Below are 55,858 nucleotides of genomic sequence, written 5' to 3'. Positions count from 1 at the left end.
GACTGGCACGGTGACTGCACTTCCTCCTTCGAAGAGTTGTAACACCATCTTTCTGCCTGGAGCGATAAAACAATGAATAGATCCTCTGATGGTTTCTATCCTGCCTACGAAGAATCAAGCACGCTCTCGGGTGTGTCCTGGGGCGCGATCTTCGCCGGTGCCGCTGCGGCGGCGGCGTTGTCGCTGATTCTGGTGCTACTGGGATTTGGTCTGGGATTCTCGGCCGTTTCTCCGTGGGCCAACGAAGGCGTGAGTGCCAAGGGCTTGGGCATTTCAACGATCGTGTGGCTGGCGGTGACGCAAATCGTGGCGTCCGGGCTCGGTGGCTACATCGCCGGTCGTCTGCGGGTGAAGTGGGCCAACATGCACGGCGATGAAGTCTATTTCCGAGACACGGCCCATGGCTTCCTGGCCTGGTGCGTGGCCACGCTGGTAACCGCGACGCTGGTCGTCGGTTCGGTCAGCAGCATTGTCAGCGGCGGCGTGCAAGCCGGGGCGAGTGTGGTAGGTGGCGCTGCCAGTGTTGCGACTCAAGCGGCGGGCACCGCGGCGGGTAATACCGACAGTGACCAGTACGGCTATTTTGTAGACAGCCTGTTCCGCGATGATCGTCCGGCTGCCGTCAGCGATGACGCCGCTCGTAGCACCGTGACTCGCATCTTCGTCCGCTCCTTGAGCAATGACGGTCAGCTGTCCGCCGAAGACCGGACTTACCTGGCGCAATTGGTCGCTCAGCGCACCAACCTGACCCAGGCCGATGCCGAACGCCGTGTCGATGAAGTCTATGCCCGCACCCAGAAAGCCGTGGCCGACGCCAAGCTCGCTGCGCAACAAGCGGCTGACACTGCCGCCAAAGTCGCTGCCTGGACCTCGCTGTGGATGTTCATTGCACTGCTGATCGGTGCGTTTTTTGCCAGCCTTGCCGCGACCTTCGGCGGCCGTCGTCGGGATGCCGTGGTGTATCTGGAAACCGACACCTACGCGACCACCACTTCCGTGCCACCTGTTCGCTAACCCAGGAGAATTACCATGCGCTCATTACTACTGTTCTTTCTTGGCGTGCCCATCCCGATCATCATCCTGATCGCCCTGTTCATGCATTGATCGACTGAGGCTCATGCCTCTGCCGCTTCCGCCTCGGGTGGAAGCGGCGTTTTGCTTTCTGGCGGCCAATAAAGCGAAGATGCCCCACCTTGGGAGCGAGCCTGCTCGCGATAGCGGACTTTCAGTCGATGATGATGTCGCCTGATGCACCGCTTTCGCGAGCAGGCTCGCTCCCACATTTAGTTTGCATTGACTCAAGAAGGGGAGAAGCACATTGGACAAAAAGGAAATCAAACGGCAACTGGTGGCGATGCTCGACGCCGGGCGTTCCAAAACCGAGACGTTCAAGGCGTTCTCCGGTGGGGCGGTCAAGGATCGGGTACTGGCTTACTGGATTGGGGCCAGGCCGGATCCGGCACTGCGCGAAAAGCACTCACTCAAGGTCAACATTCTGATCGCGCTGACTTGCGTTCAAGCCTTGCTGGGTGCTGTCTCCGGGTTTTTCCTGGGCGCGATGATCGGCTCCGGTGCGGTCGTGTTCTTCACCTTGTTTGCGGCATTGGTACCGCTGGCGTTCGCCTGGGGCTTCTACAAGTACGTGCCACAGGCTTACACCATTTACGTGATTCTGACGGTCAGCCAGGTCTCGCGGATGTTCAAGGGTTACGAAGAAGACCCGGTGATGACTGTGGTCGGCGTCGCAATCACCTTGGGCATGGCGTTCTTCGTCGCCTTGGTCAAAAACCTGCTGTTTCCGGACCTGGGCTTCGTGGGCTCGAAAAAGGTCAAGGGTGAGTACGTGTTCTCCAACTGATCGACAGGTTGGGGTGTGGAGTCTTTCACTGGCCTGGATCAATATTCTCTTCTGCGATATCTCCTACCGTAAAAGATCCAAGCCCCTGCTGCGGCTTCGACTACATTGCTTTGACGCGCACCCTGTTGCGCTGTCGAAGTACCGGTGCGAGCTTTTTACCGAGTCGTTGGCCCGCAAGGTGTAGTGCAGCAAGGAGCTGTGGAACCTCACCTGAACTCTCATGGAAGAACATCGCAATGCCTCGCCTAGACAGAATGTTTGATATCCAGCCGCTGCCGCGCGCGGATATGACTGTGCACATCAATGGCCAACCGGTCAGCGCCGCCCTCGGTGAAACCGTCCTCTCGGTCATTCAATCCCTTGGCCTGCGCCAGGTGGCCCGAAACGATCACGATCAAATCAGCGGCGCCTATTGCGGCATGGGCGTGTGCCAATGCTGCCTGGTGAAAATCAATGGGCGGCACAAACGTCGCGCCTGCCAGACCGTGGTGCGTGATGGCATGCGGATCGAAACCCAAGTCAACCGCATCGTTGAGCAGGAGGGTGTATGAGCCTGCTTCCGGTGATTGTCGGCGGTGGGCCGGCAGGGATGGCGGCGGCCATTGAACTGGCCCGGCACGGCGTGCGTTGCACGTTGCTTGAAGAAGCTTCGCGGCTGGGCGGCGTGGTCTATCGCGGACCTTTGCGCGATGGCGTGCAACTCGACTATCTGGGGCCGCGGTACTCGGAGGCGCTGGCCACCTTGCATGGCGAGTTCCAGGCGCACGCGGCGCTGATCGATGTGCGCCTGAATCACCGCGTGATCGGCGCAGAAGGCACGCGCGCGTTGGTGGTGCTGGACAGCGAGGAGCAGTTGCAGGAAGTCGACTACCCGCAATTGCTGCTCGCCGCCGGTTGCCATGAGCGCAGCGTGCCGTTTCCTGGCTGGACCTTGCCCGGCGTGATCCTGCTGGGCGGCCTGCAATTACAAATCAAGAGCGGTGTGGTCAAGCCTCAAGGTCCTGTGGTGATTGCCGGCACCGGCCCTTTATTGCCGTTGGTGGCCTGTCAGCTGCACGCGTCCGGTGTGACCGTCGCCGGTGTTTACGAGGCGTGCGCGTTCGGCAAGATCGCTCGGGAAAGCCTGTCGTTGCTGAACAAGCCGCAGTTGTTCCTCGATGGCTTGAGCATGCTCGCGTTCCTCAAACTGCACGGCATCCCGATGCATTACGGCTGGGGCGTGGTGGCGGCGCAGGGCGAAGGAGAGCTGAATGCCGTGACCGTGGCGCCATATTCCAGCACCTGGGTGCCGGACCTGAGCCGTGCCGAGCAGATTGCTGCGCAAACCCTGGCGGTTGGCTACGGTTTTATCCCGCGCACCCAACTCAGTCAGCAGATGGGCCTGAACCACAGGTACAGTGACGATGGTTACCTGCGGGCCAGTGCCAATATCTGGCAGCAAAGCAGCGAGCCTCACGTGCACCTGGCCGGTGACATGGGCGGCATTCGCGGTGGCGAAGCGGCGATGCTTGCAGGACGGATTGCGGCCACATCGATCCTGCTGCAACGGGACGTGCTGGACGCGGAACTGGCCCTGGTACGGCGCAATCGTTTTTTGTCGAAACTCAAGGCCATCGTGCGCTTTCGTGCGGCGGTCGACCGCTACACCGAGCGCGGTGCCGGGCAAACCGCGCTGCCGGCCGCCGACACCGTGATCTGCCGCTGCGAACACGTCACCCGCGCCGACATCGACCGGGCGCTGGAGCAGGGCGTGCAAGACCTCGCTAGCCTGAAAATGCGCACTCGGGTGAGCATGGGCGATTGTCAGGGGCGGATGTGCGTTGGTTATTGCACCGACCGCTTGCGCGAAGTCACGGGTCGGCAGGATGTGGGCTGGTTGCGTCCGCGCTTCCCAATCGATCCGATTCCCTTTTCTGCATTCACCTCCGTCGGCATGGAGGCCGCGAATCATGAGTAAGTGTTATGACGTGGTCATCGCCGGTGGCGGTGTGATCGGGGCGTCCTGCGCCTATCAATTGTCGAAACGCAAAAACCTCAGGGTCGCCTTGATTGACTGTAAGCGCCCGGGCAACGCCACCCGCGCGTCAGCCGGCGGCTTGTGGGCGATTGGCGAGTCGGTAGGACTGGGCTGCGGGGTGATTTTCTTTCGCATGATGTCGGCCAATCGCAAGCGTGAAGCCCAGGGTTCGGCGGTGGTGGTGGATGCCAGCACGCCGCACATTTTGCCGCAGTCGTTCTTCGATTTTGCCTTGCAGTCCAACGCGATGTACCCGGCGCTGCATCAGGAGTTGAAAGACCGTCACGGGATGGATTTCAAGTTCGAGAAGACTGGCCTGAAATTCGTGATCTACGACGATGAAGACCGCCTCTACGCCGAGCACATCGTCGCCTGCATTCCACATTTGGCGGACCAGGTGCGCTGGCTCGATCAGGCCGCGCTGCGCGAGGCCGAGCCGAGTGTCAGCCATGAGGCGAGCGGGGCGCTGGAATTTCTCTGCGACCATCAAGTCAGTCCGTTCCGACTGGCCGATGCCTACACCGAAGGCGCGCGACAGAACGGCGTGGACCTGCATTTCAACACCAACGTCACAGGAGTCTTGCACCATGGGTCTCGCGTCAGCGGCGTGCAGACGGCCGAGGCCGGGGTGTTTCACTGCAACACCCTGATCAACGCAGCGGGTGCCTGGGCGGCGGATTTGAGTGAGCAGGCCACCGGTATCCGGATTCCGGTAAAACCGGTGAAGGGGCAGATTCTGCTGACCGAGCGCCTGCCGAAGATCCTCAATGGGTGCCTGACCACCAGCGATTGTTATGTGGCGCAGAAGGACAACGGCGAGATCCTGATTGGCAGCACGACGGAGGATAAAGGCTTCGACGTGACCACCACCTACCCGGAAATTGCCGGGCTGGTGCAGGGCGCGGTGCGGTGTATTCCCGAACTCGCGGATGTGAACCTCAAACGGACCTGGGCGGGGCTGCGGCCGGGGTCGCCGGATGAGTTGCCGATCTTGGGGCCGATGAACGGGGTAGAGGGCTATCTCAATGCTTGTGGGCATTTCCGCACGGGGATTCTGACGTCGGCGATTACCGGGGTGTTGCTGGATAAGCTGGTGAACGGTGAGGCGCTGCCGCTGGATATCACGCCGTTTTTGGCGGATCGGTTTGCGGTGGAGACCGTTGAGCTGAAGAAGTTGGCCTGACCTCACACCGCGTTATCGTTCATCGCGAGCAAGCTCGCTCCCACATTGGATTTGTGTCGATCACAACCCCCCTGTGGGAGCGAGCTTGCTCGCGATGGCGTCATCACTATCACCCAATGACTCAAACCTTACCCGCTTCCCGCTCCTCCATCTGATCCGCCTCAAACAACCGCGCCAATTCCGCCCGGGCTTCCTGGGCGGTCTGCAGCACCTTCGCCGCATCGTCATAAACCGCATGCTGAGCCTCCAGCACCTGTTCATCGTGATGCTTGAAGCGCTTGATCCGTGCATCGGCCTGCGCCTGGGTCAGCCCCAGTCCGACCAGGGTGCGACGACTCATTTCCAGACTCGAATAATAGGTTTCCCGAATCGCCTCGGCGCCAAGGTCCACCAACCGGTGCACATGCTGACGGTTACGGGCCCGGGCGATGATCTTGATGTGCGGATAGAGCTTGTGCACGATCTCGGCGGTCTTGATGTTGGTGTCCGGGTCATCGGTGGCGATGACAAAATATTCCGCCTGCTCGACCTTGGCCGCGCTGAGGATTTCCGGGCGCATCGGATCGCCGTAGAACACCGGCACGCCGCCGAAGCTGCGGGACAGCTCGATGGTTTCCACGGACGTGTCCAGCGCCACGAACTTGATGTTCTGTGCCCGCAGAATCCGCGCCACGATCTGCCCCATCCGACCCATGCCAGCGATCACTACACGCGGTGCGTCGGTGTCGATTTCGCGGAATTTCTCCGGCACCACCACGGGCTGCACCTTCGGCGAATACAGGCGTGCGCACAGCAGCAACAGCAGCGGCGTGACAGCCATGGACAGGGTGATCGTCAGCACCAGCAAATCGTACAGGCGCGCCTCGAACAACCCTTGGTCGCGACCAATCTTGAACACCACAAACGCGAACTCACCGCCGGCCGCCAGCACGATGCCCAGGCGAATCGCGCTGACTTTGCCCAACCCACCGGCCAATCGACCCACCACAAACAGCAGCGGCAGTTTGATTGCGATCAGCAACAAGGTCAGGCCCAACACCGTGATCGGCGCGCTGAGCAGTAGGCTCAGGTTGGCGCCCATGCCGACGCTGATGAAAAACAGCCCCAGCAACAGGCCTTTGAACGGTTCGATCTGCGCTTCCAGTTCGTGACGGTATTCAGAGTCCGCCAGCAGCAACCCGGCGAGGAACGCCCCGAGCGCCATCGACACGCCGACCAGGTCCATCAGCCACGCGGTGCCGATCACCACCAGCAACGCGGTGGCGGTGGACACCTCTGGCAAACCGGTCTTGGCCACCACGCGAAACACCGGGCGCAGCAGATACCGCCCGCCGATCACCACCACCGCGATGCTGCCCAACACCCGCAAGCCGTGATTCAAATCCTCGGCCGCCGTGGTGGTGTGATCGCCGCCCGCCAGCAACGGCACCATGGCGATCAACGGGATCGCCGCGATGTCCTGGAACAGCAGAATCGCAAACGCCAAGCGTCCGTGAGGACTGGTCAGTTCCTTGCGTTCGGCCAGGCTTTGCAGGCCAAACGCGGTGGACGACAGCGCCAGCCCAAGGCCGAGGACGATGGCACTGTTCAACGACTGGCCGAAGACAAACAGCGCCAGCACGCTAATCACCGAGCCGGTCAACAGCACCTGTGCCAGGCCCACGCCAAATACCGATTTACGCATCACCCACAAGCGACGCGGCGACAATTCCAGGCCGATGATGAACAGCAGCAACACCACGCCGAGCTCGGAGATGTGGCTGACGCTTTGTGGGTTGCCGATCAAACCCAGTACCGACGGCCCGATAATGACGCCGGCAAACAGATAACCCAGCACCGCTCCCAATTGCAGGCGTTTGGCCAAGGGCACGGTGAGCACCGCGGCGAACAGAAACACAACGGCGGCTTGTAAAAGGTTGCCTTCATGGGGCATGACAAAACTCCATCTACTCGGTACGGCGGGGGCGACAGGATAAAGGTTGGAGCCACAGGCGTCAGCAAAGAGCTGGAGTCATGCTGTTACAGCTTGCATCAATTGGTTACATTCATAGGATAAGCTGATTAATCTGTCCGTCCCTCGAGTGCACACCATGGCGATCAATTTCGACCTCAACGATCTGCAAGCCTTCCGGGCCGTGGTCGAGCAGGGCAGCTTCCGCAAGGCGGCCGATACCGTGCGCATTTCCCAGCCAGCACTGAGCCGGCGAATTGAAAAACTCGAAGATGCCCTCGGTGTGCGCTTGTTCGAGCGCACCACCCGCAAGGTCAGCCTGACCCAGGCCGGGCGTGGTTTTATGCCGAGTGTCGAGCGATTGCTCGATGACCTTGACGTCGCGTTGCTGGGCATCAGTGAAGTGGCTTCAACCCGGCTCGGCCATGTTACGGTCGCCTGTGTACCCTCGGCGGCTTATTACTTCATGCCGCGCGTAATTGCCCATTACCACCGGCAGTTCCCTCGGATCAAAGTCAAGGTACTGGACTCCAGCGCCCATGACGTGCTCAGCGCAGTGGTCAATGGTGAGGCGGATTTTGGTCTGAGTTTCATGGGCACGCTGGAGGCCGAGGTCGAGTTCGAGCCGCTGGTGCAGGAAGGTTATGTGGTGGCCTGTCGGCGCGATCATCCGTTGGCCGGGCGCAGCAGCGTGAGCTGGGATGAGTTTTATCAGCAGGATTACATCTCGCTGGACAAGACGTCCGGTAATCGTTTTTTGCTGGACCAGGCACTGGCCGGCATCGTGCCGCAGCGACCGAGTATCTGCGAAACCCGTCATGTCACGACGATGATTGGACTGGTGGAGGCAGGGTTGGGTGTGGCTGCGGTGCCATTGATGGCGATGCCGGCAGCCGATCATCCGATCCTGACGCGTGTGCCGCTGACCGACCCGCAGGTGATGCGCAGTGTCGGTCTGATCAAACGCCGGGGGCGAACCCTGACCCCGGCGGCGTTGGAACTGGAACGGCTGGTGGTGGAAATGAAAGTGCAGCCACCCGTTCTCAGCGGCTGACCGAATCCAGACCGGTTGCTTTCACGTCCGACTGAGCGGCCGAGGAGGCCATATAGTCAAGCAGTGCCTTGGCTTCGGCCGGGTGTTGCGCGCCGACCGGTATGCCGGCCGCAAAACGTGTCACTGACTGCACCGATTCCGGAATCTTCGCCACAAAACTGACCCCCGGCACTGGCAGCAATTCGCTGACTTGCTGGAATCCCAACTGATAATCACCTGTGGCAACCACCGAGCCGACCGGGATCTTCGGAATCATCGTCGATTTGGGCTTCAGTTGATCTTCTATGCCCAGACGCTTGAACAGTTGATTCTCGATGTAGACGCCGCTGGCGCTGTCGGAGTACGCCACTGACCGGGCCTCCAGCAAGGTCTTTTTCAGGCCGTCGACAGAGCTGATGTCTGGCTTTGGCGCGCCTGTACGCACCACCAGACCGATCCGCGAATCCGCCAGTTCCACCCGTGAAGCAGGGTCGACCTTGCCTTGTTTGATCAAGTCGTCGAGGGCGTAGCCAACCATGATCACCACGTCAGCCTTCTCGCCTCGGGCGAGGCGATTGGGGATCGCTTCCGGCGCCTTCCCCATCGACGGCCCCAGCGCGGTGTCGAGCGTGTTGCCGGTGGATGCGGCGAACTTCGGACCGAGGATTTTGTAGGCAGCGGTAAAGCCACCGGAGGTCATCACGCGAATCTCTTCAGCCTGGGCGACCGTACTCAGGCCAAGGCTGGCTGCCAAGGCCAGGGCTGCAAAGTTAAATAGCTTCTTCATGGGCATTCTCGAAAAGGACGGGTTCAAGACATCGCCGGTTGCAGGCGACCGGTCGAGCGACGGTAGAGGTACAGCGTCGCGCACAAGGCGCAGAGCGCGGCGAAACTCATCCAGTAGCCGGGCGCGGCCTTGTCGCCGGTGTACTGAATCAGGAAGGTCGACATCGCCGGGGTGAAACCACCGAAAACCGCGGTGGCCAGGCTATAGGCCAGGGAGAATCCGGCGACCCGCACCTCGACTGGCATGATTTCCGTCAGCGCGGCGATCATCGCGCCGTTGTACAAGCCGTAAATGAACGACAGCCACAGCAACACCAGCAGCATGTGCATGAAGCTCGGCGCGTTGACCAGGAAGGTCAGTGCCGGATACGCGGTGGCGAGGGTCAACAACGCCATGGCGATCAACACCGGACGCCGACCGATACGATCGGACAAGGCCCCGCCCAGCGGCAGCCAGCAGAAGTTCGACACACCCACCAGCAAGGTCACCAGCAGCGCATCGGACGTGCTCAGATGCAGCACGGTTTTACCGAACGTCGGTGCGTACACGGTGATCAGGTAGAAGGCCGTCGTGGTCAGCGCGACCATCATCATTCCGGCGAAGACGATCACCCAGTTCTGCGCCAGTGTGCGGAAAACTTCGCCCATACTCGGGCGGTGTTTGCGCGCGGTGAATTCTTCGGTTTCTTCCAGGTTGCGCCGCAGGAAGAAAATGAACGGCACGATCAGGCAGCCAACGAAAAACGGTATCCGCCAGCCCCAGTCGGCAATCATCGCCGGCGCCATCCATTGATTCAGCCCATAACCCAAGGCCGCTGCGACAATAATTGCCACTTGCTGGCTGGCCGACTGCCAACTGGTGAAAAAGCCTTTGTTGCCGGGCGTGGCGATCTCCGAGAGGTACACCGAGACACCGCCCATTTCTGCACCCGCCGAGAAGCCCTGCAGCAATCGGCCGATCAGCACGATGGCCGGTGCGAACAAACCGATGGTCTCGTAACCGGGCACCAACACAATCAATATCGTGCCGCTGGCCATGATCGACAGCGTGACAATCAGCCCTTTGCGCCGGCCCACATCGTCGATGTAAGCACCCAGCACTACTGCACCCAACGGCCGCATGAGGAACCCTGCGCCGAACACCGCGAAGGTCATCATCAGCGAGGCGAATTCGCTGCTGGCCGGGAAGAACACCGCGGCGATCTGCGTGGCGTAAAAGCCGAAAAGGAAGAAGTCGAACTGTTCGAGGAAATTGCCCGACGTGACCCGGAAAATTGCACCGGCGCGAGAACGCCCGGAAGGGATTGATGCTGTCATTGACCTGTACTCCACCGCTTTTATGACGTGCATTGCCTGGACGCAGTGCACGGTTCTTATTGAGGCGAATGGTGGAACAGGGCGATCGATATGATAAGTGCATTGTTGGCATGCATTAATGCGTAGAACGGATCAATGTGCGCCGAAGGAATGATTCACCGCGAGCGCAGTCGGAGTTGGGTATGCCATCAACGGAGGATCACCCATGAACAGCAAAACCCTCATCGCCGCCCTGGCCATTGCCGCTGGCGTTGCCGGTATCAACCCCATCGTTCAGGCGGATGACCCACCCGCAAAAACCGTCCAGCCCGGCGTCAATAACACCCGAGAACTGGTGGTCGGCGACCGCGCCCCGGACATGTATCAACGCACTGAAAAAGCACTGCGCAACTGGAAAGCCAAAGGCCTGAAAGCACCGAAGGAACAGGCGCAGTGGGTGCAGATAAATGACAAGTACATGATGGTGATGATCACCAACGGCACGATTGTGGACATCACGCCGGTGGAGCGTTAGGTCGAACGGGCTATTCGCTGTGAGCGCGCACCGGGCTTTCAGTGCCCAACCGGTACTGATTATTCCCGCTGCGTTTCGCCTCATACATCGCCAGATCCGCAATATGAATCAACCGGTCCATGCTCGGCGCATGGTCCGGGAACACCGCGACCCCGAGACTGGTGCCGATGTGGCGTTGGTCGTTGCCGATGGTGATGGGCGGTGACAGTTCGACGAAGATTTTCTGGCAGATGGTGCGAGCCTCGTCTTGCAGGCTGACGCCTTGGGGCAACCCTTGCAGAATGACCACAAATTCATCGCCGCCGATCCGGGCGACGGTGTCGGTTGAGCGCAGGATTTTCTTCAATCGCGTAGCGGTGGTGATCAGCACCCGGTCGCCGGCCGCATGACCGTAGTGGTCGTTGATTGCCTTGAACCCGTTGAGATCGACAAACACCAACGCCACCCGCGTGGCGCTGACGCGTGCCTGTTCGAGCGCTTCGCACAGGCGCTCTTCAAGCACCAGGCGATTGGGGAGGCCGGTCAACGGGTCGTAATGCGCCAGGTGTTGCAGGTAACTGGCTGAGGCTTTTTCCTCGGTGATGTCGCGCACCACACCCATCATCTTGATGGTGGCGTCATGGTCGTTCTTGACCACGTTGCCGGTTTCCCGCAGCCAGCGAATGCTGCCGTCGGGCCAGACCACGCGGTATTCCTCGTCATGGTTTTCACCGGTTGTCAGGCATCGCAACTCCCCGGCCCGGACGTTGGCCCGGTCGTCCGGGTGTACGCAGGCGCAGAACAGTGCGTAGGAGGGCGTCACCTCGCCGATCTTGAAACCGAACATTCCGTAGATCGCGTCCGACCAGTAGAGTTTGTCGGTGTCGACATCCCAGTCCCAGGTGCCGATGCGGGCGAAATATTGGCTGCGCTTGAAACGCTCGGCGTCGCCATCCTGGCGGATGTGCAGGCCTTCGGACAGGCTGGCGATCAGCGCGCGTTGCTCGGCCAATTGCTTTTGCAGCGAGCGCTCGCGGCAGATCAGCGCAATGATCAGGGCAAGCATCACTGAGCCGATGGCTGCGCTGGTCCAGACGTCATTCATTCAAAAATTGCCATCGTGTCTTAGTGATCCGTGTGCCGTGGTGTCGCTTATCTTAGTTGAGGTAATGCCGGGAACCGCTCGTATGGGTTGCCAAGGGCGCACAATTCTGGGAAAACGGCGCCCATTACACCCTGTTGGGTGCGTGAACAATAGAGTGAACGTGATGAATGATGAATTGCAGATAATCGATCTTGAAGTGGGCGAGGGCAAAGCCGCCGTCAAAGGCGCGCTGATCACCACCCAATACCGCGGCTGGCTGGAAGACGGCACCGAATTCGATTCGTCCTACAGCCGTGGCAAACCTTTTCAGTGTGTGATTGGCACGGGGAGGGTGATCAAGGGTTGGGATCAGGGGATTATGGGGATGCAGGTGGGCGGCAAGCGCAAATTGCGGGTGCCGGCGCATTTGGCCTACGGCGAGCGGACGATGGGCGCGATCACGCCGAATTCGAATTTGATTTTTGAGATTGAATTGCTGGAAGTGCTGACGCGGGATGATTGATTCGTAAGTTGAAGTCAGCGTCGTGGCGAGAAAAAGCCCTCGCCACGAAAGTCGCGCGTTCGAACCCCCGCTGGATCAGGTGAACGCGTCAATATCGTCAAGCGTGTCCGCAATAACTCCTTCAAGGGTTGGGAATTTTTCTTTCACGTTTTCGAATGCCGACAGCACCGGTTCCTTATCCAGCACGCCATGACGGCGAGCCAGATGACCAATAGCCGTGATGGCCGATGCTGTAACCGATTCGGACTCACTTGCGAGGTAATTAAGGCAGGTGTTAAGTGCCCAAGTGTTGTCTGCTTCATTCAACCCGATGGAGACCAATGCTGCAGTAACATTTGTATCCACTCCGCTTGCGAGAAGTTTTGTCGCTTCATCATGGCTCATGGATGGATCTTGATAGAGAAGGCTCACTTTTTCACTCCCAGAATATTGCCCTTGTTATCTACTTTCTTAGCTTTAATCAGAGCATTTTTCATATCTTGGTGGAGTTTATCCCATGGCCTGACATGGCCGTAGTCGCCCAGTTTCTCGACCGGGACAAACCCGGATGAGTTGTCATGGTTGATTACGCCGTTGCGAAGGTTGCAGCTTTTGGTGAACACACAACCCATGGAAGCGGGATGATCCGGTTGTTGAGCTTGTTTGATGAAACGCTCTTCATACGCCTGCTGGCGGGCCAGCATGTCGTCATATGTTTTTTGCCTCGTGTCCCGCTCTGCCAATTCAGTGGCGGTCATGTATCGGCTTGTGACGTGGTGCCCGTCGCCGGACGGTGGGTTCTGAACCCGAGGTATGTCTGTTTTGCGCGCCATGAGCGTCCTTGTTCATCCTTTTTGAAAGCGATGCGGACGCTATATCAATGGGTATTTGATAGATGTAGGACGGTTCTGAAATTTGGTTTGTCGTTGTAAGTAGCGAGGGGGCAACCCCCTCGCCGCAATCAGGCAGATTTCCTCACTACTCCCGCACACCGATGAAGAGGTCCAGGTCAGTCGGTAGCTGCACATCGATAGCCATGGCGATTTGCTGGATTTGCTCGGCGGTCAGCAAGCAGTCCCCGTACACGCTTTCTTCAAGGTTCTTCCAGCCGAGTACACGCATCATTGCGTTTTCAAACTCAGATAGAACGGTCAATTCGTACTTTAAGACGTCACCCTCGTGATCACCTTTTGAAAATCCACTGATCCAAAAAACATAGTGGGTCTCCTGATTTGTTCCCGGAAAGTCCTGCTGAGTGTCGCGGGCGGGGTGCCCGTCGCCTGACGATAGGGTTTGAATCGGAGGTATGTTTGTTTTGCTAGCCATGAGCGTCCTTGTTTCAACTTTTTGAAAGCGAGGCGGACGCTATCTCAATGGGCGTTAAATGGATGTAGGCATTTTCTGAATGTTGAGTTGTTGTTGCAAAAAGTACTGCTCGCTACGGCGCTTGTGGTGAGGGATTTCCCCTCACCACAGATCCCCGTTAGCCTTTCGGATCGATGTTATCTAGCGCCCGATTTACGGCGAGTTCTCCCAGCATGACGACTTGCGCAATCCCCAGCGCCTTGTTGCGATGCGGGCCTTCCAGAAGATCGGCGAAGTCGCTAAGCATCACGCTCGCGGAGGCCATGGATTCGCAGGCATTGGCCAGCAGGCTTTCGCTGTCCATGTCGGGGGCGACCATGAACATGGTGCTGGGTTTGCGCGGGGTTTTGGCGTCTTTGAGGGCGGCGGGGTTGAGGTAGTGATCGAGGGCGCGCTCGGCGGCTTCGTGGAATTTTTTTGAATCGAGGGATTCGTAGGGGGAGGCCGGATCTGTATCGGTTTCTGATTCAGGGGGATTTGGCGTTTCTTTAATCATCATGATGCTCCTTGGTCCATTAGGAGCTGCCGACATCACTTGCAGATGATGGGGTGGCAGCTATGCGCGGGTCTGCAAGACCGGGGAACCAAGAACCCGGCAGACCCGAAAGTCTCCCGCGCAAAGCCGCCATCAAAACGGACACAAAGAGTGTCCTTTTGGCAATGCTATGCGATTAGTTCCACGGGCTTGCAGACCCGATCACTGATGAGCAGTGACAGGAATCAAGTTACCGACGAGCCCCAAGGCGCACAAGCCGGCGGATTCTGGCGCAGTTGTAGGCAAAGGCGCAAGGTGACGTAGCCTCTTGCGACAGTTACAAATGATGTAGTGATCAAGCGGCTAAACACCCCGCAATGACAGACGTTCAGACCTGAAACGTCTCCCGATAGGCATACAACCCCGGCGTTCCCCCGGTCATCACAAACAGCACATTGTCACCGCGCTGGAAACGTCCTTGCCTCAGATCACCCAGCAACCCGGCAAACGCTTTTCCGGAATACACCGGGTCAATCAACAAGCCTTCAGCGCGAGCCATCAGGCGCACCGCGTCGAGCATGGCGGGCGTCGGCAGGCCGTAACCGTCGCCCAGCTGACTGCCATCAATGACAATCTCTGATGCCTGAACCACGACGCGGCTTCCCAACAAGGTCAGTGCGTCCTGAGTCAACTTCACGGTCCTGTCCGCTGACGTGTCCCGGTCAGACAAGACTGAATACGACTTGACGATCGAAGCCCCCCGACCCAGCAACTGGAACCCTGCCGCGAGCCCGGCGTGGGTGCCAGCGCTGCCATTGGGCACGACCACCTGGTTGAAGGTGAGACCCAGTTGGGTTTCCTGCTGCGCGATCTCTGCTGCGCAACTTGCGTAACCGAGACTGCCCAGCGGCGTTGAGCCCCCGGTCGGTATTACCAGAACGGTGCGCCCGGTTTCCCGAAGTTGCACGGCGCGTTTCTCGGCTTCGGCGAAGGAGTCGCTGCCAGCCGCAAGCACCCGTATGTCAGCGCCAAACAACTGATCGAGCAGCACGTTGCCGTTCAGCTCGTAGTCCATTTCGGATTTTGGCACCGACCGGGTCAGGATCAATTCGCAGGCAATGCCCAGGCGGGCACACACGGCGGCCGTCAGGCGTGCATGGTTGGACTGGAGACCTCCGATGGTGATGACCGTGTCGACCCCGGCCGCGAGCGCCGCGCCGAGGTGGAATTCGAGTTTGCGCAGTTTGTTGCCGCCACCGCCGATCAACATGTGATCATCGCGCTTGAGAAACAGGCCGATGCCTTGTGCCTTCAAATCCAGCAGCTGTTCCAGGCGTTCGGCGCGCTGAATCGGCGTCGGACCTTGCAACAGATCTGCCCGCGCGAAAGAACGGAGTGACGTGTCCAGTAGGGTTTGCATCAATGGCACCTCGTTATGCACTTTATTACAGTGACTCTAGGGACAAAGTCCCGGGTGATAAACGCATCGCCGGTTATTACTCCTTTAACCTGATGTATTGAATGCAAGGCAGGGACATGAGCAAACTCAGGCAAATGGAAGTCTTCGTCGCCGTCGTCGAGGCGGGCAGCTTCGCTGATGCGGCCAGTGAAGTCGGCATGTCGGCGGTCATGGTCGGGCGGCATATCCAGGGCCTGGAGAAAACCCTTAATACCCCGCTGATTAAACGCACCACGCGCCGGCAATCCATCACGGCCGAGGGGCGCTTGTTTTACCAGGAAGCCAAACTGGCCCTGGAACAGGTGAAGTACGCGTTCAGTCGGGTGGAAGCGTCCAACCCGGAGCCCAGCGGCCTGCTGCGCATCACCGCGCCGATGAGTCTCGGCGTTTCCCTGGTCGGGCCGCTGGTGGCCGAATTCATGCAGCGTTATCCGCAGATTCAGGTCGAGCTGATTTTGAGCAATGAAGTGATCGACCTGTACGAGACGTCATTCGATCTGGCGTTCAGGATTTCCGAGCTGATTGGCGTCAACCTGCTGGCCACGCCATTGCCGCCGTATCGAATGGTGATCTGCGCCTCGCCCCGGTATCTGGAAAAATGGCAGGAACCACAGTGCCCCGAGGACCTGCATCGGCACCGAATTCTCACCCACACGTCCTGGAACAACCGGTTTGCATGGCCGCTGAGAAACGGCACCAGTGAAGTGCCCTGGCCTGAAAGCGCCGTGTTGAAGAGCAATGACGGTCAGGTGTTGTTGCAGGCGGCCGTGGCCGGTGAGGGGATTTTGATGCAGCCTGACTTTTTGGTCTCGGCGGCGTTGGCCAGTGGTGATTTGGTCCGGATCATGGACGCCTATGTTCCGCCGCCCAAGCCGGTGCAGATGGTGTATCCGCGCTCCAGGAAGTCGCTGCCCAAGCTGCAAGCCTTTGTCGACTTTGTCGCGGATCGACTGGCATGAGCGTGGCGTTCTGAAGCACAGATACCTGCAGTGCTAGCGCACGGTGTAACCGCTGTCGACCACCCAATCCTGGCCGTAAACGTTCCGTGCACCGCGGCTCAGTTGGAACAGGATGACGTCTGCCACTGCACCCGGTTCCAGGAACCTTCCGTCGAGCAGCCGCTGGTTCACCGTGTTGGCGACGTCGCCCAGGTCCTCAGGTTTCAAGCCAAGGGTTGACCAAATCGGGGTGGCGGTGGGGCCCGGCGATACGGTGTTGATACGGATGCCGTGAGGCGCCAACTCTACGGCCAGGGTCCGGGCATGGGCCATCAGTGCTGCTTTCGAGGCGATGTAGGCTGCCAGACCGGGAAAGGTCACGTTGGCCAGGAACGTACCGATGAACACCACCGAAGCGCTCACCTCAAGGTGGCCGCGCAGGCAGGCCAAGGTGTTCAGCGCACCTGCGCCGTTGACCGCCCACTGTCGGTCGAAGGCCGATACATCCAGCCCATCGGCCAGTTGGGCGATGCCTGCATTGGGCACCACGAAGTCCACGGGGCCGAGGGACTGCGCACGATTGGCCAGTCGGGCCAGGTCTTCCGGTCGGGTGACATCCCCGGCCAGCCAGATCAGTTGTTCACCAAAGCGTTCCGCGCATTCGGCCAGGCCACCGAGCTGGCGCGACATCGCCAACACGCGAGCCCCTTGTTCCAATAACCGTTCGGTGACGGCCAGGCCAATGCCGGAACTCGCGCCGGTAACAACGGCCAGGCGATTGTGAAATTCATTGAGCATGCAGCAATCCTTTTTTTGATGAGTCAGCCGTGTTTGAAGGGCGATCGTTGGCTAGTCGAAAGCACGAACAGGGCATCAAAAAACGGGCCAGCCCGGCGCGCCAGACAGGGCGGGGCTTGCATGCTTGATGTAGTTAGTTTGACCACTTGATAGTGGAGTCAAAACGACTGCGCGCTAGTCAATAAGACTTGCCAGTAGTGACCGGGTGATGGTGGCTTGCCAATGTTTCAACCTCTTTCCATGAATGTCTTCTTGCCAGTTCTTCCCGTATCGGCAACCATGCCCGCCATAAAGGGGTAGGGGGTATAGGTATGTCACACATTCACGAACACAAAGACGATTTGCTCAACCGGGTGCGGCGCATTTCAGGCCAGGTCCAGGCCGTGGAGCGCGCGCTGGAGTCCGACGCTGATTGCGCCAAGACCCTGCACCTGGTCGCCGCCATCCGTGGAGCGGTCAATGGTTTGATGGATCAGTTCATCGACGCCCACGCCCGCGAACATGTGGCCCATCCAGGCTTGAGCGACGAAGCACGCGCCGAAGGTCTGGAAGAGTTGCTGCAAGCCATCCGTCGTTATTCGAAATAAGGCCGTATTCCATGACACTGACGCCGCAGGCTTCGCACTTTTCCCACGACCATATGTTCCTGGGGGCTTCCCATGATGAAAACGCCCGCCGCACCTTGTGGGTGGTGGCGTTGACGTTCGTCATGATGATCGGCGAGATTGCCGCCGGTTACCTCACCGGTTCGATGGCACTGCTGGCCGATGGTTTCCACATGGCGACCCATGTCGGTGCCTTGGGTATCGCGGCGGCGGCCTATGGTTTTGCCCGACGTCATGCCAACAATGCCCGCTACAGTTTTGGCACCGGGAAGGTGGGTGATCTGGCCGGGTTTGCCTCGGCCATGGTGCTGGGGCTGGTGTCGCTCGGCATTGCCGTGGAGTCCATCCTGCGGCTGTTCCAGCCGACCACAGTGGCGTTTACGGAGGCGACAGTGATTGCCGTGGTCGGGCTGGCGGTGAACCTCGTCAGTGCCTTTTTACTGGCGGGTAATCATGGGCATCACGGCCATGATCATAGCCACGGCCATCACCACGACCACGCTCACGACAACAACCTGCGCTCAGCCTACGTCCACGTACTTGCCGATGCCCTGACCTCGGTGCTTGCCATCGCGGCCTTGCTGGCCGGCCGTTACCTCGGCTGGGTTTGGCTGGATCCGGTGATGGGCATCGTCGGCGCGATTGTCATTGCTAAATGGGCCTATGGCCTGATGCGCGACAGTGCGGCGGTGTTGCTCGACACCACCGATGAGCCTGTTGCTGCTGAAATTCGTGAGTTGCTGGAATCGGCGGGTGACGTGCGCATCAGCGACCTGCACGTCTGGCAGGTCGGGCCTGATGCTCGGGCAGCGATTGTCAGTGTCGTGGCCATCGCCCATGTCAGTGCCGACACGATTCGCGAACGCCTGGCACCGGTTCATGAGTTGTCTCACCTGACCGTTGAGTTTCGTATCGCTTGACGCCGCTGGCGGAGCGATCATTGAAATGCGGCAGGCGGCTGTTGAGGGAAGCGTGGTAGTGCCAGGTCAGGCCATCCCATTCGGGTCGATGGGCCAGAATCTCCGTCAATGTCGCCCGGGCAATCTCCAGCGCCAATATTTGCCCAGGACATTGATGACGGCCCTGGCCAAAGGTGAAGCTGCGCCGATGTGGTCGATCAAGAATAAAGACGTCGGGATGCTCATTGAGCAGCGGGTCACGATTGGCCGACGCCAGCAGCACCAGAATCACATCGCCTGGATTGAGGATCATCCCCTCGATTTCGCACGGTGCCGCGACAAATCGGCGGGTGTTCTGCACCGATGGGTCGAAACGCTGAACTTCGGCGATCAAGTCGTCAACGGGCGTCGAGTCGCGTAACAGCGACGGTTTTTTAATCAACGCCAATATCGCGTTGCCGATCAGTCCGGCAGTGGCTTCATACGTCTGGGAAAACAGACCAATCAGATTGGCAATCAGCGTTTCAGGATCGCCCGCGAATCGCGCTCGAATCCCGGCGAGCAGTGAGCTTTTATTGCCCGGATCATCCAGCAACTCAACGAAATACCCGCTTAACTGCTCCGCCGCAGCGTGGGCAGCCTTCAGTTGCAGCGGATCACTGAGCGGCGACAGGCACGCGACGAAATCCGCCGTCAATTCGCTGATCGCCCGACCCTGAGCCGGCGAGAACCCCAACAGCGCCGCCACCACGCAAACCGGCCCGCGAAACATGGCGTTGTACAACCCGTCGGCATCCGGTGTGATCAACCGCGCGCTCACCAGTGCACTGACCTCGTCCGCATCAATCAGCGCCAAACCCGGCTGAATCGCCGACCTCGGGCAACGCTGGCGCTCGCCCTCATTCATCCGCATCAACTGCCCAAACACCTTTCCGGCCAATCCGTCGACAATGGCTTTGGGCACCGGCTCAGCGGCCGGCCGAACATGGCAATCCGGGTGCGCCAGCACCGCCGCAACGGCCTCGGCGCTGCTCGCTACCCACAGTTTCAGTGCTTGGTGAAAAACCAGCCCACCCTCGGCGCGCAGCCGGGCGTAATAAGGATAGGGATCGGCATGAGTCGCAGCGATGATCGGGTCCATGGGTCGCAGCCTTGTTTGTGGTGGGAGAAGTGTTGCTACTATCTCCAGTTCGAAACGGCCTTGATTCGTCCGGGAGCGAAATATGAACGTTGAACAACACGACATCGGTGTCTCTCAAGTGGCGGCGGCCATCGCGGAACCGGCCCGGACGAAAATCCTCTATTCGCTGATGGACGGCCACGCGCGCACCAGCACCGAGCTGGCGGCGATTGCTGAAGTCAGCGCTTCCACCGCCAGCGCGCACCTGGCGAAGCTCAGGGATCTGGCGCTGCTGCGTTTGCACGTGCAGGGCCGCCATCGTTATTACAGCCTCGCCGACAAGCGCGTGGCCCAGGCACTGGAGGCGCTGATGGTCATCGGCCAGAACACTGCGCCGTCCTTCAACTCGCGTATACCGGATCGCCTGCAATTCGCCCGTACCTGCTACGACCACATGGCCGGGACACTGGCGGTGTTGCTGCACGACCGGATGCTGGAAAAAGGCTGGTTGCTGGAAACTGACGAGCAGGCTTATCGCCTGAGCGACAGTGGCGAGGCCTTGATGAAAGGGCTGGGCATTGAAGTCAACGACCTGAACACTTTGCGCCGCCGCTTCGCGTGCCCGTGCCTGGACTGGAGCATGCGCCGCCCGCATCTGGGGGGCTCGCTGGGGGCGGCGTTGCTGCAAACCGCGATCAAGCGCAAATGGGTGACTCAGGATCTGGACAGTCGGGCGCTGGCGTTGACGGTACTGGGGCGCAAGGAATTGGCTGCACAGTTCGACCTGACGCTGGCGCAGCCAACCGTGCAACCCCTCCGCGAACAACGGCCACCGCAACCTGCGCGTGATGTGATCTGACCCGACCAAGGGTTCGTTGACGGCTTGTGCCTTGAAGGTCGACCCTATACTGTATATCCAAACAGTAAAAGGCGTGCCCCATGGAACTCATCGACAAGCTCAGCATTCTCGCCGACGCCGCCAAATACGACGCGTCGTGCGCCAGCAGCGGCGCACCGAAGCGTAGCTCCGAGGGCAAGAGCGGCCTGGGCTCGACCGACGGCATGGGCATTTGCCACAGCTACACGCCGGACGGGCGCTGTGTGTCGTTGCTGAAGGTTCTGCTGACCAACTTCTGTCTCTACGACTGCCAGTATTGCGTCAATCGACGTTCCAGCGACGTGCCTCGCGCACGTTTCACGCCGGAAGAAGTGGTGACGCTGACCCTGGATTTCTACCGACGCAACTGCGTCAGCGGGTTGTTTCTCAGTTCCGGGATCATTCGCTCGGCGGACTACACCATGGAGCAACTGATCCGTGTGGCGAAGCTGCTGCGCGAAGACCACGAATTCCGGGGCTACATCCACCTCAAGACCATTCCCGAAGCCGATCCGGCGCTGATCGAGGAAGCGGGGCGCTACGCCGATCGCTTGAGCGTGAACATTGAACTGCCCACCGACGCCAGCCTGAAAACCCTGGCCCCGGAGAAACAGCTGGGCTCGATCAAACAGGCCATGCAAACCATCTACACCGGTGTCCAGACCGTACTCAACGAACCTCGCGCACCGAAATTTGCCCCGGCCGGGCAGAGCACGCAGATGATTGTCGGCGCCGATGACACCGATGACAGCACCATTCTCCATAGCGCCCAGGCGCTGTACGGCAACTTCAGTTTGCGAAGGGTCTATTACTCGGCATTCAGCCCGATCCCCAACAGCCCGAAAAGCGTGCCGCTGGCCGCGCCGCCATTGATGCGCGAACACCGTTTGTATCAGGCGGACTTCCTGTTGCGCAGCTACGGCTTTACCGCTGGCGAGCTGTTCAAGGGGCCCGGGCACCTGGCGCTCGACATCGATCCGAAACTGGCGTGGGCATTGGAGAATCGCGAGATCTTCCCACTGGACCTCAATCGCGCCGAGGCATCGTTGATCGCACGCATTCCCGGTATTGGCCTGCGCACCACCGAGCGCCTGGTGGAATTGCGCCGTCAGCGCCGCATCCGCTACGAAGACCTGGCCCGAATGCGTTGCGTGCTGGCCAAGGCCAAACCGTTCTTCATCACCAGCGATTACCACCCGCAGCAGGCCGAGGTCACCAGCCATTTGCTGTATCAGCAATTGCGCGACCGGCCACAGCCGCAACAAATGGGGTTATGGGGATGATCAGTCTGGATTGCGATGACCTGTTCGACACCTGGCGCCAGCAGGCACGCTGGCTGCTCAGTCATGAGGTGGACCCGAGCCGGGTGAGTTGGGCCAGTGAAGGCGTCTGCGATCTGTTCGCCAGCGACGATGCGCCACCTCAAACCCTGGGGCCGTTTCACGCACGAATACCGCGAACGCTGTTGGACACCCTGGAACGCGCCGCTCGTTACAGGGGGGATCAACGTTGGAGTCTGTTGTACGAAGTGCTGTGGCGGGTCAGTCATGGGGACCGCACCGCGATGCTGGCCGGGGACAAGTTAGGCAGTAAATTTCATAGAAGAATCAAACAGGTACAGCGTGAAGCTCATCACTTGCATGCATTTGTACGATTCGTCGCGATGCCTGAAGGTGAGGGCCCGCAGTACGTCGCCTGGCACGAACCGGCCCACGACATCCTGCACAGTGCCAGTGAGCATTTTATCGGGCGCATGGGCCGGCATCGCTGGTTGATTGCAACGCCCAGGGACGGGGTCTACTACGACGGTGAGCAGTTGATCCACCGACGCCAGTGCCCGGTTGAATGGCAGCAGCTGGCACAAAACGTCGACGACCCGCACAGCGACATGTGGTTGACCTACTACAGCCATATCTTTAATCCGGCGCGCCTGAACCCTAAAGTCATGCAAGGGCATTTGCCGGCCCGGTTCTGGAAGAACCTGCCTGAGGGCGCGTTGATTCCGGGGCTGATCACCCAGGCACGCACGGGTAAGCAACAGGATGGTCAGGCGAGCGGAATCAAGGACAGGGGCGGTAAACGTATTGCGCGGGGAGAAGCCGGGTATCGCTGATAAAAAAAGCCCCCCATCGCCAAAGCGATGGAGGGCTTCGATGCTGCTGGGGTCAGATCAAACCTTGACGATCCAGCCCGCTGGCGCTTCGACGTCACCAGTTTGAACACCGGTCAGCTCTTTGTAGAGCTTCTGGGTGACTGGGCCGACTTCGGTTTCGCTGTGGAACACGTGCAGATGGTCGTTGTAGCTGATGCCGCCGATCGGCGTGATCACGGCAGCGGTACCGCAAGCGCCGGCTTCCTTGAAGTCGGACAGCTTGTCGATGAACACGTCACCTTCAACCACTTCCAGGCCCAGACGCGATTTGGCCAGTTCGATCAACGACAGGCGGGTGATGCCCGGCAGTACCGACGGCGAGTTCGGCGTGACGAACTTGTTGTCGTGGGTGATCCCGAAGAAGTTGGCCGAGCCGACTTCTTCGATTTTGGTGTGGGTCATCGGGTCCAGATAGATGCAGTCGGCGAAGTGGGCTTTCTTGGCCTGGGAACCTGGCATCAGGCTGGCCGCGTAGTTGCCACCGACCTTGGCTGCACCGGTGCCTTGTGGGGCGGCGCGGTCGTAGCTGGAGATCAGGAAGTTGTGCGGGGTCAGGCCACCTTTGAAGTAAGCGCCGACCGGAATGCAGAAGATCGAGAAGATGAACTCGGGTGCAGTGCGCACGCCGATGTTGTCGCCCACGCCGATCACGAACGGACGCAGGTACAGCGCGCCGCCAGTGCCGTAAGGCGGGATGAAACGCTCGTTGGCACGAACCACTTCCTTGCAGGCTTCGACGAACTGCTCGGTGGACACCTGTGGCATCAGCAGGCGGGCGCAGCTGCGTTGCATGCGGGCGGCGTTCTGATCCGGGCGGAACAGGTTGATCGAACCGTCCTTGCAACGATAGGCCTTCAGGCCCTCGAAGCATTGCTGGCCATAGTGAAGGGCAGTGGAGCCTTCGCTGATGTGCAGCACGTTGTCTTCGGTCAGGGTGCCTGCGTCCCACTCGCCATTACGCCAGTGCGACAGATAGCGCTTGTCTGTCTTGATGTAGTCAAAACCCAACTTGTCCCAATTGATGCTTTCGTTACCCATGACACCCTCTATCACTTAACAACCGCCGAAACGATTCAAGGCTTCTGACGTTTTTCTGGATGGGGACAACAATACTTCATTCCGGGCCTGTTTCGCAGCCCGGACTATCGGATGACAGACAGATAAATCGAGTTGACCTCAAGAAATCACTAGCAGGCTAGCTCCCATAGGAGAACGCATTCCAAATGTGGGAGCTAGCCTGCTGGCGATGGGGCTCTCTATGCCGCCATCCATGTTCTGAATCACAGGTGCAGTGCATGCCCCAAAGCGCGCAGCGCGGCTTCTTGCACCGCCTCACCCAACGTCGGATGCGCATGAATCGTGCCGGCGATGTCTTCCAGCCGCGCGCCCATTTCCAGGCTCTGGCCAAACGCCGTCGACAACTCCGAAACGCCCACCCCCACCGCTTGCCAGCCAACAATCACATGATTGTCACGCCGTGCCACGACGCGCACGAAGCCGGTTTTCGATTCCAAAGTCATCGCCCGGCCATTGGCCGCGAACGGGAAGCTGGAAACGATGCAGTCCAGGCCCGCCGCCTTAACGTCGTCCGGGGTCTTGCCGACCACCACCAGTTCCGGGTCGGTGAAGCACACGGCAGCAATCGCGGTCGGGTTGAACTCGCGGGATTTGCCGCTGATCAGTTCGGCCACCATCTCGCCCTGAGCCATGGCCCGGTGCGCGAGCATCGGTTCGCCGCTCAGGTCACCGATGGCGTACACGTTGCGCATGCTGGTCTGGCAGCGGTTGTCGATCTTGATCGCCGAGCCGTTCATGTCCAGATTCAGCGCTTCAAGGTTCCAGCCCTGGGTGTTCGGCTTGCGACCGACCGCCACTAGCACCTGATCGGTTTCCAGGTTCAGGGTATCGCCACCCGGCTCCAGAACTTGCAGAGTATTACTATCAGAATCAAAGCCTTGGACGCTGTGCTTCAAGCAAAGCTTCACGCCGAGTTTTTTCAGTTCGTCGTGTACCGGCTGGGTCAGTTCGGCATCGTAGGCCGGCAGAATGCGCTCCTGCGCCTCGACCACGCTCACGTCAGCGCCGAGTTTGCGATAGGCAATCCCCAGCTCCAGGCCGATGTAACCGCCACCGACCACGACCAGGCGCTTCGGTACGGACGTTGGGGCCAAGGCTTCGGTGGAGGAGATGATCGGTCCGCCAATCGGCAGCATCGGCAGGTTCACGCTTTTCGAGCCCGTGGCCAGCACCAGGTGCTCGCACTGGATTCGCGTGTCGCCCACCTCCACGGTTTTGCCGTCGATCACTTTCGCCCAGCCTTGAATGACTTGGACTTTGTTCTTTTTCAGCAGCGCCGCGACACCGGTGGTCAGGCGATCAACGATGCCGTCCTTCCACTCGACGCTCTTGCCGATGTCGAGGGTGGGCGCGGAGACGCTGATGCCCAGCGCCGAATGCTGGCTGTGGTGTTGCGTCTGGTGGAACTGTTCAGCGACGTGAATCAACGCCTTCGACGGAATGCAGCCAATGTTCAGGCAGGTACCGCCCAGTGATTCGCCTTCCACCAGAATGGTCGAGATGCCCAACTGGCCGGCACGGATCGCCGTCACATAACCGCCAGGGCCGCCGCCAATAATCAGCAGCGTGGTATTGAGAGATTGCATGCCTTACTCCACAAACAGGGTGGCGGGTTGTTCGAGCAAGCCACGAACGGCCTGGATGAATTGCGCCGCGTCCATGCCATCGACCACGCGGTGATCGAAGGAGCTGGAGAGGTTCATCATCTTGCGAATCACGATCTGGCCTTTGACCACCATCGGGCGTTCGACGATCTTGTTGACGCCGACGATCGCCACTTCCGGCAGGTTCAGCACCGGGGTGCTGACGATGCCGCCCAGCGCGCCGAGGCTGGTCAGGGTGATGCTCGAGCCGGACAATTCATCGCGGCTGGCCTTGCCATTGCGTGCGGCCGTGGCCAAACGGGAGATTTCGGCAGCGTTGTCCCACAGGCTGCGGGCTTCGGCGTGACGCACCACCGGTACCATCAAGCCGATGTCGGCCTGCGTGGCGATGCCCACGTGGACCGCGCCGAGGCGGGTGATGACCTGGGCTTCATCGTCGTAACGGGCATTGATCTGCGGGAAGTCGCGCAGGGCGACAACCAGGGCGCGGACCAGGAACGGCAGCAACGTCAGCTTGCCACGGGTCGCGCCGTGTTTTTCGTTGAGGTGCGCGCGCAGTTCTTCCACGGCGGTGACGTCGATTTCTTCGACATAACTGAAGTGAGCGGCGCGTTGCGTAGCGTCCTGCATGCGCTGGGCGATCTTGCGGCGCATGCCGATCACCTGGATTTGCTCTTCGTCGTTACGCTGGGCGTAAGCGGCGGCCACGGTCGATGGCGGCTGCTGACCCTGGGCCAGATAGGCGTCGAGGTCTTCGTGCAACACGCGACCGGCAGGGCCGGTGCCACGGACCAGACGCAACTGAATGCCGAGGTCCAGCGCATGTTTGCGCACGGCCGGGGAGGCCAGCGGGCGTTCGTCGGCTTCGCGAGCGACCATCGGGCCTTGGCAAACGGCCGCTCGTGGCGCTGCAGCAGCAACCGGCTTGCTTTCCACCGCTGCAACTTTCGGCGTCGCAACCGGCGCTTCTTTCACCGCAGGGGCTGCCGGCTGAGCCGACTCTTTAACGTTGCCCGCGCCTTCGACTTCAATGCTGATCAGAATGCTGCCAACCGCCATGACTTCGCCTGGCTGTCCGCCCAGCGCAATCACCTTGCCGTGCACCGGCGAAGGGATGTCGACCATCGCCTTGTCGGTCATGACATCGGCCAGCACCTGATCTTCGACGACCATGTCGCCGACCTTGACGTGCCACACCGACAATTCAACTTCCGCAATGCCTTCACCAATGTCCGGCATCTTAATAACGTGCGTGCCCATTCAGACCTCCATAACCCGTTTCAACGCCGCGCCCACTCGGGACGGACCAGGGAAATACGCCCACTCTTGCGCGTGCGGGTAGGGGGTGTCCCAACCGGTGACGCGTTCGATCGGCGCTTCCAGGTGATGGAAGCAATGCTCTTGCACCAGGGCGACCAGTTCGGCGCCGAAGCCGCAAGTGCGGGTCGCTTCGTGAACGATCACGCAGCGGCCGGTTTTCTTCACCGACTTGACGATGGTGTCGAGGTCCAGCGGCCACAGGCTGCGCAGGTCGATGACTTCCGCGTCGATCCCGGTTTCTTCCGCCGCGACTTGCGACACATAAACAGTGGTGCCGTAGGTCAAGATGGTCACATCCTTGCCGGGACGCGCGATGGCGGCAACATCCAGCGGCACGGTGTAGTAACCGTCCGGGACCTGCGCGGCCGGGTGTTTCGACCACGGGGTTACCGGGCGGTCGTGGTGGCCGTCGAACGGGCCGTTGTACAGGCGTTTTGGCTCGAGGAAGATCACCGGGTCATCGTTTTCGATGGAAGCGATCAGCAGGCCTTTGGCGTCGTACGGGTTGGACGGCATGACCGTGCGCAGGCCGCAGACCTGGGTGAACATCGCTTCAATACTTTGGCTGTGAGTCTGGCCGCCGTAGATGCCGCCGCCGCAAGGCATGCGCAGGGTCATCGGTGCAGTGAACTCGCCGGCCGAGCGATAACGCAGGCGCGCAGCTTCGGAAATGATCTGGTCCGACGCCGGATAGACGTAGTCGGCGAACTGGATCTCGGCCACCGGGCGCAGACCGTAGGCACCCATGCCCACGGCAACGCCGACGATGCCGCTTTCGGAGATCGGTGCGTCGAACACCCGGGAAGTGCCGTATTTGGTCTGCAGGCCTTCGGTGCAGCGGAAAACGCCGCCGAAGTAACCGACGTCCTGGCCGAACACCACCACGTTGTCGTCACGCTCAAGCATCACATCCATGGCCGAGCGCAGGGCCTGGATCATGGTCATGGTGGTCGTGGTCATGGCGGTTTCCAGCTCAATATGAGTGTTGTGGTCGTTCATGTCAGATCCCCAACTCTTGACGCTGACGCTTCAAGTGCTCCGGCATCTCTTTATAGACGTCTTCGAACATGGTCGCGGCGCTTGGAATCTGGCCTCCGGCCAGGGTGCCGTACTGCTCGGCTTCTTTCTGCGCGGCAATCACTTCGGCTTCCAGTTCGGCGCTGACGGCGACGTGTTCCTCTTCGGACCAGTGACCGATCTTGATCAGGTGCTGCTTGAGGCGCGCAATCGGGTCGCCCAGCGGGAAGTAGCTCCAGTCGTCGGCAGGACGGTATTTGGACGGATCATCGGAAGTGGAGTGCGGACCGGCGCGGTAGGTGACCCATTCGATCATGGTCGGGCCGAGGTTGCGGCGGGCGCGTTCGGCGGCCCAGGCAGAGGCGGCGTAGACCGCGACGAAATCGTTGCCGTCGACCCGCAGGGAGGCAATGCCGCAGCCTACACCACGACCGGCGAACGTAGTGGCTTCACCACCGGCAATCGCCTGGAACGTCGAGATCGCCCACTGGTTGTTGACGACGTTGAGAATCACGGGCGCACGGTAAACGTGAGCGAAGGTGAGGGCGGTGTGGAAGTCGGATTCAGCGGTAGCGCCATCGCCGATCCACGCCGAGGCGATTTTGGTGTCGCCCTTGATCGCCGAGGCCATGCCCCAGCCCACACCTTGTACGAATTGGGTGGCGAGGTTGCCGGAAATGGTGAAGAAGCCATAGTCCTTGACCGAATACATGATCGGCAATTGACGTCCCTTGAGCGGATCGCGCTCGTTGGACAGCAGTTGGCAGATCAGGTCTACCAGCGGTACATCGCGTGCCATCAGGATGCTTTGCTGGCGGTAGGTCGGGAAGCACATGTCATCGACGTTCAGGGCCAGGGCCTGGCCACTGCCGATGGCTTCTTCGCCAAGGCTCTGCATGTAGAACGACATTTTTTTCTGGCGCTGGGCGACGACCATGCGGTTGTCGTAGATCCGCGTCTTGAGCATGGCGCGCATGCCTTTACGCAGAATCTCGGAGGGTACGCCTTCAGCCCATGGACCAAGGGCATTGCCTTGGTCATCGAGCACGCGAATCAGGCCTTTGGCCAGGTCGGCGGTGTCGGCGGGTTCAACGTCAATTGGGGGTTTGCGCACCGTGCCGGCGTCGGTCAGACGCAGGTAGGAGAAGTCGGTTTTGCAGCCAGGACGGCCCGAAGGTTCGGGAACGTGCAGGTGCAGCGGTTCATACGCTTGGTTCATGGCTTCTACGCTCGATCTTGTGAATTTCTTGTAGTGAGCTGACCGTCATTCTTCGATAAAAGAAATCTTGTCCTACAACAATCATAGGCCCGGCGCAGAAGAATATTTATCTCTGTTTCGTTGCGCCGGAGATCATTTGAGGATAAAAAACCTGCATAAACATAAAAAACAGGTGGTTTTGTCTCATGCGCAAACTGGACCGTACCGATATCGGCATTTTGAACAGCCTTCAGGAGAACGCCCGTATCACCAACGCCGACCTCGCACGCTCGGTCAACCTGTCGCCGACACCGTGCTTCAACCGGGTCAAGGCGATGGAAGAATTAGGCCTGATTCGTGAGCAAGTGACGCTGCTGGATGCCGACCTGCTGGGGCTGCACGTGAATGTGTTTATTCATGTCAGCCTGGAGAAACAGGTGGAGGAGGCGTTGGCGCATTTCGAGGAGGCAATTTCGGATCGCCCGGAAGTGATGGAATGCTATTTGATGGCAGGGGACCCGGACTATCTGATCCGGGTGCTGGTGCCGACCATTCAGTCGCTGGAACGCTTCATGATGGACTTCCTGACCAAAGTGCCTGGTGTGGCCAACATCCGCTCGAGCTTCGCGCTCAAGCAAGTGCGCTACAAAACCGCGTTGCCATTACCCGCCAACGGCCTGACCCTCAACAACTAAGCGAAACCCTCTGTAGCAGCTGTCGAGCACCGCGAGGCAGCGTTCGGCGGCGAAGCCGTCGCAAACCCGGTAACCGAGTTTCTTCAGATTCGCCGCAGACGCAGCCTCGCGCTGCTCGACAGCTGCTACGGGTTACGTGTTCGATCGTCCCCATGCGAGGGAACGATCGAACGTTAGAGTTTATTCAGGGGGATTTTCAGGTACACGACGCCATTGTCCTCCGCCGGCGGCAGATTCCCCGCCCGCACATTCACCTGAATTGCCGGCAGCAACAACGTCGGCATGCCCAGCCCGGCATCGCGCTGGGTGCGCATGGCGACGAACGCCGCTTCATCGATGCCGTCATGGACGTGGATATTGCTTTTACGTTGCTCACCCACCGTGGTCATGCAGCGGGATTCGCGGCCTTCGGGCGGGTAGTCGTGGCAGACGTACAGCCGAACGCTGGCGGGGAAGGCCAGCAGTTTGTGGATCGAGGCGAACATCTGGTGGGCGTTGCCGCCGGGGAAATCGCAACGGGCAGTGCCCACGTCCGGCATGAACAAGGTATCGCCCGCCAGAATCACATCACCGTCGATCAGATAAGCCATGTCCGCCGGAGTATGGCCGGGCACATGCAGGGCCGTGGCCTTGAGGTGGCCGATCATGAACGATTCGTCCGGCGCGAACAGATGGTCAAATTGCGAACCGTCGCTGCGAAATTCCGGCTCAAGGTTGAACAGGGACTTGAACACGCCCTGAACCTTGCTGATCGACTGGCCAATCGCGATTTTGCCGCCCAGTTCCCGACGCAGATATGGAGCGGCGGACAGGTGATCGGCATGGGCGTGGGTTTCCAGCAGCCATTGCACGTGCAGCTGATGGTCGCGAACGAAGGCGATGATTTTATCCGCCTGCGTGGTGGCGGTGCGCCCGGCGGCGGGGTCGTAGTCGAGTACCGGATCGACAATGGCGCATTGACCGCCAACCTCTTCGTAAATCACGTAGCTGTAGGTCGATGACGCGGGGTCTAAAAAAGCTTCAATCAAGGCGGGCATGGTGGCCGTTTCTTTCAGGACAAGCCATGAGGGTAGTGTCATTTTCCCTGCGCTGACCAGCCCCGCGTTAATTGATGAAGGAAAAAATCCGCACGGGCTCTATCCTGTCAGTCATCGATACCGGGCGTACCCGGCTTTTTTTCGCGGATCACGAGCGTTTTATGTTGTTGGCAAGTTTTTTTGGGGTGGTGATGGGCCTGGTCCTTGGATTGACCGGGGCTGGTGGTGGAATTCTCGCAGTACCGGCCCTCGTGCTGGGGCTGGGTTTGACCATGACCCAGGCCGCGCCGGTGGCGTTGTTTGCGGTGGGCAGTGCGGCGGCGGTCGGGGCCATTGATGGTTTGCGCCATGGCCTGGTGCGCTATCGCGCCGCGTTGCTGATCGCCCTGCTGGGGGCTGTTTTTTCGCCGGTGGGCATCTACTTTGCTCATCAGTTGCCGGAAAAAATCCTGATGATCCTGTTCAGTCTGCTGATGGTCATGGTGGCTTGGCGGATGCTGCGTCGCGAGCGCCAGGAAGAAGGGCCGAGCGACCATGGCCACGCCAACTGGGGCCAAAAGAACTGCATGCTCGATCAGCAGACCGGGCGCTTTTCCTGGACCGCCAAATGCACCGCGACCCTCGCGGCATTGGGCGCGGTGACCGGTGTGGTCTCCGGGTTGCTCGGGGTCGGTGGCGGCTTCTTGATCGTGCCGGCCTTCAAGCAACTGACTGATGTGCAAATGCGCGGGATCGTCGCCACGTCCTTGATGGTGATCAGCCTGATTTCGGCCATCGGCGTGATCGGCGCGTTTCATGCCGGGGTCAGGATCGACGCTTTGGGTGTGGCCTTCATTGTTGCCAGCGTGGTCGGCATGATCGTCGGCCGACAACTGTGCGCGCGCGTCCCGGCCCGGGCCCTGCAAATCGGCTTCGCCAGTGTGTGTGTCGTGGTCGCCGCTTACATGCTGTTCAGGGCGGGCGTCTAGGCAGTACCGGTTCCTGTGGCCGCCAGTCTGCCGGGCAGGCGTACACCCTAAGTTCCGGGTCTTGGCGCGACCCGGTCTTACACCGAATTTGCCGCGCATCACCGGCCACTCCAAAGCACTTCAAAACCGCCCCCAAGGCAGCGTATGCCGCCGCCGGTCACCTTTCGATAATCGCCTCCGACATCCAGTCCCCCGCTGCGGAGCGCGTCATGCACAACAATAAGAAACTCAAGCATCGTTACTTGCCTGCCTTTATCGCCAGCCTCTCGACCCTCGGTTTGAGCACGATGGCCGAGGCCGAGATCGTGCTGTACGACAAGGACCAGACCACGTTCTCAACCGACGGCTACATCAACGCCTTCTACGTGAACAGCGATGTGGACCGTGCCGGCGATCAGTACGACCGTCGTCAGGCGCGGGTGAAAATGGGCTATTTGCCCAACTACCTGGGTTTCAACATGGGTAAACAGATCGATGACCTGAAACTCGGTGCCCGGGCCTCCTTCTGGGTGACGATCAACGACAGCCAGACCAACGGCACCGACACCGCCATCGACGTGCGGCAGTTCTACGGCACCGTGGCCAATCCGGAGTGGGGCGAAGTGTTGATCGGCAAGGACTTCGGCCTGTTCGCCCGCTCCAACATTCTGCTCGATGAAATGCTCGCCGGTTATGGCCAGGTCAGCGATACCCTGGGGTTGGTTGACGGTGGCGGTGTGTCGTTCGGCAATATCGGCACCGGTTATCCGTACCCGTTCCCGACCTCGCAGATCACCTATCGCACCCCGGTGATGGAGGGTTTGCGGGTGGCCGTGGGGATACTCGACCCGGTGGACACCAACGACAGCAGCCCGTTGGGCAAGGCGTATCAGGAGAATCCGCGTACCGAGAGCGAGGTCACCTATCAGTTTGATGTTGCTGGCGCGAAGATTTATAGCTGGGTCAACGGCAGCTACCAGACCTCGGACAATACCGATTCCACCGTTGAATCGGTCACCTCCAAAGGCGTCGGCTATGGCGTGCAGGCGAAAATGGGCGGCCTGACTCTCGTCGGTTCGGGCTTCCAGGCCAAGGGCATCAATCCGTTCTTCACCAACAACGCCGGCGAACCGACCCTGCGCAACGTCGACAGCGACGGTTACTTGCTGCAAGGCTCGTACAAACTGGGCAAAAACCGCCTGGCCTTGTCTTACGGCAAGACCAATGACGACGGCAATGGGGTGGTCGGCAGCGGCGCGGACTATGAAACCCGCGGCATTGCGTTGTTCCATGACGTCAATGACAACCTCAAACTCGTGGCCGAGTACAACCAGTTCGAAATCAACGGCCACGACACCAGCGCCCAGAATGAAGACACCGACACCTTTGCGGTGGGGGCAGTGTTGAACTGGTAACCCAGCCGCACCGCATTTCACTGTAGGAGCCGGATTGCTGGCGATAGCGGTGGGTCGGGCAACAAGGATGGTGGCTGACACATCGTCATCGCCAGCAAGCCGGCTCCTACACAGAATGCGGTGTCTGCCAGATTTCTCATCCCATCGAAGCGCCTGACCGCTACCCAAGTAGCATACGTCGCAGCCCGCAGGCTTCGTACACTCGTGTCTCATACACGCGCACCTGCGGGGGTGGTCATGCAGCAGGTCCAGAGTGAAGGGGTGGTCAGCGGAATGTCCCAGGCCACCGATGCCCAACAAGTGGCTCAGGAGCTCGCGCGGCAGTTATTGCACCCGCACCTGGGCTTCGTGCTGTTCTTCTGTTCCGCCGAGTACGACTTGCAGGCGCTGGGCCAGGCCTTGCAACAGAGCTTCGGCGGCATTCGCCTGGTCGGCTGCACCAGCGCCGGGGAAATCACGCCCTTGGGCTACGGCCGCAATTGCGTGACGGCAGTGGGCTTCGACCACCGGCATTTTTCCATCGACGCCGAACTGATCAGCGAGATGGAGCGCTTCAGCCTGATTGACGCCCAGCAAATGGTCGAACGCCTGGTCAGTGGCTGTCGCAGCAACACCCTGGCACCGATCAAGGGCAACAGCTTTGCCCTGACCTTGCTCGATGGCCTGTCCAGCCGCGAAGAAATGGTTCTCGCCGCCTTGAGCGCGGCGTTGGGCGACATCCCGCATTTCGGCGGTTCGGCCGGCGACGACAACTACCTGACCCACACCCACGTCTATTTCGGCGGCGAGTTTCACAGCGGCGCGGCGGTGGTGGTGCTGGTCAATACCTGGCTGGATTTCGAGGTGTTCACCACGCACCACATCTTGCCGAGAGCAGAGAAACTGGTGGTCACCGGAGCCGACAGCGCCTCGCGCCGGGTCTTTGAGCTGAACGCCGAGCCGGCTGCCGAGGAGTACGCGCGACACATCGGCGTGCCGGTGGCCGAACTTGATCACCGGGTCTTCGCCGCACACCCCTTGGCCGTGCGGATCAACGATCAGTATTACGTGCGGGCGATCCAGCAGGTTCATCCAGACCTGAGCCTGAGTTTTTACTGCGCCGTGGAAAACGGCATCGTCCTCACCGTCATGACCCCCGGCCCGATGCTGCCGAATCTGCAAACCCTGTTCGAAGGTTTGCAGGAGCGCCTCGGCGATCTGTTGCTGACCATCGGCTGCGACTGTTTTCTCAGGCGTCTGGAACTGGAAGACGGCGGCAGTCTGGAGCAGATCGGCACGTTTTTGCGTGACCAGCGGGTGATGGGTTTCAACACCTACGGAGAACAGTTCAATGGCATGCACATCAACCAGACCTTCACCGGGGTTGCCATTGCCCGAGGCCGGTCCCTTGGACATCGTTGAGCTCCAGGCACAGCTCGCCAGCCTGCGCCACGACAATCAGAAACTGCAGCGCATCAACGGCGCGCTGATCGAGCGGATCGAATCCGGCGTCACGCGGGGCAATGATCCCTACGCGGCGTTCCAGCATTCAGTGGTGCTGGCCGAACAGGTGCGTGAGCGCACCGACGCCTTGAACCAGGCCATGGCCGAACTCAAGTCGGGCAATCACTTGCTCAGCGAAGCACGCCTGCGGGCGGAAACGGCCCACCAACATTTGATCGATGCCATCGAGAGCATCTCCGATGCCTTTGTGCTGTTCGATGCCGAGCAGCGCATCGTCTTGTTCAACAGCCGTTTCAAGGCGTTCTGGAGCAATAGCCGGGTGCGCATCAACGCCGGCATGCGCCTGGCCGAGGTCAAGCGCCTGATGTCCGCCACCGGGTTGTTCACTGAAGAACCGCGCGGGCATGCCGACGAAAACCTGATCTATCGCTTGCAGGACGGCCGCTGGTTGCAAGTCAGTGAGCGGCCCACGCAGGAAGGTGGGCGGGTGATCCTGTTCACCGACATTACTGACGTCAAACTCAGCGAAACCGTGCGCCGCGAGCAAGCCGTGGCGCAGAAATCGCACTTGCTGCAACGGGCGGTCGACAACCTGTCCCAAGGCGTGGCCATGGTCAATGCCGAAGGCATCCTGGAACTGTGGAATCGGCGTTTCCTCGAACTCAGTGGGCTGGCTCCGGTGGCGGCCCATCGGCCGTTTGCCGAAGTGATCGCCGACAGCGAGTTGAACCTGCTGACCCCGGCCAGTCGCGATGCCAACGGGCGGCACCTGCAGGAATGCGAGCAGCGCCTCTACGATGGCCGGGTGCTGGAAATCCGCACCCATCCGCTGCCCACCGGTGGCTTCGTCAACACCTTCACCGACATCACCGAACGCTACCAGCACGCCGAAGCCCTCAGCGAAAGCGAGCGCTGGATTCGCCTGATCACCGACCATGTCCCCGCACTGATCGCCTACCTCAATGCCGATCTGGTCTACGAGTTCACCAACAAGGTCTACGAAGAATGGTACTGCTGGCCTCGCGGCGTGATGCTCGGGCAGAGCCTGCGCGAAGTGCACAGCGAGCAGCATTACCAGCGCCTCGAGGCCTACGTGGCCCGGGCCCTGGCCGGTGAGAGCGTGACGTTCGAGTTCGCCGAAACCAACATCAACAATCAGGAACGCTACATGCTGCGCTCCTACGTGCCCAATCGCCTGGCCACCGGGGAAGTGGTGGGGATTTTCGTGTTGATCCGCGACATCACCGAGCGCCGCCGCACAGCCGAGGCGCTGCACCAGGCCTATCAGAATCTTGAGTTGCGGGTGCGCGAACGCACCACCGAACTGACCACCCTCAATGACCAATTGCTGCGCGAAATCGACGAGCGCCGGCGCGTGGAATCGCGTTTGCGCGAGGCCAAACTTGAGGCGGAACAGGCCAACCTGTCGAAAACCAAGTTTCTCGCCGCCGTGAGTCACGACCTGCTGCAACCGCTCAACGCGGCTCGACTGTTCACCAGCGCTTTGCTGGAACGGCGCGAGCCGGTGGCCAATGCGATTTTGGTGCGCAATGTCAGCAATTCGCTGGAGGACGTGGAAAACCTGTTGGGCACGCTGGTGGACATTTCCAAACTGGATGCCGGGGTGATCAAGGCCGACATCGCGCCGTTCGCCCTGAGCGAGCTGCTGGAAAACCTTGCGACCGAGTACACCCAGGTGGCCCGCAGTGAAGGGCTTGAGCTGCATTTCATCCCGTGTTCGGCGCTGGTGCGCAGCGACATCCAGTTGCTCGCGCGAATCCTGCGCAATCTGCTGAGCAATGCCATTCGTTATACCTACAGCGGTCGGGTGGTGCTCGGGTGTCGGCGTCATCATCAGCGGTTGACGATCGAGGTGTGGGACAGCGGGATGGGCATTGCCGAAAATCGACTGGAAGAGATTTTCCAGGAGTTCAAGCGCGGCGACGTGCAGCGCCCGGATCAGGACCGTGGGTTGGGTTTGGGGCTGGCCATCGTCGAGAAAATTGCCGGGATTCTCGGTCACCGCATTCATGTGCGTTCGTGGCCGGGCAAGGGCTCGATGTTTTCCGTCGAAGTGCCCTTGAGCGCCACCGCCCCCATGGCTCAACCGGCATTGCTGATGAGTGAACCGATGCTGGAGCGACTGCGCGGGGCGCGGGTGTGGGTACTGGATAACGACGCGGCGATTTGCGCCGGCATGCGCACGTTGCTGGAAGGATGGGGGTGTCGGGTGGTGACGGCACTGTCGGAGCAAGACCTGGCGCGGCAGGTGGACAACTATCATGAAGAAGCCGACTTGCTGATCGCCGACTATCACCTGGATGACGAACAGAATGGTGTCGATGCCGTCGCCCGGATCAACGCCCGGCGCGGTTCAGCGATCCCGGCGATGATGATTACCGCCAATTACAGCAATGAGCTCAAGCAGCAGATTCGTGAGTTGGGGCATACCTTGATGCATAAGCCTGTGCGGCCGATGAAGCTGAAGACGGCGATGAGTCATTTGCTCGGCAGGCCTTGAGTCTCGCTGTGAGTTCAATGGCCCCATCGCGGGCAAGCCCGCTCCCACAGGTTTTCTGTTGGAACATCGTCTGTTTGAACTCTGCAAAATATGTGGGAGCGGGCTTGCCCGCGATGGGTGCGACTCGGTCTACCGGTTACCCCCGATCTCAGCGCCGCAGATAAGACCCGAAATCAATATCCCCGGCACTCAAGATCGCCTGCACCCGGTTGTGCACATTGAGTTTGCGCAAGATCGCCGAGACATGCGCCTTGACCGTGGTTTCGGCGATTTCCAGGGTGTAGGCGATCTGCTTGTTCGATTCACCCTTGGTCATGCGCTCCAGCACCAGCAACTGCTTGCGGGTCAGCGCCTGGAGCAGTTCCGGCGGGAAGCTCGGGTTGTCATTCATGCGCCGGTGGGTGCCGCATTTTTGCGTGCGGATGATGTCCGGCGGCAAGTACACATTGCCATTGAGGATCTGCTGGATGGCCTCGGTCATCTGCACCCGGGGCGAGGATTTGGTGATGAAGCCCACCGCACCATAGGTGATGGCTTGCAGCACGATCTGCTTGTCCTGCTCGGCTGAAACGATCACCACCGGAATGGTCGGCGCCTCGTTGCGCAGGTTGATCAGGCCATTGAGGCCGTGCATGCCGGGCATGTTCAGGTCGAGCAGGATCAGGTCCAGGTCGTCGTGTTCCTGCGTCAGCAGCAGGGCGCTGTCGAGGTCGGCGGTTTCCATCACCTCGCTGCCGGGGAAACCGTCGCTGATGACGTTATGAATGGCTTCGCGAAACAGCGGGTGATCGTCGGCAATCAGAATTTTGTACATAGCCTTTCACCTCATTATTTTCATTATGGTGTGGCAACAACACGCACGCGTAAAGGTCAGGGGAAGGGCTCGGGTTGGGCCGGTTCAACGGGCAGGTTGGCTGCCTGCCAGGCGTCCAGGCCGTCGCGGTACCAATACAGTGTCTTATAGCCCATGGCAGCGGCGCGTTTGACGGCATTCCAGCTCAGCCAGCAGTCGGCGCGGCAATAGAAGACCAGCGGTTGCGCCAGGTCTCCTGCGGTCAATGCGTTCAGGTTACGCGCAAAATAGCCCTGCCAGTCAGCTGTCAGGTCGCCGTCGCCGGTATTGGCCAGCCAATGGCTGCCGGGCAGGTTTTCGTGGGGTTGATCTTCGATGAAACGTCCTTGCAGCCATTGGCGGCGGTAGACGTCGATCAGCACCGGGCGCGGTGTCTGGGTGAGCAAGGTTTGCAGGGCGGCAGTGTCGATGATGGCCGCGTCTTGAAGCTGATTCGGGGTCGGGCTGCGGTAGAGGTTGATGCGATAGCCGTCGGCGGAGAACAGCGGCGTATCGGCATGCGCGACGCCCAGCAACAGGCTCAGCGACAGCGCAGCAAGGGAAGGGCGCAACAGACGACGTTGGGCACGTGGCATGGGGTTCAATCCTTATAGTTATGAACCCATTACATGCCAGTCTCGGTGCGTTGGGAATGCGACGATAGACAGGAAAACCAGTACTAAAGTAGTAATTTCACCCGTGTTCAACCCAAATGTCCTGTAGGCGCCGGCTTGCTGGCGATGGCGGTATGACAGATACACCGCATTGTCTGGATCGCCAGCAAGCCGGCTACTACAGAGGGTTTTGGTGTCAGTTGGTCTTGCGCAGGGCGGCGTGTTGCGGGTTGAAGGTGAGGACGGCGAGCAGCGCGAACAGCAGCGTCAGCCCCGCGCACACCGCCAGCGCCAGCGGATTGAAGCGCTCATACAAGGCAAACCGCACCAGTTCCACCGCGTGGGTAAACGGGTTCAGCGCGCAGAGCCAGTACAACCATTCGCTGGACTCGCGCATCTTCCACAGCGGATACAACGCTGACGACAGGAAAAACAGCGGGAAGATCACGAAATTCATCACCCCGGCAAAGTTCTCCAGTTGCCGGATCGCATTGGACAGCAGCAAGCCCAGCGCACTGAGCATCAACGCCACCAGCAACAACGCCGGAAACGCGATCAACAGCCCCATGGCCGGTGGCTGCACGCCGTACACCCAGGCAATCGCCAGAAAGGCATACACCTGCAACAGTGAAATCAGCGAAGTGGCCAACAGTTTGCTGCACAGCAGGAAGGTCCGGGGCAGGGGGCTGGTCAGCAGCACGCGCATGCTGCCCATCTCCCGGTCGTAGACCATCGACAGCGAACCTTGCATGCCGTTGAACAGCAGGATCATGCAGGCCAGCCCCGGGATGATGTAAACCTCATAGGGAATGTAGGTGTCGTAGGGCTCGATGATCGCGATCCCGAGGGCTGCGCGAAAACCAGCGGCGAATACCAGCAGCCACAGCAGTGGCCGCACCAGCGCGCTGAGAAACCGCGTGCGCTGCAACACAAAACGCAGCCATTCACGCAACACGATGCCGCTGAAGCATTGCCAATACGCATTCATCGTGCGGCTCCTGATGTCGTCAAACGGGTGAAGGCCGAACCGAGGTCGCCGCCATGTTCCTGGCTCAAGGCATCCGCCCGCCCGCTGGCCACCAGACGGCCCTGATGAAGAATCAGCAAGTCATCGCTCGGCTGCACTTCATCCAGCAAATGGGTGGTCCAGAGCACGCTGATGTGCTGCTCGCGGCACAGACCGCGAATGTGTTGATTGAGCGCCAGGCGGCTGGCCGGGTCGAGGCCGACACTCGCCTCGTCGAGCAGCAACAGCCGTGGCTCATGCAACAAGGCGCGTGCGATTTCCACCCGGCGGCGGTGACCGCCATTAAGTTCGCGGACCCGCTCGCGCCGGCGTTCAGTCAGCGCCTGACGGGCCAGCTCGGCGTCGACCCGCAGGCCGGTCTGGCGCCGGGACATGCCATGCAGCGCGGCGTGATAACGCAGGTTTTGCTCAACGCTGAGGTCCAGGTCTAGCGTGCTTTGCTGGAACACCACGCCCAATTGCTTGAGCGCCGGACGCGCCGCATTGCGTAACGAACAACCGCCGACCCGGATGTCCCCGCGTTGCAAATCATAGAGCCGGGTGAGCAAGGCAATCAGCGTCGACTTGCCCGCGCCGTTTGGCCCTAGCAACGCCGCGAAACGCCCGGGCCCCAGGCTGAAATTCACCTGCCGCAAGGCTTCCCGCGCGCCATAGGCGAAGCTCAGTTCGCTGACTTCCAGTGCGTTCATGGCGTCACCACCACGCCCCACGGATAGCGCCCGACCTTCACCGATTTGGTCACTTTGAGGCTGTCGACATCAATCACCGACACGTCGCCGCTGACGCCGTTGGTGGCCAGCAACTGCTTCTGATCCGGGGTAAACGACATCTGCCAGACCCGCCGCCCAACCAGCAGATAATCAAGAATCTCGAAGGTCTTGGCGTCAATCACCGCCACATGATTGGCCGGCCCGAGCGCGACGAAACCGTACTTGCCGTCGGCGCTGAGCTTGATCCCCACCGGCTGGACTTTGTCCGGGTGCACTCCCTTAATCTGGAAGGTTAGCGTCTTGAGGATCTTGCGGGTGGCGACGTCGAGAATGGTCACCGTGCCGCCGATTTCCGCCGAGGCCCAGAGTTGCGACCCTTCAGGTGAAAACTCGACGAAACGCGGCCGCTGATCCACCAGGGTGCTGTCGGCCAGGGTCTGGGTGCTGGTGTCGATCCAGTGCAGCATGTTGGTGGTTTCGCTGGTGTTCACCGCCCACTTGCCGTCGGGGCTGACGGCCATGCCTTCGGGCTCGACGCCAACGTTGATCTGGCTCAGCACCTTCGAGGTTTCGGTGTCGATCACCGTCACCAGCGCATCGTCCTCGTTGGAGACGTACAACCAGCGGTTGTTGGGGTGCAAGGCGAACTGTTCGGGGTCTTTGCCCGAGGGTAATTCCTTGATGATCTTGCGCGTGGCGACGTCCATCACTTGGACACGGTCCGAGTCGCTGGCGCAGATGTACAGCAGCTTGTTGTCGTGGGACAGCAGCAAACCGCGCGGGCGTTGGCCGACGGGCAGGGTGTCGGTGACTTGCAGGGTTTGCAGGTCGATCAGGCTCAGGCTGTTGTCTTTTTCGTTGGAGACCCAGGCGGTAGAGGCGGCGGCGTGCCCGGCGGCGAGCAGCAAGGCGCAAGAGAGCAGGGTGCGGCGCATGATGGATTCCTTTTTGTTGTAGTTGTTGTGGCGGATCAGGGAAAGCGGCAGCTGACCTCGGGCTTGTCGTAGCCAAGGCTGTCCATTTCGTTGAAAGGGTGCAGGAAACCGTCCTGCGGCGACGTGCTGACCAAGGCCCGGGGCTGGACGATGGGAATCGGTTGGCGCAACTGTCCGTTCCACGGCCGATAACTGAGCTTGCGCCCCTTGAAACCGTCCAGCGGCAATTGATCGCTGATTTCCAGGGTGCGGATCGCCACGGGATCGACCTGCCGCAGTTTGCTTACCGCACTGGCGATGCTGCGCACGGCGATCCAGGCGGCGAAGTCTCGGTCATTCATCCAGCGCCCGGCCAGGGCTTCGAAGCGTTTCTGCAATTGGGCGGCACCGTAGGTTTCCACGGTTTTGTGCCAGCCCACCGGGGTCAGGCCCTGAGTGCCGGCGACCGGCCGTGGGTACCAGGTTTGGTAGGGCACGTACTCGCCGAAGTCGCCACGTTCATCCGCCACCAGCACCACATCGTATTCGGCGGTCTGGGTGAAGAGCGGCATGTCGGCCTGGGCGCTGCGACGCTGATCGTTGTCGAAGCTCCAGGCTTTTTCCGCGACCAGTTTCAGCCCGAAGCGTTTGGCGGCACGGCGCAGGGCGGCGGCGTAGGCCTGATCGTCCGGGGTCGGGCCGACGATCAGCAACGCCCGTTGCCATTTGTGCACCACCAGAAATTGCGCCAGGGCATCGGCGAGCATCGCCCGGCTCGGCAGGCTGTGCAGCACGTTCGGCAGGCAGTCGGTGGTGCGCAGGCTGTCATCCGGGCTGCCGGCGTTGAACAGCAAGCTGTCGGGCAGCACGGCGCTGAGCCGGCGCAGACTCTCCACCGGCGCATTCACCACAAACAGGCGCAGACCCTGTGCATGCTGGGCCTTGGCCGCTTCGATCAGGGCCTCCGGGCTGTCGGCATTGGCAGCGACGAGGCTGTAACTCTGGTTGAGAAAACGTCCGGTGCTGTTGCTGTCGGTGATCGCCAGTTCGGCGCCGCGAAGCCCGGCATCGAGCGGTTCGGGAATCACGTTGGACAGCAGCGGGCCGGGGGCAGGCCGATAGCCCAGGTAGCCGATCTGCACCTGCAACGGCGCATCCGCCGCCTGGCTCTGCGTCGCCAGCCCGACGGCACAGGCTATCGCCAGCAGGTAGATCAGGGCGTAAGGGGCAAGCTGGCGCATAAAGGCACTCCATTACAGGTAGCGCCAGCATAGGAAGCCTGCGAGGCAGATTGAAATATGCAGAAAGTACCAGTCAGGCAGTACCAAGGTAGTAGCTCGGCCGGAGCGGCGCGGTTTTAGCATGGGCAATCACGGCCATCACACTGGAGGAGATTGACCATGCGTATTCTCAAAGCGCTGCTCCTGCCGTTGTTGTTGATCCTGACCCTGATCGGCGTAGACAAGCTTCATGGCCCCCGCCCGGCGCCATTGCTGGTCTTGCCCGCGACACCGGGGCGCTAACCGTGTCGGCCCTGTGGCGGATCAACCTTTGGGTCTGCGGATTTTTCGCTCTGGTCACCCTGGCGTGCATGGGGTTGCTGGTGCATCAAGCGCTGGCGGACGTGGAGCGCGAGCTGCAATCCGCCGAGGCGGTGGTCGAGTACCTGAGCGAAACCGCCGAGCGTGATCCCGCCAGCCTCCAGCCACGATTGACGGGCAGCTTGCGGCATGTGCGGGTGCGCTGGCTGGAGCCCGACGCAGCGGCACGCCTGCCGGTTCAGGTCGGGCTCGATGCATGGCTCGGGCGTCTGTTGTTCGCCGAAGCCCGGTACAGCGCTCGGGTCCTGGATTTGCGTGATGGCCGGCGCGTACAGATTGCGGTCGATCCGCGGGATGAGATCGACGAAGTCTGGGATTCGCTGCAGCAATTGCTGGGCCTGTGTGGCCTCGCCTTGATCTTGAGTCTGCTCACCATCCGCTGGGCCGTGCGCCGGGGCATGGGGTTGCTCGACGAATTGTTGCGCGCGTTGCAGCAAGTCTCGGGCGGCCAGCTCAAGGTGCGATTGCGCGCGGAAGGTGTGCCGGAGGCGCGGCAACTGGCGGCGCATTTCAATCGCATGACCGAGGCGTTGGAGCAGGCCCGTGCCGACAATACGCATCTGACCCGGACGTTATTGGCGGTGCAGGAGCAGGAACGCACTCATCTGGCGCAGACCCTGCACGATGATCTCGGCCAGTACCTGGCCGGGATACGCGCCCAGGCCTGTCTGTTGCGGCTGGTGACGGATCAACCCGTGGTGATGGAACGCACGGTGCGTGAGCTGGAACACAATTGCGAGCACCTGCAACAGGGCTTCCGGGCGCTGGTGCATGACCTCTATCCGGTGGTGCTGCAACACCTGCCGTTGGCCGAAGCCTTCGGCCTGCTGGCGGAGCAATGGCAGGGGCGGCACGGCATTGATTGCCAGCTATGCATCTGCGCGCAGATGCCGCCATTGTCCGCGCCGGACAAAACCCAGCTCTATCGCCTGTTGCAGGAAGCGCTGACCAACGTCGCCCGGCATGCGCAGGCCACCCGGGTGCGGATTCGCCTGCAACATCGCGGCGCGCATCTGCACCTGTTGATTCGCGATAACGGGCGCGGCGCCACACAACCGCAGCGGCCCGGCGTCGGTTTGTATTCGATGTACGAACGCGCCCGCAGCCTCGGCGGCAAATTGCGGATCATCAGCCACCCGGGTGCCGGCTGGGCGCTGGCCTTGAGCATGCCTTTGGAGGCGTCGTGAATATTCTGCTGGTCGATGACCATGCGGTGGTCCGTCAGGGCTACGCGAGTTTGTTGCGGGCGTTGTTGCCGGCCATGGAAGTGCGTGAAGCCGCCACCGGCGAAGAAGCGCTGATCCGGGTTCAGGAAGCCGTGCCGAACCTGGTGATCATGGATTTCGGCTTGCCGGGGATCAGCGGGCTGGAAACCACCCGGCGTTTGCGTCAACGACTGCCGCAACTGCGGGTGCTGTTTTTCAGCATGCACGATGAACTGCCCTTGGTGCGCCAGGCGCTGGACGCGGGTGCCTCGGGTTATTTGACCAAGAGCTCGGCGCCGCAAGTGCTGATCGAGGCGGTGCAGCGGATCCTCGCCGGCCACGCCTACATCGAACAGCCGCTGGCCACCCAACTGGCGTGCCATTCGCAACAGGACACCAGCGACCCGCGATTGCAGAGCATGACCCAGCGCGAACTGGAGATTTTCGTGATGCTCGCTAAAGGCACCCCGGCCCGGTTGATCGCCGAACAGTTGAGCATCAGCAGCAAGACCGTCTCGAACCACCTGACCTTGCTCAAGAGTAAATTGCAGGTCACGTCCCATGCCGAACTGGTGCATTTGGGGATTGATATGGGGGTGGTGCGGGTGGCGGTTTAATTCAATCCACCGCAGGATCCTGTGGGACCGAGCTTGCTCGCGATGAGGCCAGTCAATTCAATGATGATGGTGATTGTCAGGCCGCCATCGCGAGCAAGCTCGCTCCCACAGGGTCAGGTGCCAGTCGGTTGGATCGGTTACTTATCCCAGGTCGTCGGGCAACCGGTGCAGCCTTCCATATTGGCATCCTGAAAATTCGCATAATGTTGCCGCGAACCACTGAGGTTGGCCTGCTCCAGATTGCTTTCACTTAATTTGGCTTCTTGCAGATTGGCATCACTGAGGTCTGCACTCTTGAGGTCTGCCTTGCTCAGCCAGGTCATTTCCAGGTCCGCGGCGCGCAGATTGGCGTTGTGCATTCTCGCGCCGGAGAGGCGGGCGAATTGCAGGTAGGCGCCGCTGAGGTTGGCGTCCTGGAATTGCGCGCCTTGGGCAAACATCCCCCAGCCCTGGATCGCCATCAGCGTCGCGCCAGTGAAATCCGCCAGACGCAGGTTGCTTTGTTGCAGGCTGGCGCGGGTCAGGTTGGCGCCTTGCAGTTGCGCTTTTTCCAGGTTGGCGAGGTCGAGTCGGGCGTGCCGCAGGTCGGCATCGCGCAGATCGGCGCCGCTGAGGTTCATGTTGCGCAGGTCCTGATTGCTCAGGTTCGCGCCTTTGAGATTGGCGCCGGGGCATTGGCTGTGATCGGCGATGGTGCAGCCGTTGATGATGAGTGGGGAGTCGTCGCCGTCGTCGGCTAAAACCGGGAGGGCGGCGAACAGAAATAATAGAGGCAGATACTTCATGGCAAGTCCTCGGAAGGTGGAGGGCAGCTGGATATACAAAAAACAACGGCTATGTGGGTTCCTGTGGCGAGGGAGCTTGCTCCCGCTCGGCTGCGCAGCAGTCGTAAATCCAAACAACTCGGTGTTGCTGGAAAATGAGGGGGCCGCTTCGCAGCCCAGCGGGAGCAAGCTCCCTCGCCACAGAAAACCTTGTTGAGCACCAGAAAGCCCCCTGTGTGCACAAGGGGCCAGCGGATTACTGCTGCGCAGTCTTGTTATCCCAACTTGGAATCTTGAACACCCAGAACGACCCGCCCTGAGCCACCGGTTTGGTCAGCTCGGCCATGTCACCGCCCCACAACGGCACCGCGCCGCCGTAACCGACCGTCACGCCGACGTACTGCTCGCCATCCTGTTCCCAGGTGATCGGCGGCGAGACGATGCCGCTGCCGGTCTGGAACTTCCACAGCTCCGCGCCGGTTTTTGCGTCGAAGGCCTTGAGGAAACCGTCGCCGGTGCCGGTGAACACCAGGTTGCCTTTGGTGGCCAATACGCCGGCCCACAGCGGCAGCGCTTCTTTGTGTTCCCAGATCACTTTGCCGGTGGTGGGGTTCATGGCGCGCAGGGAGCCGACGTGATCGTCGTACATGCGCTTGATGCGGAAACCCATGCCCAGGTAGGCCGAGCCCTTCTTGTAGTTGACCTCTTCGGTCCAGTATTCCTCTTTCCACTGGTTGCCTGGGATGTAGAACAGCCCGGTGTCCTGGCTGTACGCCATCGGGTTCCAGTTCTTGCCGCCGAGGAACGGCGGCGACACTTCCACCGACTTGCCCTTGGTCTCGCCCGGTAACGGTTTGGCCGGACGCTGGCCTGGATTTTCCACCGGTTTGCCGGTCTTGAGGTCGATGTGGCTGGCCCAGGTGATGTTGTCGACGAAGGGGAACGCGTTCTGCAATTTGCCGTTGTTGCGATCGACCACATAGAAGAAACCGTTGCGGTCCGCATGGCCGGTGGCTTTGATCGTCTTGCCGTCCTTGTCCTTGTAATCGAACAGCACCAGCTCGTTGTTGCCGGAGAAATCCCAGGCATCGTTTGGCGTGTGCTGGTAGAACCATTTCACCTCGCCGGTGCTCGGGTCGACGCCGACCTGGCCGGAGGTGTAGAGGCTGTCATAGTCGTGAGGATTGCCGTCCTTGGAGGTGCGCGCCCAGGTATTCCACGGGCCGGGGTTGCCGGCGCCGACGATGATGGTGTTGGTTTCCGGATCGAAACTGGCGCTTTGCCAAGGCGCACCGCCGCCGTGGCTCCAGGCCTCGACCTTGCCGGTTTCGGTGGTCGGGTCATCCGGCCAGGATGGCGCCTTGACGTCGCCGGTGGTGGTGCTGTCCTTGCCGTTCAGCCGGCCCATATGGCCTTCGACGAAGGGTCGCATCCAGACTTCTTCACCCGTGTCGGGGTCGCGCGCAAACAGCTGGCCGACCACGCCGAACTCATCGCCGGAGCTGCCGTGAATCAGCAGCACCTTGCCGGTGGTCTTGTCTTTGATCAGCACCGGGGCGCCGGTCATGGTGTAGCCAGCGGCGTGGTCACCGAATTTCTTGTTCCACACCACTTTGCCGGTGTTCTTGTCCAGGGCGATCAGGCGCGCGTCGAGGGTGCCGAAGTAGATCTTGTCGCCAAAGATCGCCGCGCCACGATTGACCACGTCGCAGCACGGACGAATGTTGTCCGGCAGGCGATGGTTGTAGGTCCACAGGCGCTTGCCGGTCTTGGCATCCAGGGCAAACACCCGCGAATAAGAACCGGTGACGTAGACCACGCCGTCGCTGACGATGGCCTGGGATTCCTGGCCGCGCTGCTTCTCATCGCCAAACGAGTAGGACCAGGCCGGCGTCAGCTTGAACACGTTCTTGTCGTTGACCTGGGCCAACGGGCTCCAGCGCTGAGCGTTGGTGCCCATGCCGTATTGCAGCACGTCCTTGGTGGTCAGGTGATCGTTGGCAATGTCTTCCCACGTCACGTTGCGGGTGGGCGTGGCCGGTGCGGTTGCAGCGTGACTTGCAGCACTCAGGGACAGGCTGCCCACCAGCAGAAAAGCCTGCACGGCGATAGACAGAGGGGAAAGGGCGGGTAGCGATCTTATTGTCATGGTTGCAGTTCCCAGTGGAGGTTTTGGCCTGCACAGGGTGGTGCGCCCGGCCGGTTGCCGGATACGGAAAAAGTCCCGCTGTGGCCGGGAAGACTTCCCGAACGGCACCTGATTTGGGTGTGCGTCGCAAGCCCTACTACCAAGGGATTAGACGGCGGCCACCAAAGCAGCATGGGGATTGTGCGAGGCCGGTACCAAGATGGGTGCCATAGCCTCTTCAACGAGGTTTTGCGTGCAATCTTGAGGGCATAACAATGACAACAAAACGCAACGCCTTGCTCGTTGCCGGACTGCTGGCCGGTTTTATCAGTGCAGGCTCCGTCTGGGCCCATGGCAACGTGGTCCCCCAGGCAATCGCCACCCCAGGCCTGACCCCGATCAAGGACGCCGGTGTGCAGGTGGATGCCGATGGTTGGGCAGCGGTGAACCCGTACCGCGCTTCCCCGGAACACGAGAAAGCCGTGGAAATCGGTTCCTCGGCGTACAACCAGAACTGCGCCGCGTGTCATGGCCTGGAAGCCAAATCCGGCGGCATCGCCCCCGATTTGCGCATGCTCGATGTCGGTGAAGCGGGGGATGAATGGTTCGTCGAGCGCGTGCGTCACGGTGCCGTGCGGGATGGCCGGGTCTACATGCCGAAAATGGCCGATTACTTGAGTCAGGAAGCTCTGTGGGCGGTGCGCACCTACCTGGACACCGTTCACGTCGAGGAGTAACCCATGCGCCTGCTCGCTGTATTTTTCAGCGCTGTGTTGCTGTGCTGCCAGACCGTGCAGGCGCAGGTCCGGACCTATGACGAAATGATCGCTGCCGGGGAGCTGAAAGTGGCGGTCTACAAGGACTTCGCCCCCTACAGTTTCGAAGACGCCGGCCAGCCTCGCGGGGTGGATGTCGAGCTCGCCGGAGCCTTGGCCAAAGCGCTGGGTGTGCGCCTGACGCTGATCTGGGCGCCCGCCGGCGAGAAGCTCGATGACGACCTGCGCGACTACATCTGGCGGGCCAGTCAGCTGCATGATCTGCAACTGGCCGACCTGATGATGCGCGTGCCGTATGACCGCGATTACGCGCAAAAACGCAACGAGCTGGGTGAGCTGGAAAACGGCCATGTGGTGATGTTCGGGCCGTACCAGAACGAACAATGGCAGGTCGCTTATGATCGCCGCCGTCTCGACAAGGTGGGCAGCGTCGCGGTATTCGAGCACCACCCGATTGGCGTCGAAGTCGACAGCGTGCCGTCGTTCTACCTGACCTCGGTGTTCAGCGGCATGCTCGCCGGCAAAACCCACCACTATCCCGGTGTGCCCCAGGCGTTCGCCGCCATGAAGGCCGGTGAAGTCGACGCGGTCATGGCCATGCGTGGCGAGATCGACTGGCAAGTTCACCAAGCCAACGATCCGCAAGTGGCACTGGCGGAAAACGCCTACCCGAACATGGGCAAGCAACTCTGGGAGATCGGCATGGCGGTGCATGAGAGCAACCGGCAACTGGCCTATGCCGTGGAAGAGGCGCTGGAGGGCTTGATCCGCGAGGGTGTGGTCAAGACCATTTATGGTCATTACGGCCTGCGCTATGACGTGCCCGAGATGTACCAACCGTGAACTGGCGAACGAGTTGCCTGTTGCTCTGCTGGTTGCCCCTGGCGGCGCACGCTGCCGATATCGAGCCGGGCAAAGACCCGGTGCCCTCGGTGATGTGGGCCTTCTACCACAAGCAGATGCTCGGCAATGCACCGTTTGTGTTCGATGACCGGGTCAAGCTGCTGGCGCCGCCGTTCGCCGAAGATGCCCGGCAAGTGCCGCTGGAAATCGACGCCCGGGCGTTTAAAGGCGAGGTGGTGAAAATCCTTGCCTGGGCGGAACTCAATCCGCTGCCGAAGATTGTTGATTTCCAACCCCTCGACCGCGTACTGCCGTGGCTGTCGATCCGCATCCGTATCGAGCAAGCCACGCCGTTGCGCGCTGCGGTGCTGACCCGTGACGGCCTCTGGCATGTCGGCTCGACGCTGATCGATGCGGCGGGCGGTGGTTGCACCGCGCCCAGCGTCGTGCGCACCGAGCCAGGCTGGGAAGAGCACATCGGCGAAGTATTGGGCGGTCGTTATCCGCGCGGCGAGTTCAGCCGGGTGCGCTTGCAAGTGGCGCATCCGATGGACAACGGCATGGTCAGCGGCATCCCGGAATTCTTCATCAACCATGCCGAACTGCGCGATCAAAACGATCAGCTGCTGGCCCGACTGGAGCTGTTTCCCGCCGTCAGCGAGAACCCTAACCTGGCCTTCGACATCGAAGGGGCAGGGCAGACGCGCCTGGTGCTGCGCGACAACAGCGGCAATCAGTTCGATGCGGCCATACCCTGACCCCAAGGAGCGCGTGATGCGCTGGATGCTGCTGCTGTTGTTCATCAGCCTGAGCCTGCCGGCTCTTGCGGACCTCGACTATGTACTCAAGCCCCGGCAGATCGCTGAAGACACCTGGCTGCTGGAAGGCAGCACCGACAATTTTGCCAAGGCCAACGGCGGCAACATCGTCAATACCGCGTTCATCGTCACTGAGCGCGGGGTGGTGGTGATCGACACCGGGCCGTCCAGACGTTATGGCGAAGCAATGCGCAAAGCCATCGCCGCGACCACCGATAAGCCGGTGATTGAGGTGCTGCTGACCCATCACCACCCGGACCATGTGCTGGGCAATCAGGCCTTCAGTGATGTGCCAATCGGCGCGCTGGCTGGCACCACCGAGCTGTTGCATCGGCAGGGCGACGCCATGGCCGAGAACATGTACCGACTGGTGGGGGACTGGATGCGTGGCACCGAAGTGCTGCTGCCGACCCGGACGCTGGACCCCGGCGTATTGAATTTTGGGAATCACGATCTGCGCCTGCTGAGCCTGGGTGGGCACACCGGTGCGGATCTGGCTATTCTCGACCAGAAAACCGGCGTGCTGTTTGCCGGGGACCTGGTGTTTTACCAACGGGCGCTGACCACGCCCAACAGTCCGGGGCTGGCGGTGTGGCTGGCGGACATCGCCACGCTTCAAGGCCTGCCGTGGACGCTGATCGTGCCCGGCCATGGGCCGGTGGCCAGCGATCCGCAACCGTTCTTGCAAATGCGCGACTACCTCGGATGGCTCGATCAGCTCATGCGTGATGGTGCGGCCAATGGCAGCGACATGAGTGAGATGATCCGCAGCCCCATTCCCGAGCGGTTTGCTGGCATCAGCCTGAGTCGCTATGAGCTGATTCGCAGTGTCAGTCATTTGTATCCGCGCTATGAGCGCGCGCAGATGACCCGAGTCGATTCCGCCGCGGATAAGTGACCAACACAAATCCCCTGTGGGAACGGGCTTGCCCGCGATGGCATTCTTGCAGTCGACATCAATGTCGAATGTTCTGGCCCCATCGCGGGCAAGCCCGCTCCCACAGGGACCGATGTCGATCACAAGATCCGGTGTTCATCTCCTCCGACCCGCTACTAAGGAACTAGCAATCTCAACACTGCGGGTAATTGTTGCAAGGGCGGCGGCGGCCAAGAATCTGCACCAGACCGGGAAAATTTCCCGGGTATAACAAAAACCGCAGAGGCAGCCGTCATGACCGAACCCGCACGTCGCCAACCCTTCGTCTTGAGCCTGTTGCTCAGTGCCATGCTGTTGTCCGGCACCGCGCTGGCCGGCGTCACCGACCAGGACATTCTCCAGGACCCCAAGAACCCGGAGCAGATCGTCACCAACGGTCTGGGCGTCCAGGGTCAGCGCTACAGCCCGCTGGACACCCTCAACGTCAACAACGTCAAGGACCTGCGTCCGGTCTGGGCGTTCTCCTTTGGCGGGGAAAAACAGCGCGGTCAGCAAGCACAGCCGATGATCAAGGACGGCGTGATGTACATGACCGGTTCCTACTCGCGGGTGTTTGCCGTGGATGCGCGCACCGGCAAGAAGCTCTGGCAATACGATGCGCGCCTGCCCGATGACATCCGTCCCTGCTGCGACGTGATCAACCGTGGCGTCGCGCTGTACGGCGACCTGGTGTTCTTCGGCACCCTCGACGCCAAGCTTGTGGCCCTGAACAAGGACACCGGCAAAGTGGTCTGGAGCAAGAAAGTTGCCGACCACAAAGAAGGCTATTCGATCAGCGCCGCGCCGTTGGTGATTAACGGCAAACTGATCACTGGCGTGGCCGGTGGCGAATTCGGCGTGGTCGGCAAGATCGAGGCCTACGACCCGAAAAACGGCGATCTGCTGTGGACCCGACCCACGGTTGAAGGCCACATGGGTTACACCTACAAGGACGGCAAAGCGGTAGAAAACGGCATCTCCGGCGGCGAAGCCGGCAAGACCTGGCCTGGCGACCTCTGGAAAACCGGCGGCGCGGCGCCTTGGCTCGGCGGTTATTACGACCCGGAAACCAACCTGCTGCTGTTCGGCACCGGCAACCCGGCGCCATGGAACTCGCACTTGCGCCCTGGCGACAACCTCTACTCGTCGTCGCGTCTGGCGCTCAACCCGGACGACGGCACCATCAAGTGGCACTTCCAGAGCACGCCCCACGACGGTTGGGACTATGACGGCGTGAACGAGCTGGTGTCGTTCAACTACACCGAAGGCGGCAAAGAGATCAAAGCCGCCGCGACCGCGGACCGTAACGGTTTTTTCTACGTGCTGGACCGCACCAACGGCAAATTCATTCGCGGCTTCCCGTTCGTGGACAAGATCACCTGGGCCACCGGCCTGGATAAAGAGGGCCGGCCGATCTACAACGAAGCCAGTCGTCCAGGCGCGCCAGGCACCGAAGCCAAAGGCAGTTCGGTGTTCGTCGCCCCGGCGTTCCTCGGCGCGAAAAACTGGATGCCGATGGCCTACAACAAGGACACCGGATTGTTCTACGTGCCGTCCAACGAATGGGGTATGGACATCTGGAACGAAGGCATCGCCTACAAGAAAGGCGCGGCGTTCCTCGGTGCCGGTTTCACCATCAAGCCGTTGAACGAAGACTACATCGGCGTGCTGCGTGCGATCGATCCGAAGACCGGCAAGGAAGTCTGGCGCCACAAGAACTTCGCGCCGCTGTGGGGCGGGGTGCTGACCACCAAGGGCAACCTGGTGTTCACCGGCACGCCGGAAGGTTTCCTCCAGGCCTTCAACGCCAAGACCGGCGAGAAAGTCTGGGAATTCCAGACCGGCTCCGGCGTCCTCGGCTCGCCTGTGACCTGGGAAATGGACGGCGAACAATACGTCTCCGTGCTGTCCGGCTGGGGCGGCGCTGTGCCGTTGTGGGGCGGCGAAGTGGCCAAGCGCATCAAGGACTTCAACCAGGGCGGCATGCTCTGGACCTTCAAACTGCCGAAAGACCTGGTCGCCAAACACTGACCCTGAAACCACCGCATAACCCCTGTGGGAGCGAGCTTGCTCGCGATGACGTCGGCACATTCAATATTAATGTCGACTGGCAGACCGCTATCGCGAGCAAGCTCGCTCCCACAGTGGACTGGGTGAAATCTACTACCAAATAACGAGAGTCCCCCTGCCAACGGCGCATTCGTCTGGCGCGCGGGGCTCTCTACTATCGGTTCATCGCCTGTTTGCCCGACAGGCATCGACCCAGACAGAGGCCCACCATGATCTACGCACAACCTGGCACACCCGGCGCCGTCGTTTCCTTCAAGGCGCGCTACGGCAATTTCATCGGCGGCGAGTTCGTTGCCCCGGTCAATGGCGAGTATTTCACCAACACCTCGCCGGTCACCGGTGAAGTCATCGCCGAATTCCCGCGCTCCAACGCCGCCGACATCGAAAAAGCCCTCGACGCAGCCCATTCGGCGGCGGATGCCTGGGGCAAGACCTCGGCGCAGGATCGCTCGTTGGTGCTGCTGAAAATCGCCGACCGCATCGAACAGAACCTGGAAATTCTCGCCGTCACCGAAACCTGGGACAACGGCAAGGCCGTGCGCGAAACCCTGAACGCCGACGTGCCACTGGCCGCCGACCATTTCCGCTATTTCGCCGGCTGCATCCGCGCCCAGGAAGGCGGTGCCGCCGAGATCAACGAGTTGACCACCGCCTATCACTTCCACGAGCCGCTGGGCGTGGTCGGGCAGATCATCCCGTGGAACTTCCCGCTGCTGATGGCCGCGTGGAAACTCGCCCCGGCCCTGGCCGCCGGCAACTGTGTGGTACTCAAACCCGCCGAGCAGACGCCGCTGTCGATCATGGTCTTCGCCGAACTGATCGCCGACTTGCTGCCACCCGGCGTGCTGAACATCGTTCAGGGTTTCGGTCGCGAAGCGGGTGAGGCGCTGGCCACCAGCAAGCGCATCGCCAAGATTGCCTTCACCGGTTCCACGCCGATTGGTGCGCACATCATGAAATGCGCGGCCGAGAACATCATTCCAAGCACCGTGGAGCTGGGCGGCAAGTCGCCGAACATCTTCTTCGAAGACATCATGCAAGCCGAGCCACAGTTCATCGAGAAAGCCGCCGAAGGCCTGGTGCTGGCGTTCTTCAATCAGGGCGAAGTCTGCACCTGTCCATCCCGGGCCCTGGTGCAGGAATCGATCTACGAGTCGTTCATGGCCGAGGTGATGAAAAAGATTGTCAAGATCAAGCGCGGCAACCCGCTGGACACCGAAACCATGGTCGGCGCCCAGGCGTCCGAGCAGCAATACGACAAGATCCTCTCGTACCTGAAAATTGCCCAGGAGGAGGGTGCCGAGCTGCTCACCGGCGGCGCGGCCGAACGCCTTGAGGGCGACTTGTCGACGGGTTATTACATCCAGCCGACCCTGCTCAAGGGCCACAACAAAATGCGCGTGTTCCAGGAAGAAATCTTCGGCCCGGTGGTGGGTATCACCACCTTCAAGGACGAAGCCGAAGCCCTGGCGATTGCCAACGACAGCGAGTTCGGACTCGGCGCCGGCCTCTGGACCCGCGACATCAACCGCGCCTACCGCATGGGCCGGGCGATCAAGGCCGGACGGGTCTGGACCAACTGCTACCACTTGTACCCGGCGCATGCTGCGTTCGGTGGCTACAAGAAGTCTGGTGTCGGCCGTGAAAACCACAAGATGATGCTCGACCACTATCAGCAGACCAAAAACTTGCTGGTGAGCTACGACATCAACCCGATGGGGTTCTTCTAACCCCGCAAGTACACCGCAAAAACCTGTGGGAGCGGGCTTGCCCGCGATAGCGGTCTGACAGTCAACATCAAGGTTGAATGTTTCGACCTCATCGCGGGCAAGCCCGGCTCCCACAGTGTTATGTGTGGTTTTGAAGGCTGTGCAAACACCCCCTACCAACGCATGCCGCCACCTCGTTCCAAAGTAGCATTCGATCACTCGGCGCCCCGTGCATTAATGGCTTTACCGGAATTGCCCGGCACAAGAAGAGGATTGACCCATGTGGAATAAACCCGCGTTTACCGATCTGCGCATTGGTTTTGAAGTAACGATGTATTTCGCCAACCGTTGATTGTCCACCCGGCCAACCTTGGCGTTGGCCGGGCCTGCCTTCTGGAGCCTCCCATGCACATCCGCGTTCTCGGTTCCGCCGCTGGTGGCGGTTTTCCGCAATGGAATTGCAACTGCCGCCAATGCGCCGGGATGCGCAATGGCAGCCTGCGGGCGCAACGGCGCACGCAGTCGTCGATTGCCCTGAGCGACAACGGTGTGGAGTGGGTGCTGTGCAATGCGTCACCGGACATTCGCGCGCAGCTTGAGGGTTTTCCGGTGCTGCAACCGGCCCGCCGCTTGCGCGATACGGCGATCGCCGCGGTCGTGCTGCTGGACAGCCAGATCGACCATTGCACCGGCCTGTTGAGCCTGCGCGAAGGCTGTCCGCATTCGGTCTGGTGCACGGAACGCGTTCATCAAGACCTGAGCAGTGGTTTTCCTTTGTTCACCATGCTTGAGCACTGGAACGGCGGGTTGCACTGGCAACCGGTCGGGCTGGACCGTGAACCGTTCAGCATCGCCGCCTGCCAACACCTGCAATTTCGCGCGATTCCCCTGGTGAGCAACGCACCGCCGTACTCGCCCAATCGTGGCCATCCGCAACCGGGCGACACCATCGGTTTGTTTATCGAAGACCGGCGCAGCGGCGCCAGCGTGTTCTATGCCCCGGGCCTTGGGCAAATCGACGACGAAGTGCTGAGCTGCATGCAGCGCGCCGATTGCCTGCTGCTGGACGGCACCCTGTGGCGCGACGACGAAATGCGCGTGTGCGAAGTCGGCCAGAGTCTGGGCAGT

At 60.7% G+C, this 55,858-nt stretch carries 55 protein-coding genes; 30 read left to right on the top strand and 25 right to left on the bottom strand.

All coding sequences use genetic code 11. The features are described from left to right. The first annotated feature begins 72 nt into the window (after nt 1-72). The 5 genes from K0F88_RS08730 to hcnC all read left to right on the top strand — a co-directional run bounded on the left by K0F88_RS08730 (nt 73) and on the right by hcnC (nt 5,058). Nucleotides 73-1,014 carry a hypothetical protein gene (locus tag K0F88_RS08730; RefSeq protein WP_219094841.1) on the top strand — a complete coding sequence of 314 codons (942 nt, stop codon included), beginning with the start codon at nt 73-75 and terminating at the stop codon, nt 1,012-1,014. Between the two features lie 304 nt (nt 1,015-1,318). Continuing rightward, complete coding sequence (locus K0F88_RS08725; protein WP_094471923.1) at nt 1,319-1,858, top strand: hypothetical protein; 540 nt, start codon at nt 1,319-1,321, stop codon at nt 1,856-1,858. A gap of 236 nt (nt 1,859-2,094) precedes the next feature. Continuing rightward, complete coding sequence (gene hcnA / locus K0F88_RS08720) at nt 2,095-2,409, top strand: cyanide-forming glycine dehydrogenase subunit HcnA (RefSeq protein ID WP_094471924.1); 315 nt, start codon at nt 2,095-2,097, stop codon at nt 2,407-2,409. Continuing rightward, a complete protein-coding gene (hcnB, locus tag K0F88_RS08715; RefSeq protein ID WP_094471925.1) occupies nt 2,406-3,815 on the top strand; it encodes a cyanide-forming glycine dehydrogenase subunit HcnB in 1,410 nt (469 codons plus the stop codon). The genes hcnA and hcnB overlap by 4 nt, the downstream gene beginning before the upstream one ends. Then, entirely contained in the window at nt 3,808-5,058 is a 1,251-nt protein-coding gene (gene hcnC / locus K0F88_RS08710; protein WP_094471926.1) for a cyanide-forming glycine dehydrogenase subunit HcnC, read from the top strand. Before hcnB ends, hcnC begins: the two co-directional genes overlap by 8 nt. A gap of 121 nt (nt 5,059-5,179) precedes the next feature. On the opposite strand, the gene K0F88_RS08705 is transcribed toward hcnC, so the two are convergent. Further along, a complete protein-coding gene (locus K0F88_RS08705) occupies nt 5,180-6,991 on the bottom strand; it encodes a monovalent cation:proton antiporter-2 (CPA2) family protein (protein ID WP_219094840.1) in 1,812 nt (603 codons plus the stop codon). A gap of 157 nt (nt 6,992-7,148) precedes the next feature. Between K0F88_RS08705 and K0F88_RS08700 the strand changes: the two genes are divergently transcribed. After that, nucleotides 7,149-8,063 carry a LysR family transcriptional regulator gene (locus K0F88_RS08700; RefSeq protein ID WP_094471928.1) on the top strand — a complete coding sequence of 305 codons (915 nt, stop codon included), beginning with the start codon at nt 7,149-7,151 and terminating at the stop codon, nt 8,061-8,063. Here K0F88_RS08700 and K0F88_RS08695 read toward each other — a convergent pair. Both K0F88_RS08695 and K0F88_RS08690 read right to left on the bottom strand, forming a co-directional pair. Next, nucleotides 8,053-8,829, bottom strand: a complete 777-nt coding sequence (locus K0F88_RS08695) for a substrate-binding domain-containing protein (protein ID WP_219094839.1) — start codon at nt 8,827-8,829, stop codon at nt 8,053-8,055. The genes K0F88_RS08700 and K0F88_RS08695 overlap by 11 nt on opposite strands. Before the next feature lie 23 nt (nt 8,830-8,852). Then, nucleotides 8,853-10,145 (bottom strand): MFS transporter, encoded by a 1,293-nt coding sequence (locus K0F88_RS08690; RefSeq protein WP_219094838.1) that lies wholly within the window; start codon nt 10,143-10,145, stop codon nt 8,853-8,855. 205 nt (nt 10,146-10,350) lie between these two features. Between K0F88_RS08690 and K0F88_RS08685 the strand changes: the two genes are divergently transcribed. Then, on the top strand, nt 10,351-10,659 hold the full coding sequence (locus K0F88_RS08685; RefSeq protein WP_094471931.1) for an RcnB family protein: 309 nt from the start codon (nt 10,351-10,353) through the stop codon (nt 10,657-10,659). Nucleotides 10,660-10,669: 10 nt separating this feature from the next. On the opposite strand, the gene K0F88_RS08680 is transcribed toward K0F88_RS08685, so the two are convergent. Next, nucleotides 10,670-11,743: a sensor domain-containing diguanylate cyclase gene (locus K0F88_RS08680; RefSeq protein ID WP_094471932.1), complete on the bottom strand. Its 1,074-nt coding sequence runs from the start codon at nt 11,741-11,743 to the stop codon at nt 10,670-10,672. 163 nt (nt 11,744-11,906) lie between these two features. Between K0F88_RS08680 and K0F88_RS08675 the strand changes: the two genes are divergently transcribed. Next, on the top strand, nt 11,907-12,245 hold the full coding sequence (locus K0F88_RS08675; protein WP_094471933.1) for an FKBP-type peptidyl-prolyl cis-trans isomerase: 339 nt from the start codon (nt 11,907-11,909) through the stop codon (nt 12,243-12,245). A gap of 75 nt (nt 12,246-12,320) precedes the next feature. On the opposite strand, the gene K0F88_RS08670 is transcribed toward K0F88_RS08675, so the two are convergent. The 5 genes from K0F88_RS08670 to K0F88_RS08650 all read right to left on the bottom strand — a co-directional run bounded on the left by K0F88_RS08670 (nt 12,321) and on the right by K0F88_RS08650 (nt 15,484). After that, nucleotides 12,321-12,629 carry a hypothetical protein gene (locus K0F88_RS08670; protein WP_257605208.1) on the bottom strand — a complete coding sequence of 103 codons (309 nt, stop codon included), beginning with the start codon at nt 12,627-12,629 and terminating at the stop codon, nt 12,321-12,323. Between the two features lie 23 nt (nt 12,630-12,652). Continuing rightward, complete coding sequence (locus K0F88_RS08665; protein ID WP_219094836.1) at nt 12,653-12,982, bottom strand: hypothetical protein; 330 nt, start codon at nt 12,980-12,982, stop codon at nt 12,653-12,655. A gap of 220 nt (nt 12,983-13,202) precedes the next feature. Then, nucleotides 13,203-13,550, bottom strand: a complete 348-nt coding sequence (locus tag K0F88_RS08660; RefSeq protein ID WP_306823111.1) for a pyocin S6 family toxin immunity protein — start codon at nt 13,548-13,550, stop codon at nt 13,203-13,205. Between the two features lie 157 nt (nt 13,551-13,707). Next, nucleotides 13,708-14,085, bottom strand: a complete 378-nt coding sequence (locus K0F88_RS08655) for a DUF6124 family protein (RefSeq protein WP_219094920.1) — start codon at nt 14,083-14,085, stop codon at nt 13,708-13,710. A gap of 367 nt (nt 14,086-14,452) precedes the next feature. Then, the gene (locus K0F88_RS08650) at nt 14,453-15,484 is read right to left on the bottom strand and encodes a D-cysteine desulfhydrase family protein (protein WP_094471934.1); all 1,032 of its coding nucleotides are present in this window, start codon (nt 15,482-15,484) and stop codon (nt 14,453-14,455) included. A gap of 116 nt (nt 15,485-15,600) precedes the next feature. Between K0F88_RS08650 and K0F88_RS08645 the strand changes: the two genes are divergently transcribed. Beyond that, on the top strand, nt 15,601-16,482 hold the full coding sequence (locus tag K0F88_RS08645) for a LysR family transcriptional regulator (RefSeq protein ID WP_094471935.1): 882 nt from the start codon (nt 15,601-15,603) through the stop codon (nt 16,480-16,482). Nucleotides 16,483-16,515: 33 nt separating this feature from the next. Here the strand turns inward: K0F88_RS08645 and K0F88_RS08640 are convergent, their stop codons facing one another. After that, nucleotides 16,516-17,259 (bottom strand): SDR family NAD(P)-dependent oxidoreductase, encoded by a 744-nt coding sequence (locus K0F88_RS08640; RefSeq protein ID WP_094471936.1) that lies wholly within the window; start codon nt 17,257-17,259, stop codon nt 16,516-16,518. A gap of 311 nt (nt 17,260-17,570) precedes the next feature. On the opposite strand from K0F88_RS08640, the gene K0F88_RS08635 reads away from it, so the two are divergent. Next, entirely contained in the window at nt 17,571-17,846 is a 276-nt protein-coding gene (locus K0F88_RS08635) for a metal/formaldehyde-sensitive transcriptional repressor (RefSeq protein WP_219094835.1), read from the top strand. 11 nt (nt 17,847-17,857) lie between these two features. Then, nucleotides 17,858-18,784 (top strand): CDF family Co(II)/Ni(II) efflux transporter DmeF, encoded by a 927-nt coding sequence (dmeF, locus tag K0F88_RS08630; RefSeq protein ID WP_219094834.1) that lies wholly within the window; start codon nt 17,858-17,860, stop codon nt 18,782-18,784. Here dmeF and K0F88_RS08625 read toward each other — a convergent pair. Beyond that, nucleotides 18,705-19,904: a cytochrome P450 gene (locus K0F88_RS08625; protein WP_219094833.1), complete on the bottom strand. Its 1,200-nt coding sequence runs from the start codon at nt 19,902-19,904 to the stop codon at nt 18,705-18,707. The two genes, dmeF and K0F88_RS08625, sit on opposite strands and share 80 nt — an antisense overlap. Before the next feature lie 82 nt (nt 19,905-19,986). Between K0F88_RS08625 and K0F88_RS08620 the strand changes: the two genes are divergently transcribed. From K0F88_RS08620 to K0F88_RS08610, 3 genes are all read left to right on the top strand, one after another. Then, a complete protein-coding gene (locus tag K0F88_RS08620; RefSeq protein WP_219094832.1) occupies nt 19,987-20,742 on the top strand; it encodes a helix-turn-helix transcriptional regulator in 756 nt (251 codons plus the stop codon). Nucleotides 20,743-20,822: 80 nt separating this feature from the next. Beyond that, nucleotides 20,823-22,043: a putative DNA modification/repair radical SAM protein gene (locus tag K0F88_RS08615; protein ID WP_219094831.1), complete on the top strand. Its 1,221-nt coding sequence runs from the start codon at nt 20,823-20,825 to the stop codon at nt 22,041-22,043. Next, nucleotides 22,040-22,873: a TIGR03915 family putative DNA repair protein gene (locus K0F88_RS08610; RefSeq protein WP_219094830.1), complete on the top strand. Its 834-nt coding sequence runs from the start codon at nt 22,040-22,042 to the stop codon at nt 22,871-22,873. Before K0F88_RS08615 ends, K0F88_RS08610 begins: the two co-directional genes overlap by 4 nt. Nucleotides 22,874-22,930: 57 nt before the next feature. Here the strand turns inward: K0F88_RS08610 and K0F88_RS08605 are convergent, their stop codons facing one another. The 5 genes from K0F88_RS08605 to K0F88_RS08585 form a co-directional block, all read right to left on the bottom strand. Further along, the gene (locus K0F88_RS08605; RefSeq protein WP_219094829.1) at nt 22,931-23,950 is read right to left on the bottom strand and encodes a branched-chain amino acid aminotransferase; all 1,020 of its coding nucleotides are present in this window, start codon (nt 23,948-23,950) and stop codon (nt 22,931-22,933) included. 242 nt (nt 23,951-24,192) lie between these two features. Continuing rightward, nucleotides 24,193-25,575, bottom strand: a complete 1,383-nt coding sequence (gene lpdA / locus K0F88_RS08600; protein WP_219094828.1) for a dihydrolipoyl dehydrogenase — start codon at nt 25,573-25,575, stop codon at nt 24,193-24,195. A gap of 3 nt (nt 25,576-25,578) precedes the next feature. Then, on the bottom strand, nt 25,579-26,853 hold the full coding sequence (locus K0F88_RS08595; RefSeq protein WP_219094827.1) for a dihydrolipoamide acetyltransferase family protein: 1,275 nt from the start codon (nt 26,851-26,853) through the stop codon (nt 25,579-25,581). After that, nucleotides 26,854-27,912 carry an alpha-ketoacid dehydrogenase subunit beta gene (locus K0F88_RS08590; protein ID WP_219094826.1) on the bottom strand — a complete coding sequence of 353 codons (1,059 nt, stop codon included), beginning with the start codon at nt 27,910-27,912 and terminating at the stop codon, nt 26,854-26,856. A 1-nt stretch (nt 27,913) separates the two neighbouring features. Further along, nucleotides 27,914-29,149 carry a 3-methyl-2-oxobutanoate dehydrogenase (2-methylpropanoyl-transferring) subunit alpha gene (locus K0F88_RS08585; RefSeq protein WP_219094825.1) on the bottom strand — a complete coding sequence of 412 codons (1,236 nt, stop codon included), beginning with the start codon at nt 29,147-29,149 and terminating at the stop codon, nt 27,914-27,916. A 185-nt stretch (nt 29,150-29,334) separates the two neighbouring features. On the opposite strand from K0F88_RS08585, the gene bkdR reads away from it, so the two are divergent. After that, nucleotides 29,335-29,823, top strand: coding sequence for a Bkd operon transcriptional regulator BkdR (gene bkdR, locus K0F88_RS08580; protein ID WP_219094824.1), 489 nt, complete (start codon nt 29,335-29,337; stop codon nt 29,821-29,823). 173 nt (nt 29,824-29,996) lie between these two features. Here the strand turns inward: bkdR and K0F88_RS08575 are convergent, their stop codons facing one another. After that, nucleotides 29,997-30,860 (bottom strand): MBL fold metallo-hydrolase, encoded by an 864-nt coding sequence (locus K0F88_RS08575; protein WP_219094823.1) that lies wholly within the window; start codon nt 30,858-30,860, stop codon nt 29,997-29,999. Nucleotides 30,861-31,021: 161 nt separating this feature from the next. Between K0F88_RS08575 and K0F88_RS08570 the strand changes: the two genes are divergently transcribed. The 4 genes from K0F88_RS08570 to nahK all read left to right on the top strand — a co-directional run bounded on the left by K0F88_RS08570 (nt 31,022) and on the right by nahK (nt 37,186). Next, the gene (locus K0F88_RS08570) at nt 31,022-31,828 is read left to right on the top strand and encodes a sulfite exporter TauE/SafE family protein (protein ID WP_219094822.1); all 807 of its coding nucleotides are present in this window, start codon (nt 31,022-31,024) and stop codon (nt 31,826-31,828) included. A gap of 209 nt (nt 31,829-32,037) precedes the next feature. Beyond that, the gene (locus K0F88_RS08565; RefSeq protein ID WP_094471950.1) at nt 32,038-33,222 is read left to right on the top strand and encodes a porin; all 1,185 of its coding nucleotides are present in this window, start codon (nt 32,038-32,040) and stop codon (nt 33,220-33,222) included. A 237-nt stretch (nt 33,223-33,459) separates the two neighbouring features. Beyond that, nucleotides 33,460-34,623: a nitric oxide-sensing protein NosP gene (nosP, locus tag K0F88_RS08560; RefSeq protein WP_094471951.1), complete on the top strand. Its 1,164-nt coding sequence runs from the start codon at nt 33,460-33,462 to the stop codon at nt 34,621-34,623. Further along, on the top strand, nt 34,592-37,186 hold the full coding sequence (nahK, locus tag K0F88_RS08555) for a hybrid sensor histidine kinase/response regulator NahK/ErcS' (protein ID WP_094471952.1): 2,595 nt from the start codon (nt 34,592-34,594) through the stop codon (nt 37,184-37,186). The genes nosP and nahK overlap by 32 nt, the downstream gene beginning before the upstream one ends. 148 nt (nt 37,187-37,334) lie before the next feature. Here the strand turns inward: nahK and K0F88_RS08550 are convergent, their stop codons facing one another. From K0F88_RS08550 to K0F88_RS08525, 6 genes are all read right to left on the bottom strand, one after another. Further along, nucleotides 37,335-38,000, bottom strand: coding sequence for a response regulator transcription factor (locus K0F88_RS08550; RefSeq protein ID WP_094471953.1), 666 nt, complete (start codon nt 37,998-38,000; stop codon nt 37,335-37,337). A 56-nt stretch (nt 38,001-38,056) separates the two neighbouring features. Next, a complete protein-coding gene (locus tag K0F88_RS08545; RefSeq protein WP_094471954.1) occupies nt 38,057-38,614 on the bottom strand; it encodes a PQQ-dependent catabolism-associated CXXCW motif protein in 558 nt (185 codons plus the stop codon). A 214-nt stretch (nt 38,615-38,828) separates the two neighbouring features. Then, on the bottom strand, nt 38,829-39,620 hold the full coding sequence (locus K0F88_RS08540; RefSeq protein WP_094471955.1) for an ABC transporter permease: 792 nt from the start codon (nt 39,618-39,620) through the stop codon (nt 38,829-38,831). Then, nucleotides 39,617-40,348, bottom strand: a complete 732-nt coding sequence (locus tag K0F88_RS08535) for an ABC transporter ATP-binding protein (protein ID WP_094471956.1) — start codon at nt 40,346-40,348, stop codon at nt 39,617-39,619. Before K0F88_RS08535 ends, K0F88_RS08540 begins: the two co-directional genes overlap by 4 nt. Then, entirely contained in the window at nt 40,345-41,304 is a 960-nt protein-coding gene (locus K0F88_RS08530) for a YVTN family beta-propeller repeat protein (protein ID WP_094471957.1), read from the bottom strand. The genes K0F88_RS08535 and K0F88_RS08530 overlap by 4 nt, the downstream gene beginning before the upstream one ends. A 35-nt stretch (nt 41,305-41,339) precedes the next feature. Continuing rightward, a complete protein-coding gene (locus K0F88_RS08525) occupies nt 41,340-42,524 on the bottom strand; it encodes an ABC transporter substrate-binding protein (RefSeq protein ID WP_094471958.1) in 1,185 nt (394 codons plus the stop codon). A gap of 159 nt (nt 42,525-42,683) precedes the next feature. Here K0F88_RS08525 and K0F88_RS32280 point away from each other — a divergent pair, with 159 nt between their 5' ends. Genes K0F88_RS32280 through K0F88_RS08515 form a run of 3 tightly spaced genes read left to right on the top strand, consistent with a single transcriptional unit; the run spans nt 42,684 to nt 44,706 of the window. After that, nucleotides 42,684-42,806, top strand: a complete 123-nt coding sequence (locus tag K0F88_RS32280; RefSeq protein WP_255143041.1) for a hypothetical protein — start codon at nt 42,684-42,686, stop codon at nt 42,804-42,806. A gap of 2 nt (nt 42,807-42,808) precedes the next feature. Then, nucleotides 42,809-44,071 carry a HAMP domain-containing sensor histidine kinase gene (locus K0F88_RS08520; RefSeq protein ID WP_094471959.1) on the top strand — a complete coding sequence of 421 codons (1,263 nt, stop codon included), beginning with the start codon at nt 42,809-42,811 and terminating at the stop codon, nt 44,069-44,071. Next, nucleotides 44,068-44,706, top strand: coding sequence for a response regulator transcription factor (locus K0F88_RS08515; RefSeq protein WP_094471960.1), 639 nt, complete (start codon nt 44,068-44,070; stop codon nt 44,704-44,706). The genes K0F88_RS08520 and K0F88_RS08515 overlap by 4 nt, the downstream gene beginning before the upstream one ends. 137 nt (nt 44,707-44,843) lie before the next feature. Here K0F88_RS08515 and K0F88_RS08510 read toward each other — a convergent pair whose 3' ends face one another. Next, nucleotides 44,844-45,491 carry a pentapeptide repeat-containing protein gene (locus K0F88_RS08510; protein WP_094471961.1) on the bottom strand — a complete coding sequence of 216 codons (648 nt, stop codon included), beginning with the start codon at nt 45,489-45,491 and terminating at the stop codon, nt 44,844-44,846. Between the two features lie 235 nt (nt 45,492-45,726). Next, a complete protein-coding gene (exaA, locus tag K0F88_RS08505; RefSeq protein ID WP_094471962.1) occupies nt 45,727-47,619 on the bottom strand; it encodes a quinoprotein ethanol dehydrogenase in 1,893 nt (630 codons plus the stop codon). Between the two features lie 254 nt (nt 47,620-47,873). Here exaA and pedF point away from each other — a divergent pair, with 254 nt between their 5' ends. The 8 genes from pedF to pqqB form a co-directional block, all read left to right on the top strand. Then, a complete protein-coding gene (gene pedF, locus K0F88_RS08500) occupies nt 47,874-48,335 on the top strand; it encodes a cytochrome c-550 PedF (protein WP_077749292.1) in 462 nt (153 codons plus the stop codon). A 3-nt stretch (nt 48,336-48,338) separates the two neighbouring features. Next, nucleotides 48,339-49,217 carry an ABC transporter substrate-binding protein gene (locus K0F88_RS08495; RefSeq protein WP_094471963.1) on the top strand — a complete coding sequence of 293 codons (879 nt, stop codon included), beginning with the start codon at nt 48,339-48,341 and terminating at the stop codon, nt 49,215-49,217. Continuing rightward, nucleotides 49,214-49,975, top strand: coding sequence for a quinoprotein dehydrogenase-associated SoxYZ-like carrier (locus K0F88_RS08490; RefSeq protein WP_094471964.1), 762 nt, complete (start codon nt 49,214-49,216; stop codon nt 49,973-49,975). The genes K0F88_RS08495 and K0F88_RS08490 overlap by 4 nt, the downstream gene beginning before the upstream one ends. A gap of 16 nt (nt 49,976-49,991) precedes the next feature. Further along, entirely contained in the window at nt 49,992-50,933 is a 942-nt protein-coding gene (locus K0F88_RS08485; RefSeq protein WP_094471965.1) for a quinoprotein relay system zinc metallohydrolase 1, read from the top strand. A 273-nt stretch (nt 50,934-51,206) separates the two neighbouring features. Continuing rightward, nucleotides 51,207-52,982: a PQQ-dependent methanol/ethanol family dehydrogenase gene (locus K0F88_RS08480; protein ID WP_094471966.1), complete on the top strand. Its 1,776-nt coding sequence runs from the start codon at nt 51,207-51,209 to the stop codon at nt 52,980-52,982. Between the two features lie 248 nt (nt 52,983-53,230). After that, nucleotides 53,231-54,751, top strand: coding sequence for an aldehyde dehydrogenase family protein (locus K0F88_RS08475; protein WP_219094821.1), 1,521 nt, complete (start codon nt 53,231-53,233; stop codon nt 54,749-54,751). 259 nt (nt 54,752-55,010) lie between these two features. Further along, nucleotides 55,011-55,082 carry a pyrroloquinoline quinone precursor peptide PqqA gene (gene pqqA / locus K0F88_RS08470; protein WP_010455123.1) on the top strand — a complete coding sequence of 24 codons (72 nt, stop codon included), beginning with the start codon at nt 55,011-55,013 and terminating at the stop codon, nt 55,080-55,082. A gap of 53 nt (nt 55,083-55,135) precedes the next feature. After that, a partial coding sequence (gene pqqB / locus K0F88_RS08465; protein ID WP_219094820.1) for a pyrroloquinoline quinone biosynthesis protein PqqB occupies nt 55,136-55,858 on the top strand: 723 nt, incomplete at its 3' end.

The sequence above is a fragment of the Pseudomonas sp. UMAB-40 genome (assembly GCF_900095275.1).
Taxonomy (GTDB): Bacteria; Pseudomonadota; Gammaproteobacteria; order Pseudomonadales; family Pseudomonadaceae; genus Aquipseudomonas; species Aquipseudomonas mandelii_B.
Note: the sequence above shows the minus strand (reverse complement) of the source record. Positions and strands in the feature narration are given on the sequence as shown.

What these genes read in the sequence shown, in the direction of transcription:
- K0F88_RS08730 (WP_219094841.1), top strand. Translation starts at nt 73, where the DNA reads ATGAATAGATCCTCTGATGGTTTCTATCCTGCCTACGAAGAATCAAGC.
- K0F88_RS08550 (WP_094471953.1), bottom strand. Translation starts at nt 38,000, where the DNA reads ATGTACAAAATTCTGATTGCCGACGATCACCCGCTGTTTCGCGAAGCC.
- K0F88_RS08485 (WP_094471965.1), top strand. Translation starts at nt 49,992, where the DNA reads ATGCGCTGGATGCTGCTGCTGTTGTTCATCAGCCTGAGCCTGCCGGCT.
- hcnA (WP_094471924.1), top strand. Translation starts at nt 2,095, where the DNA reads ATGCCTCGCCTAGACAGAATGTTTGATATCCAGCCGCTGCCGCGCGCG.
- lpdA (WP_219094828.1), bottom strand. Translation starts at nt 25,575, where the DNA reads ATGCAATCTCTCAATACCACGCTGCTGATTATTGGCGGCGGCCCTGGC.
- K0F88_RS08675 (WP_094471933.1), top strand. Translation starts at nt 11,907, where the DNA reads ATGAATGATGAATTGCAGATAATCGATCTTGAAGTGGGCGAGGGCAAA.
- K0F88_RS08610 (WP_219094830.1), top strand. Translation starts at nt 22,040, where the DNA reads ATGATCAGTCTGGATTGCGATGACCTGTTCGACACCTGGCGCCAGCAG.
- K0F88_RS08590 (WP_219094826.1), bottom strand. Translation starts at nt 27,912, where the DNA reads ATGAACGACCACAACACTCATATTGAGCTGGAAACCGCCATGACCACG.
- K0F88_RS08640 (WP_094471936.1), bottom strand. Translation starts at nt 17,259, where the DNA reads ATGCTCAATGAATTTCACAATCGCCTGGCCGTTGTTACCGGCGCGAGT.
- K0F88_RS08575 (WP_219094823.1), bottom strand. Translation starts at nt 30,860, where the DNA reads ATGCCCGCCTTGATTGAAGCTTTTTTAGACCCCGCGTCATCGACCTAC.
- K0F88_RS08635 (WP_219094835.1), top strand. Translation starts at nt 17,571, where the DNA reads ATGTCACACATTCACGAACACAAAGACGATTTGCTCAACCGGGTGCGG.
- K0F88_RS08620 (WP_219094832.1), top strand. Translation starts at nt 19,987, where the DNA reads ATGAACGTTGAACAACACGACATCGGTGTCTCTCAAGTGGCGGCGGCC.
- K0F88_RS08475 (WP_219094821.1), top strand. Translation starts at nt 53,231, where the DNA reads ATGATCTACGCACAACCTGGCACACCCGGCGCCGTCGTTTCCTTCAAG.
- K0F88_RS08530 (WP_094471957.1), bottom strand. Translation starts at nt 41,304, where the DNA reads ATGCGCCGCACCCTGCTCTCTTGCGCCTTGCTGCTCGCCGCCGGGCAC.
- K0F88_RS08700 (WP_094471928.1), top strand. Translation starts at nt 7,149, where the DNA reads ATGGCGATCAATTTCGACCTCAACGATCTGCAAGCCTTCCGGGCCGTG.
- K0F88_RS08665 (WP_219094836.1), bottom strand. Translation starts at nt 12,982, where the DNA reads ATGACCGCCACTGAATTGGCAGAGCGGGACACGAGGCAAAAAACATAT.
- K0F88_RS08495 (WP_094471963.1), top strand. Translation starts at nt 48,339, where the DNA reads ATGCGCCTGCTCGCTGTATTTTTCAGCGCTGTGTTGCTGTGCTGCCAG.
- K0F88_RS08645 (WP_094471935.1), top strand. Translation starts at nt 15,601, where the DNA reads ATGAGCAAACTCAGGCAAATGGAAGTCTTCGTCGCCGTCGTCGAGGCG.
- K0F88_RS08680 (WP_094471932.1), bottom strand. Translation starts at nt 11,743, where the DNA reads ATGAATGACGTCTGGACCAGCGCAGCCATCGGCTCAGTGATGCTTGCC.
- K0F88_RS08690 (WP_219094838.1), bottom strand. Translation starts at nt 10,145, where the DNA reads ATGACAGCATCAATCCCTTCCGGGCGTTCTCGCGCCGGTGCAATTTTC.
- K0F88_RS08545 (WP_094471954.1), bottom strand. Translation starts at nt 38,614, where the DNA reads ATGCCACGTGCCCAACGTCGTCTGTTGCGCCCTTCCCTTGCTGCGCTG.
- hcnB (WP_094471925.1), top strand. Translation starts at nt 2,406, where the DNA reads ATGAGCCTGCTTCCGGTGATTGTCGGCGGTGGGCCGGCAGGGATGGCG.
- K0F88_RS08585 (WP_219094825.1), bottom strand. Translation starts at nt 29,149, where the DNA reads ATGAACCAAGCGTATGAACCGCTGCACCTGCACGTTCCCGAACCTTCG.
- bkdR (WP_219094824.1), top strand. Translation starts at nt 29,335, where the DNA reads ATGCGCAAACTGGACCGTACCGATATCGGCATTTTGAACAGCCTTCAG.
- K0F88_RS08595 (WP_219094827.1), bottom strand. Translation starts at nt 26,853, where the DNA reads ATGGGCACGCACGTTATTAAGATGCCGGACATTGGTGAAGGCATTGCG.
- K0F88_RS08510 (WP_094471961.1), bottom strand. Translation starts at nt 45,491, where the DNA reads ATGAAGTATCTGCCTCTATTATTTCTGTTCGCCGCCCTCCCGGTTTTA.
- K0F88_RS08535 (WP_094471956.1), bottom strand. Translation starts at nt 40,348, where the DNA reads ATGAACGCACTGGAAGTCAGCGAACTGAGCTTCGCCTATGGCGCGCGG.
- K0F88_RS08650 (WP_094471934.1), bottom strand. Translation starts at nt 15,484, where the DNA reads ATGCAAACCCTACTGGACACGTCACTCCGTTCTTTCGCGCGGGCAGAT.
- K0F88_RS08525 (WP_094471958.1), bottom strand. Translation starts at nt 42,524, where the DNA reads ATGCGCCAGCTTGCCCCTTACGCCCTGATCTACCTGCTGGCGATAGCC.
- K0F88_RS08685 (WP_094471931.1), top strand. Translation starts at nt 10,351, where the DNA reads ATGAACAGCAAAACCCTCATCGCCGCCCTGGCCATTGCCGCTGGCGTT.
- nosP (WP_094471951.1), top strand. Translation starts at nt 33,460, where the DNA reads ATGCAGCAGGTCCAGAGTGAAGGGGTGGTCAGCGGAATGTCCCAGGCC.
- K0F88_RS08655 (WP_219094920.1), bottom strand. Translation starts at nt 14,085, where the DNA reads ATGATTAAAGAAACGCCAAATCCCCCTGAATCAGAAACCGATACAGAT.
- K0F88_RS08605 (WP_219094829.1), bottom strand. Translation starts at nt 23,950, where the DNA reads ATGGGTAACGAAAGCATCAATTGGGACAAGTTGGGTTTTGACTACATC.
- dmeF (WP_219094834.1), top strand. Translation starts at nt 17,858, where the DNA reads ATGACACTGACGCCGCAGGCTTCGCACTTTTCCCACGACCATATGTTC.
- K0F88_RS08625 (WP_219094833.1), bottom strand. Translation starts at nt 19,904, where the DNA reads ATGGACCCGATCATCGCTGCGACTCATGCCGATCCCTATCCTTATTAC.
- K0F88_RS08480 (WP_094471966.1), top strand. Translation starts at nt 51,207, where the DNA reads ATGACCGAACCCGCACGTCGCCAACCCTTCGTCTTGAGCCTGTTGCTC.
- K0F88_RS08540 (WP_094471955.1), bottom strand. Translation starts at nt 39,620, where the DNA reads ATGAATGCGTATTGGCAATGCTTCAGCGGCATCGTGTTGCGTGAATGG.
- pedF (WP_077749292.1), top strand. Translation starts at nt 47,874, where the DNA reads ATGACAACAAAACGCAACGCCTTGCTCGTTGCCGGACTGCTGGCCGGT.
- K0F88_RS08615 (WP_219094831.1), top strand. Translation starts at nt 20,823, where the DNA reads ATGGAACTCATCGACAAGCTCAGCATTCTCGCCGACGCCGCCAAATAC.
- K0F88_RS08670 (WP_257605208.1), bottom strand. Translation starts at nt 12,629, where the DNA reads ATGAGCCATGATGAAGCGACAAAACTTCTCGCAAGCGGAGTGGATACA.
- hcnC (WP_094471926.1), top strand. Translation starts at nt 3,808, where the DNA reads ATGAGTAAGTGTTATGACGTGGTCATCGCCGGTGGCGGTGTGATCGGG.
- K0F88_RS32280 (WP_255143041.1), top strand. Translation starts at nt 42,684, where the DNA reads ATGCGTATTCTCAAAGCGCTGCTCCTGCCGTTGTTGTTGATCCTGACC.
- K0F88_RS08570 (WP_219094822.1), top strand. Translation starts at nt 31,022, where the DNA reads ATGTTGTTGGCAAGTTTTTTTGGGGTGGTGATGGGCCTGGTCCTTGGA.
- K0F88_RS08660 (WP_306823111.1), bottom strand. Translation starts at nt 13,550, where the DNA reads ATGGCTAGCAAAACAAACATACCTCCGATTCAAACCCTATCGTCAGGC.
- K0F88_RS08705 (WP_219094840.1), bottom strand. Translation starts at nt 6,991, where the DNA reads ATGCCCCATGAAGGCAACCTTTTACAAGCCGCCGTTGTGTTTCTGTTC.
- exaA (WP_094471962.1), bottom strand. Translation starts at nt 47,619, where the DNA reads ATGACAATAAGATCGCTACCCGCCCTTTCCCCTCTGTCTATCGCCGTG.
- K0F88_RS08565 (WP_094471950.1), top strand. Translation starts at nt 32,038, where the DNA reads ATGCACAACAATAAGAAACTCAAGCATCGTTACTTGCCTGCCTTTATC.
- K0F88_RS08695 (WP_219094839.1), bottom strand. Translation starts at nt 8,829, where the DNA reads ATGAAGAAGCTATTTAACTTTGCAGCCCTGGCCTTGGCAGCCAGCCTT.